This window comes from Streptomyces sp. NPDC037054, from assembly GCF_055606745.1.
The window spans coordinates 394,233-450,780 of record NZ_JBVJSJ010000005.1; the positions used below are offsets into that span (position 1 = coordinate 394,233).

49 protein-coding genes, 2 tRNA genes, 2 pseudogenes and 1 riboswitch (2 of these 54 only partly in view) are annotated in these 56,548 nt (G+C 71.8%); of the genes and pseudogenes, 28 read left to right on the top strand and 25 right to left on the bottom strand.

Features of this window, described 5'->3' with window-relative positions:
• A protein-coding gene (locus ACZ7D7_RS15230; RefSeq protein WP_470824689.1) for a LuxR C-terminal-related transcriptional regulator crosses the window boundary here: on the top strand, positions 1-370 show its end. Its footprint begins 398 nt before the window's first position; the window shows 370 of its 768 coding nt (coding positions 399-768); its start codon lies beyond the left edge, outside the window; the stop codon is at positions 368-370.
• Here the strand turns inward: ACZ7D7_RS15230 and tamR are convergent.
• Entirely contained in the window at positions 329-826 is a 498-nt protein-coding gene (tamR, locus tag ACZ7D7_RS15235; protein ID WP_470824691.1) for a MarR family transcriptional regulator TamR, read from the bottom strand. The genes ACZ7D7_RS15230 and tamR overlap by 42 nt on opposite strands.
• 122 nt (positions 827-948) lie before the next feature.
• Between tamR and ACZ7D7_RS15240 the strand changes: the two genes are divergently transcribed.
• Complete coding sequence (locus ACZ7D7_RS15240) at positions 949-1,761, top strand: trans-aconitate 2-methyltransferase (protein WP_470824692.1); 813 nt, start codon at positions 949-951, stop codon at positions 1,759-1,761.
• A gap of 6 nt (positions 1,762-1,767) precedes the next feature.
• Here the strand turns inward: ACZ7D7_RS15240 and ACZ7D7_RS15245 are convergent, their stop codons facing one another.
• The 4 genes from ACZ7D7_RS15245 to ACZ7D7_RS15260 are packed head-to-tail and all read right to left on the bottom strand — an operon-like array spanning position 1,768 to position 3,990.
• On the bottom strand, positions 1,768-2,016 hold the full coding sequence (locus tag ACZ7D7_RS15245; protein WP_470824694.1) for a type II toxin-antitoxin system RelE family toxin: 249 nt from the start codon (positions 2,014-2,016) through the stop codon (positions 1,768-1,770).
• Positions 2,013-2,267 (bottom strand): type II toxin-antitoxin system Phd/YefM family antitoxin, encoded by a 255-nt coding sequence (locus ACZ7D7_RS15250; RefSeq protein WP_470824695.1) that lies wholly within the window; start codon positions 2,265-2,267, stop codon positions 2,013-2,015. The genes ACZ7D7_RS15245 and ACZ7D7_RS15250 overlap by 4 nt, the downstream gene beginning before the upstream one ends.
• Before the next feature lie 41 nt (positions 2,268-2,308).
• Entirely contained in the window at positions 2,309-2,986 is a 678-nt protein-coding gene (locus ACZ7D7_RS15255; protein WP_470824696.1) for a TetR family transcriptional regulator, read from the bottom strand.
• Positions 2,983-3,990, bottom strand: coding sequence for an acyl-CoA desaturase (locus ACZ7D7_RS15260; RefSeq protein WP_470824697.1), 1,008 nt, complete (start codon positions 3,988-3,990; stop codon positions 2,983-2,985). The genes ACZ7D7_RS15255 and ACZ7D7_RS15260 overlap by 4 nt, the downstream gene beginning before the upstream one ends.
• A gap of 296 nt (positions 3,991-4,286) precedes the next feature.
• On the opposite strand from ACZ7D7_RS15260, the gene ppc reads away from it, so the two are divergent.
• Positions 4,287-7,019, top strand: coding sequence for a phosphoenolpyruvate carboxylase (gene ppc, locus ACZ7D7_RS15265; RefSeq protein ID WP_470824698.1), 2,733 nt, complete (start codon positions 4,287-4,289; stop codon positions 7,017-7,019).
• Positions 7,020-7,099: 80 nt separating this feature from the next.
• Here the strand turns inward: ppc and ACZ7D7_RS15270 are convergent, their stop codons facing one another.
• The 8 genes and pseudogenes from ACZ7D7_RS15270 to ACZ7D7_RS15305 all read right to left on the bottom strand — a co-directional run.
• Positions 7,100-7,768, bottom strand: coding sequence for an LPXTG cell wall anchor domain-containing protein (locus ACZ7D7_RS15270; protein ID WP_470824699.1), 669 nt, complete (start codon positions 7,766-7,768; stop codon positions 7,100-7,102).
• 194 nt (positions 7,769-7,962) lie between these two features.
• Complete coding sequence (locus tag ACZ7D7_RS15275; RefSeq protein ID WP_470824700.1) at positions 7,963-8,451, bottom strand: hypothetical protein; 489 nt, start codon at positions 8,449-8,451, stop codon at positions 7,963-7,965.
• A gap of 54 nt (positions 8,452-8,505) precedes the next feature.
• Complete coding sequence (gene pth / locus ACZ7D7_RS15280) at positions 8,506-9,108, bottom strand: aminoacyl-tRNA hydrolase (RefSeq protein WP_470824701.1); 603 nt, start codon at positions 9,106-9,108, stop codon at positions 8,506-8,508.
• Positions 9,109-9,180: 72 nt separating this feature from the next.
• Entirely contained in the window at positions 9,181-9,777 is a 597-nt protein-coding gene (locus tag ACZ7D7_RS15285; protein ID WP_470824702.1) for a 50S ribosomal protein L25/general stress protein Ctc, read from the bottom strand.
• Positions 9,778-10,024: 247 nt separating this feature from the next.
• Complete coding sequence (locus ACZ7D7_RS15290) at positions 10,025-11,005, bottom strand: ribose-phosphate diphosphokinase (protein ID WP_470824703.1); 981 nt, start codon at positions 11,003-11,005, stop codon at positions 10,025-10,027.
• A gap of 132 nt (positions 11,006-11,137) precedes the next feature.
• Positions 11,138-12,583, bottom strand: a complete 1,446-nt coding sequence (gene glmU / locus ACZ7D7_RS15295; protein ID WP_470824705.1) for a bifunctional UDP-N-acetylglucosamine diphosphorylase/glucosamine-1-phosphate N-acetyltransferase GlmU — start codon at positions 12,581-12,583, stop codon at positions 11,138-11,140.
• 116 nt (positions 12,584-12,699) lie between these two features.
• Positions 12,700-12,770, bottom strand: a tRNA-Gln gene (locus ACZ7D7_RS15300).
• Between the two features lie 11 nt (positions 12,771-12,781).
• Positions 12,782-13,510: pseudogene (locus ACZ7D7_RS15305) on the bottom strand (hypothetical protein); the annotation flags it as partial.
• A 137-nt stretch (positions 13,511-13,647) separates the two neighbouring features.
• Here ACZ7D7_RS15305 and ACZ7D7_RS15310 point away from each other — a divergent pair.
• On the top strand, positions 13,648-14,976 hold the full coding sequence (locus ACZ7D7_RS15310) for a sensor histidine kinase (protein WP_470824706.1): 1,329 nt from the start codon (positions 13,648-13,650) through the stop codon (positions 14,974-14,976).
• Positions 14,977-15,006: 30 nt separating this feature from the next.
• Here ACZ7D7_RS15310 and ACZ7D7_RS15315 read toward each other — a convergent pair whose 3' ends face one another.
• A complete protein-coding gene (locus ACZ7D7_RS15315; protein WP_470824707.1) occupies positions 15,007-15,501 on the bottom strand; it encodes an SUKH-3 domain-containing protein in 495 nt (164 codons plus the stop codon).
• Positions 15,502-15,560: 59 nt separating this feature from the next.
• On the bottom strand, positions 15,561-16,076 hold the full coding sequence (locus tag ACZ7D7_RS15320; protein ID WP_470824708.1) for a YwqJ-related putative deaminase: 516 nt from the start codon (positions 16,074-16,076) through the stop codon (positions 15,561-15,563).
• A gap of 301 nt (positions 16,077-16,377) precedes the next feature.
• On the opposite strand from ACZ7D7_RS15320, the gene ACZ7D7_RS15325 reads away from it, so the two are divergent.
• From ACZ7D7_RS15325 to ACZ7D7_RS15335, 3 genes are all read left to right on the top strand, one after another.
• Positions 16,378-17,367, top strand: a complete 990-nt coding sequence (locus tag ACZ7D7_RS15325) for an SMI1/KNR4 family protein (RefSeq protein ID WP_470824710.1) — start codon at positions 16,378-16,380, stop codon at positions 17,365-17,367.
• Positions 17,368-17,375: 8 nt separating this feature from the next.
• Positions 17,376-20,054, top strand: a complete 2,679-nt coding sequence (locus tag ACZ7D7_RS15330) for an SUKH-4 family immunity protein (protein WP_470824712.1) — start codon at positions 17,376-17,378, stop codon at positions 20,052-20,054.
• 207 nt (positions 20,055-20,261) lie between these two features.
• Positions 20,262-21,149 carry a cellulose-binding protein gene (locus ACZ7D7_RS15335; protein ID WP_470824713.1) on the top strand — a complete coding sequence of 296 codons (888 nt, stop codon included), beginning with the start codon at positions 20,262-20,264 and terminating at the stop codon, positions 21,147-21,149.
• An 18-nt stretch (positions 21,150-21,167) separates the two neighbouring features.
• Here the strand turns inward: ACZ7D7_RS15335 and ACZ7D7_RS15340 are convergent, their stop codons facing one another.
• The 4 genes from ACZ7D7_RS15340 to ACZ7D7_RS15355 form a co-directional block, all read right to left on the bottom strand.
• A complete protein-coding gene (locus ACZ7D7_RS15340; RefSeq protein WP_470824839.1) occupies positions 21,168-22,748 on the bottom strand; it encodes a sodium/solute symporter in 1,581 nt (526 codons plus the stop codon).
• Positions 22,749-22,777: 29 nt separating this feature from the next.
• Positions 22,778-23,272: a DUF485 domain-containing protein gene (locus ACZ7D7_RS15345; RefSeq protein ID WP_470824715.1), complete on the bottom strand. Its 495-nt coding sequence runs from the start codon at positions 23,270-23,272 to the stop codon at positions 22,778-22,780.
• 184 nt (positions 23,273-23,456) lie between these two features.
• A complete protein-coding gene (locus ACZ7D7_RS15350) occupies positions 23,457-23,960 on the bottom strand; it encodes a GNAT family N-acetyltransferase (RefSeq protein ID WP_470824717.1) in 504 nt (167 codons plus the stop codon).
• Positions 23,961-23,980: 20 nt separating this feature from the next.
• Positions 23,981-25,477, bottom strand: a complete 1,497-nt coding sequence (locus tag ACZ7D7_RS15355) for an MFS transporter (RefSeq protein ID WP_470824719.1) — start codon at positions 25,475-25,477, stop codon at positions 23,981-23,983.
• A gap of 489 nt (positions 25,478-25,966) precedes the next feature.
• Here ACZ7D7_RS15355 and ACZ7D7_RS15360 point away from each other — a divergent pair, with 489 nt between their 5' ends.
• From ACZ7D7_RS15360 to ACZ7D7_RS15430, 15 genes are all read left to right on the top strand, one after another.
• Positions 25,967-26,755, top strand: a complete 789-nt coding sequence (locus ACZ7D7_RS15360) for an ABC transporter ATP-binding protein (RefSeq protein ID WP_470824720.1) — start codon at positions 25,967-25,969, stop codon at positions 26,753-26,755.
• Positions 26,752-29,331, top strand: coding sequence for an ABC transporter permease (locus ACZ7D7_RS15365; RefSeq protein ID WP_470824721.1), 2,580 nt, complete (start codon positions 26,752-26,754; stop codon positions 29,329-29,331). Before ACZ7D7_RS15360 ends, ACZ7D7_RS15365 begins: the two co-directional genes overlap by 4 nt.
• Before the next feature lie 331 nt (positions 29,332-29,662).
• A complete protein-coding gene (mfd, locus tag ACZ7D7_RS15370; RefSeq protein WP_470824722.1) occupies positions 29,663-33,199 on the top strand; it encodes a transcription-repair coupling factor in 3,537 nt (1,178 codons plus the stop codon).
• Between the two features lie 274 nt (positions 33,200-33,473).
• On the top strand, positions 33,474-34,199 hold the full coding sequence (locus tag ACZ7D7_RS15375) for an HNH endonuclease family protein (protein WP_470824723.1): 726 nt from the start codon (positions 33,474-33,476) through the stop codon (positions 34,197-34,199).
• Between the two features lie 165 nt (positions 34,200-34,364).
• A complete protein-coding gene (locus tag ACZ7D7_RS15380) occupies positions 34,365-34,982 on the top strand; it encodes a hypothetical protein (protein WP_470824724.1) in 618 nt (205 codons plus the stop codon).
• A 38-nt stretch (positions 34,983-35,020) separates the two neighbouring features.
• Positions 35,021-36,499, top strand: coding sequence for a serine/threonine-protein kinase (locus tag ACZ7D7_RS15385; RefSeq protein ID WP_470824840.1), 1,479 nt, complete (start codon positions 35,021-35,023; stop codon positions 36,497-36,499).
• 179 nt (positions 36,500-36,678) lie between these two features.
• Positions 36,679-37,323 (top strand): SurA N-terminal domain-containing protein, encoded by a 645-nt coding sequence (locus ACZ7D7_RS15390; RefSeq protein WP_470824726.1) that lies wholly within the window; start codon positions 36,679-36,681, stop codon positions 37,321-37,323.
• Between the two features lie 160 nt (positions 37,324-37,483).
• Positions 37,484-38,455 (top strand): nucleoside triphosphate pyrophosphohydrolase, encoded by a 972-nt coding sequence (locus ACZ7D7_RS15395; RefSeq protein WP_470824727.1) that lies wholly within the window; start codon positions 37,484-37,486, stop codon positions 38,453-38,455.
• Between the two features lie 26 nt (positions 38,456-38,481).
• On the top strand, positions 38,482-39,807 hold the full coding sequence (locus ACZ7D7_RS15400; RefSeq protein ID WP_470824729.1) for a cytochrome P450 family protein: 1,326 nt from the start codon (positions 38,482-38,484) through the stop codon (positions 39,805-39,807).
• A gap of 125 nt (positions 39,808-39,932) precedes the next feature.
• Positions 39,933-40,904, top strand: a complete 972-nt coding sequence (locus ACZ7D7_RS15405; RefSeq protein ID WP_470824730.1) for a transglycosylase family protein — start codon at positions 39,933-39,935, stop codon at positions 40,902-40,904.
• A 177-nt stretch (positions 40,905-41,081) separates the two neighbouring features.
• Positions 41,082-41,253: riboswitch (cyclic di-AMP (ydaO/yuaA leader) on the top strand.
• 4 nt (positions 41,254-41,257) lie between these two features.
• Entirely contained in the window at positions 41,258-41,962 is a 705-nt protein-coding gene (locus ACZ7D7_RS15410; RefSeq protein WP_470824731.1) for a transglycosylase family protein, read from the top strand.
• Positions 41,963-42,274: 312 nt separating this feature from the next.
• Positions 42,275-43,555 carry a phosphopyruvate hydratase gene (gene eno, locus ACZ7D7_RS15415; RefSeq protein ID WP_470824733.1) on the top strand — a complete coding sequence of 427 codons (1,281 nt, stop codon included), beginning with the start codon at positions 42,275-42,277 and terminating at the stop codon, positions 43,553-43,555.
• Between the two features lie 116 nt (positions 43,556-43,671).
• Positions 43,672-44,145 carry an FtsB family cell division protein gene (locus ACZ7D7_RS15420; RefSeq protein ID WP_470824735.1) on the top strand — a complete coding sequence of 158 codons (474 nt, stop codon included), beginning with the start codon at positions 43,672-43,674 and terminating at the stop codon, positions 44,143-44,145.
• Between the two features lie 55 nt (positions 44,146-44,200).
• Positions 44,201-44,743 carry a DUF501 domain-containing protein gene (locus ACZ7D7_RS15425; RefSeq protein ID WP_470824737.1) on the top strand — a complete coding sequence of 181 codons (543 nt, stop codon included), beginning with the start codon at positions 44,201-44,203 and terminating at the stop codon, positions 44,741-44,743.
• Positions 44,740-45,693, top strand: a complete 954-nt coding sequence (locus tag ACZ7D7_RS15430) for a Ppx/GppA phosphatase family protein (protein ID WP_470824738.1) — start codon at positions 44,740-44,742, stop codon at positions 45,691-45,693. The genes ACZ7D7_RS15425 and ACZ7D7_RS15430 overlap by 4 nt, the downstream gene beginning before the upstream one ends.
• Before the next feature lie 37 nt (positions 45,694-45,730).
• Here ACZ7D7_RS15430 and ACZ7D7_RS15435 read toward each other — a convergent pair whose 3' ends face one another.
• Together ACZ7D7_RS15435 and ACZ7D7_RS15440 are read right to left on the bottom strand one after the other, a co-directional pair.
• On the bottom strand, positions 45,731-46,000 hold the full coding sequence (locus ACZ7D7_RS15435) for a type II toxin-antitoxin system RelE family toxin (RefSeq protein ID WP_470824739.1): 270 nt from the start codon (positions 45,998-46,000) through the stop codon (positions 45,731-45,733).
• Complete coding sequence (locus ACZ7D7_RS15440; protein WP_048457331.1) at positions 45,997-46,269, bottom strand: type II toxin-antitoxin system Phd/YefM family antitoxin; 273 nt, start codon at positions 46,267-46,269, stop codon at positions 45,997-45,999. The genes ACZ7D7_RS15435 and ACZ7D7_RS15440 overlap by 4 nt, the downstream gene beginning before the upstream one ends.
• A gap of 256 nt (positions 46,270-46,525) precedes the next feature.
• Here ACZ7D7_RS15440 and ACZ7D7_RS15445 point away from each other — a divergent pair, with 256 nt between their 5' ends.
• The 3 genes from ACZ7D7_RS15445 to ACZ7D7_RS15455 all read left to right on the top strand — a co-directional run bounded on the left by ACZ7D7_RS15445 (position 46,526) and on the right by ACZ7D7_RS15455 (position 50,677).
• Positions 46,526-47,365: a hypothetical protein gene (locus ACZ7D7_RS15445; RefSeq protein ID WP_470824740.1), complete on the top strand. Its 840-nt coding sequence runs from the start codon at positions 46,526-46,528 to the stop codon at positions 47,363-47,365.
• 409 nt (positions 47,366-47,774) lie between these two features.
• A complete protein-coding gene (locus tag ACZ7D7_RS15450) occupies positions 47,775-49,163 on the top strand; it encodes an NAD(P)/FAD-dependent oxidoreductase (protein ID WP_470824741.1) in 1,389 nt (462 codons plus the stop codon).
• 215 nt (positions 49,164-49,378) lie between these two features.
• Positions 49,379-50,677: a class I SAM-dependent methyltransferase gene (locus ACZ7D7_RS15455; RefSeq protein ID WP_470824743.1), complete on the top strand. Its 1,299-nt coding sequence runs from the start codon at positions 49,379-49,381 to the stop codon at positions 50,675-50,677.
• 66 nt (positions 50,678-50,743) lie between these two features.
• Here the strand turns inward: ACZ7D7_RS15455 and ACZ7D7_RS15460 are convergent, their stop codons facing one another.
• Both ACZ7D7_RS15460 and ACZ7D7_RS15465 read right to left on the bottom strand, forming a co-directional pair.
• Positions 50,744-53,272, bottom strand: a complete 2,529-nt coding sequence (locus ACZ7D7_RS15460; protein ID WP_470824745.1) for an ABC transporter permease — start codon at positions 53,270-53,272, stop codon at positions 50,744-50,746.
• The gene (locus ACZ7D7_RS15465) at positions 53,272-54,093 is read right to left on the bottom strand and encodes an ABC transporter ATP-binding protein (protein WP_470824747.1); all 822 of its coding nucleotides are present in this window, start codon (positions 54,091-54,093) and stop codon (positions 53,272-53,274) included. The genes ACZ7D7_RS15460 and ACZ7D7_RS15465 overlap by 1 nt, the downstream gene beginning before the upstream one ends.
• 411 nt (positions 54,094-54,504) lie before the next feature.
• Between ACZ7D7_RS15465 and ACZ7D7_RS15470 the strand changes: the two genes are divergently transcribed.
• A tRNA-Leu gene (locus ACZ7D7_RS15470) sits at positions 54,505-54,588 on the top strand.
• 109 nt (positions 54,589-54,697) lie between these two features.
• On the opposite strand, the pseudogene ACZ7D7_RS15475 reads toward ACZ7D7_RS15470, so the two are convergent.
• Positions 54,698-55,066 (bottom strand): annotated as a pseudogene (locus ACZ7D7_RS15475) (FAD-dependent monooxygenase); the annotation flags it as partial.
• Between the two features lie 71 nt (positions 55,067-55,137).
• On the opposite strand from ACZ7D7_RS15475, the gene ACZ7D7_RS15480 reads away from it, so the two are divergent.
• Positions 55,138-56,043, top strand: coding sequence for a Bax inhibitor-1/YccA family protein (locus tag ACZ7D7_RS15480; protein WP_470824748.1), 906 nt, complete (start codon positions 55,138-55,140; stop codon positions 56,041-56,043).
• 98 nt (positions 56,044-56,141) lie between these two features.
• On the opposite strand, the gene ACZ7D7_RS15485 is transcribed toward ACZ7D7_RS15480, so the two are convergent.
• Positions 56,142-56,372 carry a DUF4287 domain-containing protein gene (locus tag ACZ7D7_RS15485; protein ID WP_470824750.1) on the bottom strand — a complete coding sequence of 77 codons (231 nt, stop codon included), beginning with the start codon at positions 56,370-56,372 and terminating at the stop codon, positions 56,142-56,144.
• A gap of 102 nt (positions 56,373-56,474) precedes the next feature.
• Here ACZ7D7_RS15485 and ACZ7D7_RS15490 point away from each other — a divergent pair, with 102 nt between their 5' ends.
• Positions 56,475-56,548: the start of a hypothetical protein gene (locus ACZ7D7_RS15490; protein ID WP_470824751.1), read on the top strand. Its footprint extends 238 nt past the window's final position; the window shows 74 of its 312 coding nt (coding positions 1-74); the start codon lies at positions 56,475-56,477; its stop codon lies beyond the right edge, outside the window.

Here is a 56,548-nt window from a genome sequence, read left to right on the forward strand (position 1 = left end):
GTCCCGGCTGCTCACCGTCATCCGGGGCGTGCTGCGCGACGAGACGCATCTGCCGCCGGCCCTGCTCACCGGCGTGCTGCGCGAGCTGACCGCCGCCCGCAAGCACCGCACCGAGAGCGAGCGGCTGGTGGAGTCGCTGACGCCGCGCGAGCGGGAGGTGCTGCGCTGCATGGTCGCCGGCCTGGGCCGCAAGGCCGTCGCGGAGCGGCTCTACCTCTCCCCGCACACGGTGCGCACCCACATGCAGAACGTCCTGGGCAAGCTGGGCGTCCACTCCACGCTCGCCGCGGTCGCCCTGGCCAGGCGGGCCGGCGTCGGGCCCGTCGATCTAACCGGGGATGTTGTCGAACGGGGCGGTCAGCTGGCGTAGCAGGCCGGCGAGTTCGGCGCGCTGGGCGCGGGAGAGCTCCGCGAGGATGGCGCGCTCCTGCTCCAGCAGCCCGGCCAGGGCCTGGTCGGCGCGGTCCCGTCCCTCGTCGGTCAGCCGCACCAGGACGCCGCGCCGGTCGCTCGGGTCGGGGAGGCGCTCCACCAGGCCCTTCTTCGCCAGCCGGTCGATCCGGTTCGTCATCGTGCCGGAGGTGACCAGGGTCTGCGTCAGCAGTTGCCCGGGGGAGAGCTGGTACGGGGTGCCCGCGCGCCGCAGCGCCGTCAGGACGTCGAACTCCCAGGGCTCCAGGCTGTGCTCGGCGAACGCCAGGCGGCGCGCGCGGTCCAGGTGCCGGGCCAGCCTGCTCACGCGGCTGAGCACCTCGAGCGGTTCCACGTCGAGGTCCGGGCGCTCCCGGCGCCACGCTGCGACCAGCCGATCGACCTCGTCCTCCATGACGATCAGTGTAGTGGTTGTGTCGACGTGAAGTCTCTTGACGTCAAGTATCTTGGCGGCGAGAGGGATGGGGGGTGAGGCTGGGGGTACCCGCCCCGTCCGGCATCCCGGAGGACAGCCCCATGCCCGCCGCCCCCACCTGGGACCCCGCCCAGTACCTGCGTCACGCCGGCCACCGCGCCCGCCCCTTCGCCGACCTCCTCGCCCGCGTCCCGGACCTCCCCGGCGACCCGCCCCGCATCGCCGACCTCGGCTGCGGCCCCGGCAACGTCACGACGCTGATCGCCGACCGCTGGCCCACCGCCCGCGTCACCGGCTACGACAACTCCCCCGAGATGCTCACCCGCGCCGACGAGCACGCCGGTCCCACCCCGGGCGGCGGCGTCCTCGGCTTCGCGCCCGCCGACGTCCGCACCTGGACCCCCGCCGAGCCCCACGACCTGATCGTCAGCAACGCGACCCTCCAGTGGGTCCCCGGGCACGCCGACCGCTTCGCCGAGTGGATCGCCCACCTCGCCCCCGGCGGCACCCTCGCCTTCCAGGTCCCCGGCAACTTCGACGCCCCCAGCCACCGCCTGATGCGCGACCTCGCCGACTCCCCGCGATGGCGCCACCGCCTCACCGGCGTCCTGCGCCACGACGACGCCGTCCTCACCCCCGAGGCCTACCTCGCCCGCCTCACCGGCCTCGGCTGCGCCGCCGACGTGTGGGAGACGACGTACGGCCACCTGCTCCAGGGCACGGACCCCGTCCTCGACTGGGTCAGGGGCACCGGCCTGCGCCCCGTCCTCGACGCCCTGTCGTCCGACCCGGCGGAACGGGACGCGTTCGTCGCCGAGTACCGATCCGCACTGCGCGAGGCGTACCCACCGGGCCCCTACGGCACCCCGTTCCCGTTCCGCCGCGTGTTCGCGGTGGCCCGCAAGGAGGGGTGATCGAGGTCAGGGGGTACGGCCGAGGTGGGGCACCAGGATGCGGATGACGCCGTCGTCAATGAGGTACAGGACGCGGTAGTCGCCGACGCGCAGGCGGCGGATGTCAGGGCCGTAGGCGGTTGAGTGCACGGGGCGCGGGTTGTCCGCCAGTTCGTCGATCGCGTCCAGCGTGACGGCCAAGCCCTTGGGGTCGTCCTTCAGGAACCGCGTTGCCGCGTCGAGGGCGTGCGGTTCGAAGATGATCTCGTAGGTCACCGGCGCTCAAGCCCCAGCCGCCGGCGGACCTCGGCCATGGGAATGCCCTCCCCGAGCGTGCCCTCCGCCTTGCGCCGCTGATAGTCGGCGACCGCCAGGGCATCCTCGAGATCCTCTATCACCTGAGGGGACACAAGCAGCGCGGCCACGTGCCCGTGGTCGGTGAGCGCGATGGTCTCGCGATTGTGCGCCGCACGGCGGACGAGGTCGCCGAGCTGGGAACGGGCCGCGCTGATCGTGATCTCAGTCATGACCGCATGGTTGCGCAAGATGCGTCATGTGGTCCATTTGTTCAGCTCTTGCGCCGCCCTATCAGATGCGGCTTCGCCTCCAGGCCGTCCAGGCCGTGCCAGGCCAGGTTGACCAGGTGGGCCGCCACCTCCGCCTTCTTCGGCTTGCGGACGTCCAGCCACCACTGGCCGGTCAGCGCGACCATCCCCACCAGCGCCTGCGCGTACAGCGGCGCCAGCTTCGAGTCGAAGCCGCGGTTCTTGAACTCCCGGCCCAGGATGTCCTCCACCTGCGTGGCGATGTCCGAGATGAGAGACGCGAAGGAACCCGTCGACTGCGGGATGGGGGAGTCCCGGACCAGGATGCGGAACCCGTCCGTGTACTCCTCGATGTAGTCCAGCAGCGCGAACGCCGCCTGCTCGCACAGCTCACGCGGATGACCCGCCGTGAGCGAACCCGTCACCATGTCCAGCAACCGCCGCATCTCACGGTCCACGACGACCGCGTACAGCCCCTCCTTGCCGCCGAAGTGCTCGTACACCACCGGCTTGGACACCCCGGCCTTCGCCGCGATCTCCTCCACCGACGTGCCCTCGAAGCCCTTCGCGGCGAAGAGGGTCCGACCGATCTCCAGCAACTGCTGGCGGCGCTCGGCCCCGGTCATCCGGGTGCGACGGGTCCGCCGCGGCTTGTCGTTGCTGGAATTGCTGCTGGAGTCGGTCGCCACGGCGTCAATCATGCCGCTTCGGCGGTCGCCTTCCCCCGCCGGGAGCCGCCTTCCTCGCTGGTACGGCGCGAATCGATACGCGAGCGTGACGGCCACCTCACGTCGTACGCCCAGCCGGCCATCTCGAACCAGCGGATCAGGCGCGCGCTCGAGTCGAGCTGTCCGCGCTCCACACCGTGCCGGGCCGACGTCGGGTCCGCGTGGTGCAGGTTGTGCCAGGACTCGCCGCACGACAGGATCGCCAGCCACCACACGTTGCCCGAGCGGTCCCGCGACTTGAACGGACGCTTGCCGACCGCGTGGCAGATCGAGTTGATCGACCACGTCACGTGGTGCAGCAGCGCCACCCGGACCAGCGAACCCCAGAAGAACGCCGTGAACGCGCCCCACCAGGACCACGTCACCAGACCGCCGATCAGCGGCGGCAGCGCCAGCGACAGGATCGTCCACAGCACGAACGTGCGCGACACCGCGCGCAGCGCCGGGTCCTTGATCAGGTCGGGCGCGTACTTGTCCTGCGGCGTCTGCTCCTCGTCGAACAGCCAGCCGATGTGCGCCCACCACAGGCCCTTCATCAGCGCGGGGACCGTCTCCCCGAACCGCCACGGGGAGTGCGGGTCGCCCTCCGCGTCGGAGAACTTGTGGTGCTTGCGGTGATCCGCCACCCAGCGGACCAGCGGGCCCTCGACGGCCATCGAGCCGGCGATCGCCAGAGCGATCTTCAGCGGCCGCTTGGCCTTGAAGGAACCGTGCGTGAAGTGCCGGTGGAAACCGATCGTGATGCCGTGGCAGCCCAGGAAGTAGAAGAACACCATCAGACCCAGGTCCAGCCAGCTCACCCCCCATCCCCACGCCAGCGGCACCGCGGCCAGCAGCGCCGCGAACGGCACGACGATGAAGAGGAGCAGCGCGATCTGCTCGACGGAGCGCTTGCGCTCACCGCCCAGCGTCGCGGACGGGGCCGGGGTCTCGGGCGCCTCGGAGGCGTCGGGGATCACATCGGAGCTTGTGGTCATGGGCGTCCCTGTGGGGTAGAGGCAGGAATGGGATGGGTGACGCCGGGCGGCGGAACCGTGCGGAGCTCCCTACGGTTCCGTAACCTACGGCGTCGTAAGTATGGCAGCGTGTCGCCCGGCGGCAAGAGCCCGTCGGCCAGCGCGTCCGGCCGGCGACCTATCCTTGGATTCGGTCGGACAGCGCGGTCCGCTCTGAACTTTTCCCGGATGTCCGGCCCGTATGCGGTACCTGCCGCGCGAGACGCCGTCCGGGTTCCCCTCCCAGACGAGCTTCAACACTGCAAGGAGCCGCACCTGTGAGCAGTGCCGACGACCACACCACGACGACCAGCAGCGAGCTGCGCGCCGACATCCGCCGGCTGGGTGATCTCCTCGGTGAGACGCTCGTGCGGCAGGAGGGCCACGAACTGCTGGACCTCGTCGAGAAGGTACGCCGCCTCACCCGAGAGGACGGCGAGGCCGCCGCGGAGCTGCTGCGCGGCACCGAACTGGAGACCGCGGCCAAGCTGGTCCGCGCCTTCTCCACCTACTTCCACCTCGCGAACGTCACCGAGCAGGTCCACCGCGGCCGCGAGCTGCGCGCCCGGCGCGCCGCCGAGGGCGGCCTGCTCTCCCGCACCGCCGACCGCCTCAAGGACGCCGACCCCGAACACCTGCGCGAGACGGTCAAGAACCTCAACGTCCGCCCCGTGTTCACGGCCCACCCCACCGAGGCCGCCCGCCGCTCGGTCCTCAACAAGCTCCGGCGCATCGCCGCGCTCCTGGAGACCCCCGTCATCGAGTCCGACCGGCGCCGCTACGACACCCGCCTGGCCGAGAACATCGACCTCGTCTGGCAGACCGACGAACTCCGCGTCGTCCGCCCCGAACCCGCCGACGAGGCCCGCAACGCCATCTACTACCTCGACGAACTCCACGCCGGCGCCGTCGGCGACGTCCTGGAGGACCTCACCGCCGAACTCGAACGCGTCGGCGTCACCCTCCCGGACGACACCCGCCCCCTCACCTTCGGCACCTGGATCGGCGGCGACCGCGACGGCAACCCCAACGTCACCCCCCAGGTCACCTGGGACGTCCTGATCCTCCAGCACGAACACGGCATCAACGACGCCCTCGACACCATCGACGAGCTGCGCGGCTTCCTCTCCAACTCCATCCGCTACGCAGGCGCCACCGAGGAACTCCTCGAATCCCTCCAGGCCGACCTCGAACGACTCCCCGAGATCAGCCCCCGCTACAAGCGGCTCAACGCCGAGGAGCCCTACCGGCTCAAGGCCACCTGCGTCCGCCAGAAGCTGGAGAACACCAAGCAGCGCCTCGCCAAGGGCATCCCCCACGAGCCCGGCCGCGACTACCTCGGCACCTCCGAGCTCCTCGCCGACCTGCGGATCATCCAGAACTCGCTGCGCGAGCACCGCGGCGGCCTCTTCGCCGACGGCCGCCTCGCCCGCACCATCCGCACCCTCGCCGCCTTCGGCCTCCAGCTCGCCACCATGGACGTACGCGAACACGCCGACGCCCACCACCACGCCCTCGGCCAGCTCTTCGACCGGCTCGGCGAGGAATCCTGGCGCTACGCCGACATGCCGCGCGAATACCGCGCCAAGCTCCTCGCCAAGGAGCTCAGATCCCGCCGGCCCCTCGCGCCCACCCCCGCGCCCGTCGACGCCGCCGGCGAGAAGACCCTCGGCGTCTTCCAGACCGTCAAGCGCGCCCTCGAAGTCTTCGGACCCGAGGTCATCGAGTCCTACATCATCTCCATGTGCCAGGGCGCCGACGACGTCTTCGCCGCCGCCGTCCTCGCCCGCGAGGCCGGACTCGTCGACCTGCACGCCGGCTGGGCCAAGATCGGCATCGTGCCCCTCCTGGAGACCACCGACGAACTCAGGGCCGCCGACACGATCCTGGAGGAGATGCTCTCCGACCCGTCCTACCGGCGCCTCGTCGCGCTGCGCGGCGACGTCCAGGAGGTCATGCTCGGCTACTCCGACTCCTCCAAGTTCGGCGGCATCACCACCAGCCAGTGGGAGATCCACCGCGCCCAGCGCCGCCTGCGCGACGTCGCCCACCGCTACGGCGTCCGCCTCCGCCTCTTCCACGGCCGCGGCGGCACCGTCGGCCGCGGCGGCGGCCCCTCCCACGACGCCATCCTCGCCCAGCCCTGGGGCACCCTCGAAGGCGAGATCAAGGTCACCGAGCAGGGCGAGGTCATCTCCGACAAGTACCTCGTCCCGTCCCTCGCCCGGGAGAACCTCGAACTCACCGTCGCGGCCACCCTCCAGGCCTCCGCCCTGCACACCGCGCCCCGCCAGTCCAGCGACGCCCTCGCCCGCTGGGACGCCGCCATGGACGTCGTCTCCGACGCCGCCCACTCCGCCTACCGCCGCCTCGTCGAGGACCCCGACCTCCCGGCGTACTTCTTCGCCTCCACCCCCGTCGACCAGCTCGCCGACCTCCACCTCGGCTCCCGCCCCTCCCGGCGGCCCGACTCCGGCGCCGGACTCGACGGACTGCGCGCCATCCCCTGGGTGTTCGGCTGGACCCAGTCCCGCCAGATCGTCCCCGGCTGGTTCGGCGTCGGCTCCGGACTCAAGGCGCTGCGCGAGACCGGCCTCGACACCGTGCTCGACGAGATGCACGAACAGTGGCACTTCTTCCGCAACTTCATCTCCAACGTCGAGATGACCCTCGCGAAGACCGACCTCAGAATCGCCCAGCACTACGTCGACACCCTCGTCCCGGACAACCTCCGGCACGTCTTCGACACCATCAGGGCCGAGCACGAACTCACCGTGCGCGAAGTCCTCCGCGTCACCGGCGAACAGGAACTGCTCGACGCCACCCCCGTCCTGAAGCAGACCTTCACCATCCGCGACGCCTACCTGGACCCGATCTCCTACCTCCAGGTCGCCCTCCTCAAGCGCCAGCGCGACGCCGCGGCCGTCGGCGAGGAACCCGACCCGCTGCTCGCCCGCGCCCTGCTCCTCACCGTCAACGGCGTGGCGGCGGGTCTGCGCAACACCGGCTGACCCGGCCCACCACGAAACGACGGTGCCCCCGAACCTCGACCGAGGCTCGGGGGCACCGCCGTCGTGTCACACGGCCCGCGTCACGCCCGACGACGCCGCCACACCAGGAAGCCACCCGCCGCGAGCAGCGCCGCCGCCACACCCGACAGCAGACCCACCGGCGCGCCACTGCCCGTCTCGGCGAGGTCACCGCCACCGCTGCCGCCCTGCACCGACGGCGACGACGACGGCGCCGCCGAGGCCTCACCGGACGGCTCCGGCGCCGCGGACGACCCGGCGGACGGCGCGACCGAGGAACCCGGCGCCGACACCGACGGCGACGCACCGCCGGCCCCGCCCTCGTCCTCGCAGTCCGTCCAGAACACCTTGTGCTTCGCGGAGCCGTTCTCGCCGTCCCAGTTCCAGAACAGCTTGTAGTGGCCGTCCGGCAGCGTCAGGTCCTCGGTGCGGCCGTGACCCGAGTCGTCCAGCGTGATCTCGCCGGACTTCACCGTCTCGCCCTTGACGTCCGCCGTCGGCGCCCAGGACTCGATGTGCCAGTCCACCTGCTGACCGGCGTCGAACCCGAAAGCGTCCAGATAGAACTCACACACGTGCGGCTCGTTCCGGCGAAGCTCCTCACCGGTCGAGGCGTCATGGATCTTGACCGTGCCGTTGTCGCCGGGAGCCGTCGCATGAGCGACCGGAGCGGCGAACAGGGCGGCCGAACACGCGGCGGCGAGTACGCCGGCGCGAGAGAGGGTACGCATGAGGCAGTCCGTCTTCGAAGTTGCGGCTGAGGAAGATGTGGAGGGGGCGGCTCAGCTTCCTGCCGGCCCTGGCCCCAGGTCAATCACGAAGACGCAACACCCAGTTGCTCCACACACATGGACAACAACGGGACCCCGCGTGAAACCCGCGCATCACACGCGCCCCCGCTCACACCGCCACAGAACGGCCGCCCTCACACCGCCACAAAAGCCGCCGTGAGCAGCGCGACCCCCGACCCCGCCAGCACCCACGCCGCCCGCGTCCGCCGCAGCCCCCCGGCCACCACCACCGACGCCAGCAGCAGCGCACCGCCCATCGGCACCCACGCGTACAGCACACCCGCCGGACCCGACCGCACCACGTCGTCACTGCCCGGCTTCACGACCACCGTGTACGTCTGCCCCGTCCGCACCGCCACCGTCTTCTCGATGACGACCCGCTCCCGCGGCTGCGCACCCGCCGACAACGGAGCGAACGCCCCCGTGCACGACCGGGCACCGCACCGCGCCACCTCCACCGTGCCGCTCTCCCGGCCCTTCGGCAGCATCACGTGCTGCGCCGTGCCCCACGACGCCCACACGCCCGCGATCAGGATCAGCACGGCGACCGCACCCATCACCGCGATTCGGCCGAACCGCAGCGCCATGGCCGCGCCCGGAGAGGAGGAGACCGCAGAAGACATGGCCGCGATCCTTGGCCATGCCCCCACGCGCGGTCAACTCCCGTGGGGGACAAGTCAGGAGTTGTACGTACCTTGTGCCCGCTCCAGACCGTCGATCACCAGACACTCCACCGCGTCCGCCGCACGGTCCACGAAGTAGTCCAGCTCCTTGCGCTCCGCCGACGAGAAATCCTTCAGCACGAAATCGGCCACCGGCATCCGCCCCGGCGGACGCCCGATCCCGAACCGCACCCGGTGATAGTCCGGCCCCATCGCCTTCGTCATCGACTTCAGACCGTTGTGCCCGTTGTCGCCGCCCCCCAGCTTCAGCCGCAGCGTCCCGTAGTCGATGTCCAACTCGTCGTGCACCGCCACCACATGGGCGAGCGGCACCTTGTAGAAGTCCCGCAGCGCGTTCACCGGCCCGCCCGACAGATTCATGTACGACATCGGCTTCGCCAGGATCACCCGCCGATTGCCGGGCCCCGCCGGACCGATCCGGCCCTCGACCACCTGGGCCTGCGCCTTCCCGGCCCGCTTGAACCTCCCCCCGACCCGCTCCGCCAGCAGATCGGCCACCATGAAGCCCACGTTGTGCCGGTTACGCGCGTACTCGGGCCCGGGATTCCCCAGCCCCACGATCAACCAGGGCGCACCAGCGTCGGTCGTCACGTCCATGTCTCCTTGATACGCGTCGGCCGCTGCCCCCCACGGGAACAGCGGCCGACCATTCGACGAAGCGGGGGAGGATCAGGCCTCCGCGCCCTCGGCGCCCTCGGTCTCCTCGCCCTCCGGAGCCTCCTCGGCCTGCGCCGACAGCACCTGGAGGACCACCGCGTCCTCGTCCACGTTCAGCGTGACGCCGGACGGCAGCGCGATGTCCTTCGCCAGGACGGAGTCGCCGGCCGCCAGGCCCTCGATCGACACGGAGACCTGCTCCGGGATGTGCGTGGCCTCGGCCGTCACCGGCAGCGCGTCCAGGACGTGCTCCAGCAGGTTGCCACCCGCGGCCAGCTCGCCCTCGGTGTGCACCGGGATCTCGACCGTGACCTGCTCGCCACGGGTCACCAGCTGCAGGTCGACGTGCTCCAGGAAGCCCTTGATCGGGTCACGCTGCACCGACTTCGGGATCGCCAGCTCGGTCGACTTGCCGTCGATGTCGAGCGAGATCAGGACGTTCGACGTACGCAGCGCCAGCAGCAGCTCGTGGCCCGGCAGCGTCAGGTGGATGGGGTCCGAACCGTGCCCGTACAGCACACCCGGAACCTTGCTGTCACGACGGATACGGCGCGCGGCACCCTTGCCGAACTCGGTGCGCGTCTCGGCGGCGATCTTCACCTCGGACATAATCACTCCTCGAAGTCAGAAACGGACGTGGTCACCCGGCCACGAACGGCCTGCTACGAAGAGCGCGTCGATAACGGACAGCCGCACCAGCCCCACACGAAGCGGAACGGCCTCCCTCGCCGAGCAACTTCAGCAGTCTACTCGGAGAGGGAGGCCGCACCCAAAACGATCAATCGGCGCTGCAGAACCCTTACTGCAGGATCATCACCGCAGGTACCACGGGCACCGCGGGATCACCGCCGCGAGATCACTGCTCGTCGAACAGGCTCGTCACCGAACCGTCCTCGAACACCTCACGCACCGCACTCGCGATCGTCGGAGCGATCGACAGCACCGTGATCTTGTCCAGATCCCGGTGCAGCTCACCCGGCGTCGGCAGCGTGTCCGTGAACACGAACTCACTCACCCGCGAGTTCTTCAGCCGGTCCGCCGCCGGACCCGACAGCACACCGTGCGTCGCCGTCACGATCACGTCCTCCGCACCGTGCGCGAACAACGCGTCCGCCGCGGCGCAGATCGTGCCACCCGTGTCGATCATGTCGTCGACCAGAACGCACACCCGGCCCCTGACCTCGCCCACCACCTCGTGGACCGTCACCTGGTTCGCCACGTCCTTGTCACGCCGCTTGTGCACGATCGCCAGCGGCGCACCCAGACGGTCGCACCAGCGGTCCGCCACCCGCACCCGGCCGGCGTCCGGCGACACCACCGTCAGCTTCTTGCGGTCCACCTTCTTGCCGACGTAGTCCGCCAGCAGCGGCAGCGCGAACAGATGATCCACCGGACCGTCGAAGAAGCCCTGGATCTGGTCCGTGTGCAGATCCACCGTCAGGATCCGGTCCGCACCCGCCGTCTTCATCATGTCCGCGATCAGACGCGCCGAAATCGGTTCACGACCCCGGTGCTTCTTGTCCTGCCGCGCGTAACCGTAGAACGGCACGATGACCGTGATGGAGCGGGCCGACGCACGCTTCAGCGCGTCGATCATGATCAACTGCTCCATGATCCACTTGTTGATCGGAGCCGTGTGGCTCTGGATCAGGAAGCAGTCCGCCCCACGGGCCGACTCCTCATAACGCACATAGATCTCACCGTTCGCGAAGTCGAAGGCCTTCGTCGGAACTACCCCGACACCCAGCTGGTGGGCGACCTCCTCGGCAAGCTCGGGGTGGGCGCGGCCGGAGAAGAACATCAACTTCTTCTCGCCGGTCGTCTTGATCCCGGTCACAGCACTTTCTCCTCAGAGGTGTTCACAGCCGAGTGGAGAGACCTCGCCGCTGGGCGCGAGAGGCCGTCTCAGCTGGTGGGGTGCGGGTGTGCACTTATCACGGTACGCCGTATTCAGAGCAACATTTTCCGGTCAGCCTGCGCTGTCCGCCTCCCGGGAAGCCGCCTCGGCCGCCTTCGCCGCGGCGCTCCCCGGACGCTTTCGAGCCACCCAACCCTCGATATTCCGCTGCTGACCGCGGGCCACGGCCAGCGAACCGGGCGGCACGTCCTTGGTGATCACTGACCCCGCCGCGGTGTACGCGCCGTCCCCGACCGTGACAGGAGCCACAAACATGTTGTCCGAGCCGGTACGACAGTGCGAGCCGACCGTCGTGTGATGTTTGTCCTGCCCGTCGTAGTTCACGAACACGCTCGCGGCACCGATGTTCGTGTACTCACCGATCGTCGCGTCCCCCACGTACGACAGATGCGGAACCTTCGTCCCCTCACCGATCGACGCGTTCTTCGTCTCGACGTACGTCCCGATCTTGCCCTTCGCCCCCAGCCGCGTCCCCGGCCGCAGATAGGCGTACGGCCCCACCGTCGCCTCGGGACCCACCTCGGCGCCCGTCGACACCGTGTTGTCCACCCGCGCGCCCGCACCCACCCGGGTGTCCGTCAGCCGCGCGTTGGGACCGACCTCGCACCCCTCGGCCAGATGCGTCGCACCGAGCAGCTGCGTACCCGGCAGCACGGTCACGTCCCGCTCGAACGTGACCGACACGTCCACCCACGTCGTGGCGGGATCCACCACCGTGACACCCCCGAGCATGGCCCGCGTCAGCAGCCGGTCGTTCAGGATCCGGCGCGCCTCGGCGAGCTGCACGCGGTTGTTGATGCCGGCGATCTCCCGGTGATCCGCGGCCACGGACGCGCCCACCCGGTGCCCCGCCTCACGCAGGATCCCGAGCACGTCCGTCAGGTACTCCTCGCCCTGGCTGTTGTCCGTACGGACCTTCTTCAGCGCCTCGGCCAGCAGGGGGCCGTCGAACGCGAACACCCCCGAGTTGATCTCCCGGATCGCCCGCACGGTCTCGTCGGCGTCCTTGTGTTCCACGATCGCCGTCACGGCACCGGAGTCGTCCCGCACGATCCGGCCGTAGCCGGTCGCGTCCGGGACCTCGGCGGTCAGCACGGTCACGGCGTTGCCGTCGGCGGAGTGGGTGGCGGACAGCTCGCGCAGGGTCTCACCGGTCAGCAGCGGGGTGTCCCCGCACACGACGACGACCGTGCCGTCGACGGACCCGCCCAGCTCCTCCAGCGCCATGCGCACGGCGTGGCCGGTGCCGTTCTGCTCCGCCTGGACGGCGGTGCGGACGGCGGCGTCGGTCTCGGCGAGGTGGGCGGTCACCTGCTCACGGGCGTGGCCCACGACGACGACCAGCTCCCGCGGGTCCAACTCGCGGGCGGCGGCGAGCACGTGGCCCACCAGGGAACGGCCACAGATGTCGTGCAGGACCTTCGGTGTGGCCGACTTCATACGGGTGCCCTCACCCGCTGCGAGAACGACGACGGCTGCCGGGCGGTTGGCGCTCACGGGATGCCCTTCGGCTTTGGGGTGGGGTTGGACATCCGCAGGATACCGGGGCGTTTTGGCGGGGACATGGGTGCGGGCCCCGACCTGGATGCTGGTCAGGGCCCGCTGGTGTCGGGCTCCCGGGGAAGGAATCGAACCCTCATTCAATGGACCAAAACCATTTGTCCTGCCATTAGACGACCCGGGATGGTTTGCGCACTATGTCCGATTTGATCGACCGGCTTCGTGTGCGGACACCACTATGCCGTACCAGGACCCCTCGATGCGACGGTACAAGTCGGCGCTCTTCAGGACTTTGATCACCAGGCAACCTCGATAGGAATCACCGACGTTCTTCCGGATGGTCTTCGGGTTGTGCTTCTTGAGGGTCGTCTTGTTGAAGACGATGTCGGCGCCGACGAGATCGGCCCAGTAGCGTTCGGCGGCCGGGGTGTCGGCCGTTTCGTGGATCATGACCGAACAGCGGATGCGCTCGCGCTCGACTCCGAGCAGGTCGAGCCAGGCGAGGAAGATCCGGATCATGTCCGGGTCGCTGTTGATGAAGGCGACGTGTTCGCGGCGGGCGTACGGCTTGTCCTTGCCGCCTTCCGCCCAGTAGAGCCCGACGCCCAGCAGGAAGAGTTCGCGGTCGGTGAGCCTGCCGATCGCCTGCTTCGCGGCCTCCTTGGCCTCCCGCCGCTCGTCCTCGCGGACGCGCAGCCGGGCTTCCCAGCCCTTGCGGGCGATCGCCGATGCCTCTTCGCGGCTGCGCCTGTGCTCGGGCTTCGGCAGATCTCTCACCCACAGCGAGACCGAGCTTCTGGAGCAGCCCAGTTCCTTCTCGATGCGGTCGTAGGTCCAGCCCTGGCGGCGCAGTTCGCGGGCCTTGGCCTTGAGGTGGGGTTTTGGATGTGCCATGGGCATACCGTCCGGGAGAAAGGGAGGTTCCGGGGGTGGGTGCGGGGGCATTCCACTGTTCGAGGGATATCGCGTTAGTGCGCTTCCGTTTCGTCACTCTGTGTGGCGGGTGGGGCGGGGTGGAAACTCGCCGGAAAAGGGGTGGGGCGCGCCCGTAGGCTGGAGGCATGACCGCGACGGGGGAAGACCATGTGACGGCCCGGGGAGGGCCGTTGTGGTGGGGGCGGTGGCGCGGTGCGCTGCTGGACATCGGGCTGGCCACGGTGTCCTCGCTGGAGTGCGCCGTCGAGGGGGTGCCGTTCGCGCGGGACGCCGGGATCCCGGTCGGTGTGGGGCTGGTGTTCGGGCTGCTGGCCGGGTCGGTGCTGCTGGTGCGGCGCAAGTGGCCGATCGCCGTGGTGCTGATGGCGATCGCGATCACGCCGGCGCAGATGGGTTTCCTGATGGGCGTGGTCGGGCTGTACACGCTGTCGGCGTCCGAGCTGCCGCGCCGGATCATCGCCTCGCTGGCGGGGATGTCGCTGGTGGGCACGCTGATCGTGACGTTCGTGCGGGTGCAGCAGGGCATGGCGCGGGGTGAGTGGACGCTGGGGGACTGGTTCGTCCCGTTCGCGGCCATCGCGACGTCGCTCGGTGTGACCGCGCCGCCGGTGCTGCTGGGGCTGTACGTCGGGGCGCGGCGCCGGCTGATGGAGAGCCTGCGGGAGCGGGCGGACAGCCTGGAGCGGGAGCTTCAGCTGCTCGCGGAGCGGGCGGAGGAGCGCGCGGAGTGGGCGCGCAACGAGGAGCGGACGCGGATCGCGCGGGAGATGCACGACGTCGTGGCGCATCGGGTGAGCCTGATGGTGGTGCACGCGGCGGCGTTGCAGGCGGTGGCCCGGAAGGATCCGGAGAAGGCCGTGCGGAACGCCGCGTTGGTGGGCGACATGGGACGGCAGGCGCTGACCGAGCTGCGGGAGATGCTGGGTGTGCTGCGCAGTGGGGAGGCGGCCGCGCGGCAGGAGCGGGTGAGGCCGGCGCCGGCGGCTCCGCTGGCGGCGGTGGGGGCGGCTGCCGCGGCGGCCGCTTCGCGGGCCGCGGGGGACGAGGGCGCGGCGGAGGGGCCGTGTCTGTCGGAGCTGGAGGAGTTGGTCGGGCAGTCCGCGGCGGCGGGGATGGTCGTGGATCTGTCGGTGGAGGGGGAGGCGCGGTCGTATGCGCCGGAGGTGGAGCAGACGGCGTACCGGGTGGTGCAGGAGGCGCTGACGAACGTCCACAAGCACGCGGCGGGTGCGAAGACGTACGTGCGGCTGGCGCACCGGGTGTCGGAGATCGCGATGCAGGTGGAGAACGAGCCGCCGCCCGAGGCGGGGTCGGCGTCGTCGGCGCGGTTGCCGTCGGGTGGGAACGGCCTGGTGGGGATGAAGGAGCGGGTCGCGGCGCTGGGCGGGGTGTTCGTGTCGGGGCCGACGGACGCGGGTGGGTTCCGGGTGTCGGCGGTGATTCCGGCGGCGTAGGTGGCGCCGTTCGCCTGCCGCGGGCCGGGGTCAGCCCGTCGTGAGGCGGGTGGGTTCCGTGCCGGCGACGAGGCCGGTGAGGGCCTGGTCGATGTCGGCGCCGAGGTACCAGTCGCCGGTGTGGTCGAGGGCGTAGACGCGGCCCTCGGTGTCGATGGCGAGGAGGGCCTGGGTGTCGGTTTCGGCGCCGAGGGGGCTGACCTCGGTGTCGAGGGCGCGGCCGAGGTCGCCGAGGGTGCGGGCCATGTGGAGGCCGTGCAGGGGGTCGACGTGGAGGGTCGCGGGGGCGATCTGGCGGCCGGGTCCGGTGGGGGTGATGCGGAGCGCGCCGAACTCGGCCCAGGCTTCGACGGCCGCGGGGAAGACGCTGTGGCGGTGTCCGCCGGGCGAGGTGTGGTCGCGGAGGGTGTCGGCCCAGATCTCGGCCTGCTTGATGTCCCAGCGTCCGGGCTGCCAGCCGGCGGCGCGCAGGGCGGCGTCGACGGGGACGGGGAAGCGGGTGGTCGAGGTGCGGTCGGTGTGCATCTGCCCTTCGTTCGTCTTCGTTCGTTCGTCGAGTCGGTGGCGGGGTGCGGTCGGCGGGGTCAGTCGTCGTCCGCGGTGGGGTCGACGACGCGGACGCCGAAGTGGGCGCTGAGGGCGGTGCAGGCGCGGCAGGGGGCGGCGAAGCTGCCGTGCAGGGGGTCGCCGTCCTCGCGGATGCGGCGGGCGGTGAGTTTGGCCTGCTTGAGGGCTTTGCGGGCTTCGCCGTTGGTCATGGGCTTGCGGGCGGCGCGTTTGCTGCGGGCGGCGTCGGCGGCGGCGAGGTGCCGGGAGATGAGGATCGTTTCGGCGCAGCGTCCGGTGAAGCGGTCGCGCTGGTCGCTGGTGAGGGCGTCGAGGAAGTCCTGGACGAGGGGGTGCAGGGCGGGGGGCCGGTCGCCGCGGGCGGCGGTGCCGGTGAGGGTGGTGCCGCGGACGGAGAGGGCGGCGGCGACGGTGGGGAGGATGCCGTCGCGGCGGTGGCGCAGGAGGGGGGTGTCGGCGGAGGTGGTGACGCTCCAGCCGATGCGGGGGTCGCCGGATCGGCCGGTGTGCGGTCCCGTCTGTGTCGCGTTCATGATCGTCTTCCCCTCCCGAGCATCCCCCCGGAGGTCACAGAGTGCCAAATGCCGTGGCTGGTGGGGAAGCTGGGGCCGGTCGACACGCCAGGACCCGCTTGGGCTGTCACCAAGGCGTGACAGCAGGTCACGGAACCGGAGGGGGCCTTGCCCGGTGCCCGGTGACCCGTGTCGTCGTACCGCATAGGCTGTCGGCACCGCGTTCCGCGCGGTGACCTTAGAGACGTGACAGTCGATACGGGTCGTGGTTGCCGAGGGTGGTCGCCGCGGGTCGTACAGAGTGCCGCAGGGGGCAACCGCCATGACATCAGGTCGGCTCGGGCAGCAAGCCGCGCCGCCGAACGCGGCCTACGCCGGGCAGGTCGTGAACTTCCCGGATCCGGTCCGCGCCGCCCGTCACCCCAGAGGGGTGCGGGTGGACGAGCGTGGTTACCCCGATTTCTCGCCCTACGCGCGTGCGGCGGTGGAGATCGCCGAGCCGCCGGAGGGCTTCGGGGTCGACGAGCTGCGGCTGACGGACTACGTGTCCGCGAACGCGGCGCTGTCGGCGTCGGGGCACGAGTTGTGGGACACGGTGCCCTCGGTGGCGACGCCGCACGGCTGGACGTGGCACCACGTGGCGGGCACGCGGCGTCTGGAGCTGGTGCCGGTCGAGGTGAAGGCGCTGCTGCGGCACCACGGCGGCATCGCCACGTCGACGGCGGACCAGGACAAGCGGGGCACGCGGCCGCTCCAGGAGACGCGGCCGGCGCACTTCGGGCTGCCGAAGTCGGGCCTGTCGGTGACCGAGGCGCAGGTGCTGGGGGTCGAGGAGGACCTCGGGTACCGGCTGCCGGGCGCGTACCGGTCGTTCCTGAAGGCGGCGGGCGGTTGCGCGCCGGTGGGCACGGCGCTGGACGCGGAGCTGGGTCTGCTGGTCGACCAGCCGTTCTTCACGGTGCGGGACGAGGCGGCGGTCAACGACCTGGTGTACGTGAACAAGTGTCTGCGTGATCACCTGACCAAGGACTATCTGGGTGTCGCGTTCGTCCAGGGCGGTCTGCTGGCCGTGAAGGTGCGGGGCGAGCGGATCGGTTCGGTGTGGTTCTGCGCGTACGACGACGCGCGCGACGTGGATCCGTCGTGGCCGCCGGCCGAGCGGGTGGAGCGCCTGCTGCTGCCGTGCGGTGAGGACTTCGACGCGTTCCTGGCGCGCCTGGCGGGTTCCCCGCCGGAGTTGGAGACCGTGGCGAACCTGATGGTGGACGGCGGCTTCGCGCGTGCCGTTCCCCTTTCTTCCGTGGGGGAGTGAGCTGACCGATGGTGACGTTCGCGCAGGCGCAGGAGCGCGCGGAAGAGTGGATCAACGGCGATGTGCCGGCGTACCAGCACCGTGAGGTGCGGGTGCGGGAGTTCGATCTCGGGTTCGTGGTGTGGGCCGAGGACCGGGCCGACGGGCCGCGTTCGGACGGTGGCGGGCAGCGGCTCGTGATCGCGCGGGACAGCGGAGAGGCGACGCTGTGGCCGGCGCTGCCGGTGGGCGAGGTGGTCCGCCGGTACGAGGAGGAGTACGGCCGTGACGAGTCGGCGGCCGATCCGGCGCCGGCGCCGCCCGCGCGGGTGGACCTGAACCAGACGTCGTTCCTGCTGAGCCCGCCGGAGTGGCTGCAGGAGGCGGCGGACAAGCTGGGCATCCCGGATCGCCGGGGCGAGTCGGCGTCGGCGGGTGACGGTTCCGGTTCCGCGCCCGCGGGTGCGGGTGCGGGTGCGGGTTCCGGGGGTGCGGCCGGGAGCGGGGCGCTGCCCGAGACGCAGGCCGGGGTGCCGACGGGCGCCGCCTCCGGGGCCGCCGGGTCCGCGCCGGGCGTGCCGGCCGGGGCGACGCCGTGGGCCGGTACGGACACCAACGCGGACGCCGGTGACGACCGTTCCGTACCGCTGCCCGACACGGTGTTCGCGCAGCAGATCAGCGACGTCCCCGACGACGCTCCGCCGCCCTCGACGCCGCCGGAGGCCAAGACGGCGCTGATGGCGGGCGGCAGCCAGCTTCCGCGGACGGCGATGGCCCCGGCGATCGACGACGTGAACGCCCCGGGCGGCCCGGGGGGTTCGCAGGGTGCGGGTGTCCCCGGGGTTCCGGGCACTCCGCCCCCGGGCGTTCCCGGTACGCCTCCTCCTGGTGCTCCGGGTGTGCCGCCCGCCGGTGTGCCGCAGGGCAGTACCCCGCCGCCCGGGCAGCCGTACGGCTATCCGCAGGGCCAGGCTCCGGCCGCGCCCGGTACCCCGCCCCAGGGCGTGCCGCACGGCAGCACGCCGCCGCCGGCCGGGCCCGGTGCGCCGGGGCAGCCGCTCGCTCCGCACGCCGGTGACATCGCCGACGCCGCGACCAGCAAGGCCGCTCCGCCGCCGCGGCGTGCGCGGGGCGGCGGTTCGACCACGCCTCCGCCGCCGGGCGCCCCGGGTACGCCGGGCGCGCGTCCGGGGAGCACGCCCGCTCCGCCGTCGGCGCCCGCCGCGCCGGGCGGTACGGCGGGCGGTTACGTGCCGACCCAGATGGCCCCGGCGATCGGCGACCCGAACGCGCCGGGTGCCCCGGGCACGCCGACCCCGCCGCCGAACGCGCCCGGCGGGACGCCTCCGGGCGGGGTGCACCACGCGGCGACGATGCTCGCCGACCCGAGCCAGATGGGCGGCGGCGGCCCCACGCCGCCTCCGCCGCCGGGCGCTCCGGGCGCTCCGGGTGCGCCGGGTGCGCCGGGCGCGCGCCCGGGGAGCACGCCTCCGCCGCCGTCCGCGCCCGGCGCGCACGGCTCGGCGGGCGGCGCGCGCGGTGCCGTGCACCACGCTGAGACGATGCTGGCCGCGCCTCCGGTGGGCGGCCCCGGCACGCCCCCGCCGCCGTCCGCGCCGGGCGTCCCGGGTGCGCCGCAGCCGCCCGGTGCCGTGCCGCCCCCCGGCGCGGTGCCGCCTCCCGGTCAGCCGGTGCCGGGTCAGCCGCCGGCGTACGGCTATCCGCAGCAGGGGCAGCCGACCGTCGGCCCCGGCTACCAGGCCGTGCTGCGCTACCGCGCGCAGGACGGTTCCGAGCAGCAGCTGATCCGGCGTTCCGCGCCGGGCACGCCGCACCCGGAGTGGCAGATCTTCCACGAGCTGCGCGCCATGAACGTGCCGCCGGACCAGGTGCTGGAGCTGCACACGGAGCTGGAGTCCTGCGAACTGCCGGGCGCGTACTGCGCGCGGATGATCCGGGAGCAGTGGCCGCAGGCCCGCATCACGTCGATCGCGCCGTACGGCACGGATCACGCGAGCCGGCAGCAGGGCATGCAGCAACTCCTCGCCCACCAGGGCGAGTTGCACCAGGTCGCGGACGGTCCGGCGCGTCCGGCGCCGGTGCGCGCCCCGCTGCCGCCGGTCCAGCCGGCGCCGCCGGTGCCGCCGGAGGCGATCGCGCAGGAGCTGGCGGCGGCGTTCGGACCGGGCGTGTTCCGGTTCGAGCAGGCCGCGGTGTCCCGGCAGGGCGTGCCGCCGGTGGTGGCGCAGACGCTGGTGGTGGCCGGTCTGCCGATGGACATGGGCCCGTTCTTCTGGGCGCAGGCCCAGCCGGGGCGTCCGGTGCCGACGCTGGCGGAGCTGGCGGCGGAGCGCGGTGTGCAGCCGGCCCCGGACGCGGGCTCGTACCTGGTCGTGGGCAGCGACTTCGGCCGGGCGCTGTGCGTGCAGTACGGCACGGCGAACATCGTCGCGGTGCCGGTGGAGGCCGGTCCGGGCGGTGCGCCGGTGCCGCCGCAGTTCGTGAACACGGGTCTGCCGGAGCTGGCGCGGTGCCTGGGGCTGCTGGGCCGGATGTGGCGGTTGCGGTTCGGTCTGAACCAGGAGCAGGCGGGCCGCTGGACCGTCGACTTCCAGGCCCAGCTGGCCGCGCTGGACCCGGCGGCGCTGGGCTCGCCGGAGAGCTGGTGGTCGGTGCTGCTGGAGCAGATGTGGGACGGGCTGCTGTGACCCGCGCACCCCGTCGCTGACGCCTCGTACGGCCGGTCGGCCGTCGTGACCGGGCCCGTCCCCACCGCAGGGGGCGGGCCCGGCGGCGTGTGCGCACGGCCTCCGCGACCTCTCCTGCCCGGAGTGTCGCGTTATGAGGTGTTCTGCCCCATCCATCAAGATGTGCGCGAAATCATCTCATTTCGGGCTCGCTCGAGAGGTTCCAGGATGAGCAGCGCATCGGTGTCCTCGTACGGCCTCGTGTCCGTGCGGCGCCGCGGTTACCGTCCCGCGCAGGTCGACGCGTACACCGCGGCCGTCTCGCACGAGCGGGACGCCGCGTGGGAGCGGGCCGCCCGGCTGACCGTGCTCGCCAAGGAGACGGAGGCGGAGGCCGAGCGGCTGCGGGAGGCCGTGGCGCGGCTCGCCCCGCAGACGTACGAGGTGCTCGGGGAGCGTGCCCGGCGCCTGTTCGACCTCGCGGGCGAGGAGGCGGAGGCCGTCCGGGAGAGCGCGCGCCGGGACGCGGAGCGCGAGGCGGCGACGGCCCGGGAGGAGGCGTCCGGCGTACGCGACGCGGCGCGGGCGTACGCCGACGCCGTACGCGCGGAGGCCGACGAGGCCGCCCGGCAGCGGCTGGTGGCGGCGCGCGGGGAGGCCGACGGGATCCGGATCGCGGCCCGGCGCGAGGTGAAGGCGATCCGCAAGGAGTCGCTCGGCCAGGTGCGTGAGGTGCGCGGCCGTGCCTCCGCGCTGCTCGCCGAGCAGTCCCGCGAGCACGCCGAGCGGTCGGCGCGGGCCGAGCGGGAGGAGGCCGAGCGGCTGGAGGCGTTCGCGTCGCGTGAGGCGCAGCAACTGGCCCGCGCGGAGCGGACGGTGGCCGAGGCGCGGGAGGCGCTCGCCGGGGAGGAGGCCCGCGCCGCCCGGGCCCAGGAGGCGGCGCAGGCGCGGGCGGCGGAGATCCTCGCCGAGGCGCGGGCCCGGGCGGAGCGCGTCGGCCGGGAGACGGAGCGGGTGCTGCGGGAGCACGCCGACCGGGGGGACGACGTGCGGGCCGAGATGGACCACGTCCGCAGCAGCCTGACCGCGCTGACGGGGCAGACGGCCCTGGAGTGAGGGCCCGCCGGCCGCGTCTCACCTTCCCTTGCGCACCACGCCCGCCAGGATCCGGGCCTCCACCGCCTCGTACTGGCGGCGCTGTTCCTCCGTCCTGGCGCGGCCGGACAGCACCGTGCCGAGCCAGCCGCAGGCGAAGCCGAACGGGATGGAGACCAGGCCGGTCGTCGTGAACGGGAACCAGTTGAAGTCGGCGTCGGGGAACGCCGACACGGGGGAGCCGGAGACCAGGTTGGTGCCCGGCATCAGCAGCAGCACGGCAAGCGAGCCGCCGATGAGCGTGCTGAGCAGGCCGGTCGTGGTGTAGCGGCGCCAGAACAGGCTGTAGACCAGCGCGGGCGCGATGGCGGAGGCGCCCAGGCAGAACGACAGCGTGACCAGGGGCTGGAGGCTGCGGTGCTGCACCATCGTCGCCAGCACGATCGCCACGACGCCCACCACGAGCGCCGAGATCCGGGCGAGGGCCATCTCGCGGCGCGGTGACATCTCCTGCACGCGGGCCGCGAACACGTCGTGCGCGAGGGAGTTGGCGCAGGCCAGGATCATGCCGGCGACGGACGCGAGCAGGGTGAGGAAGACGGCGGTGGTGACGGTCGTGAACAGGAACGTCTCCGCCGACGACACCTCGGGGCCGAACGCGGCCTGGGAGCCCAGCAGATAGGCGGTGTTGCCCTGCGGGTCGACGCGGGCGATCGCCTCCCGCCCGATCAGCGCCGTCGCGCCGAAGCCGACGACGGTGATGACGAGGACGAACAGCGCGACGCACGACACGGCCCAGGACATCGACCGGCGCACCTGTCGGGCGCTGGACGCGGTGTACATGCGCATGGTGACGTGCGGCAGGCAGGCGCCGCCGAGGACCACGGTGAGCTGCGCGGAGATCATGTCGACGCGGGGGCTGGGTCCGCCCGCGAACTGGAGCCCGGACTGGAGGAAGGCGGGTCCGACGCCGCTCTTCCCGGCGGCCGAGTCGAACAGCGCGCCCGGGTCCCAGTCGAAGCGGCTGAGGATGAGGACGGCGACGACACCGCCCGAGCCGAGCAGCATCACGATCTTCAGGATCTGGATGAGGGCGGTGCCCTTCATTCCGCCGATCGCCGCGTAGCTGATCATCAGCAGGCCGAGGCCGATGATGCAGCCGGTCTCCAGCCTGTCGCCGGAGAACCCGAGGATGAACGCGAGGAGTTGGCCCGTCCCGGCGAGCTGGACCAGCATCAGCGGCAGCAGCGACGCCAGCGTCACCACGCACGCCGTGATGCGCACGCCGCGCCCGGCCATGCGGCGTGCCAGGGCGTCGCCCATGGTGAACCGGCCCGCGTTGCGCAGGGGTTCGGCCAGCAGGAACATCAGCAGCATCAGGGACAGGGCGGTGCTCAGGGCGAGGACGACACCGTCGTAGCCGAACAGGGCGATGACGCCGCAGGTGCCGAGGACGGTCGCGGCGGAGATGTAGTCGCCGGCGATCGCCAGGCCGTTGCGCATCGGCGACAGGGAGTTGTAGCCGGTGTAGAACTCGTCGAGGTCGTCGCGGTCGGGGCCGGTCATCACGCACAGCAGCAGCGTGATGGTGGCGACGGCGGAGAAGCCGACCAGGGACATCGCCTGGGCGTTGCCGCTGAATTCCGTGGTCACCGGTGCTCCTCCCGCTTGGCGTCCAGCGCGGCCTGCTTGCGGATGCGGTCCGCGAGGGGGTCGACGTAGCGCCGGGCGGTGTGCTCGTACAGGGCGATCGCCAGCCAGGTGACGGGCAGTTGGGCGAGGGCCAGCAGCACCCCGGTGGGCAGGCCGTCGACGACGGTGCTCGTCATGAAGGACGGCGCGTACGCGGAGAGGATCAGGAAGAGGGTGAAGTAGCCGAGCGCGGTGAGGGTGGCGGTGCGCCGCTGCCAGCGGTAGGCGCTGCGCAGGATCCGCAGGTCGCTGTGGTGGCCGAGGGAGGGGTGCCGCTGGGCCCGGGGGTACGGGTCGGGCGCGGGCGCGGCGGGCGGGGCGGGGTCCCACGGGTAGGAGGCGTGGGCGGCGGGCGGCGCGGGCGGGGGATGGGGGGAGTGGTGCGGCGGGTGGGGCGGGTACGGCGGCGGGGAGGGCGTCGGGCGTGGTCGCGGGTACGGGTCGTAGGACATCCCGTGCTCCTTGCGTGGCTCGGGTCCGGCGCGGCGGACCGCAAGGGGGTGGGGGGTGCGAGCCACGCACGTTACTCGCCGGTCACCTGGCCCGCGACGTTTTCACCGAACTGAGCGGTCGGTATGCCATACCGACGCTGACCTGTGACGTTACCCGCGTTAACTCGGACTTTTGGCCGCCCCGTCAGGGTCTCGCGTCCCGCAGGGACTTGCGGTAATGCACCCCCGGACGGCCGTCGAGCGTGAGGTGTCCGACGGCTTCGAAGCCGTTGCGGGCCAGGACGGTCATGGACGCGGGGTTGTCCAGCGTGGTCCTGGCGGTGAGCGCGGTGAGGCCGTACGACCGTGCCGCCGTCCGGCACATCTCGGCGACCGCCGCCGTCGCCACCCCGCGCCCGGCCGCCGACCGGCCCACGCGGTAGCCGAGTTCGGCCGAGCCGTCGTCCGTCACGTCGATCAGGTTCACGCGCCCGGTCAACTCGCCCGCCGCGTCCAGGACGACGTGGAAGTGGCAGACGCCCGCCTCCTGTTCGGCCAGCAGCGCCGCGTGCCGGGCGGCGAAGCCCTCCGCCGTGAAGTAGGCGTCGCCGCGGTCCGGGACCGAGCGCGCGAAGTACTCCCTGTTGTCCCGTTCGAAGGCCAGCAGGGCCTCGGCGTGGTCGGCGTGCAGTCGTCGCAGGGTCACCATGGCGGCAGCGTACGGGCCGGTCAGTCCTTCAGCACCGGGAATTTCCGCGGCGCCAGCACCAGCAGGACGAGGAACGCGAGCGCCGCGGCCCCGGCCGCCCCCAGGTACACGGCGTGCACCGCGTCGGCGATGGCGTGCCGGGTGGCCTCGTGCGCGGTGCCGGCGTCCAGGGCCCGCGTGACCGACTCCAGGTCGCCGGCGCCGCCGAGCCGGGCCGCGAGGACGCCGTTGGCGATGGCGCCGAAGACGGCGGCGCCGACGGTCTGGCCGGTCTGGCGGCAGAACAGCACCGACGCGGTCGCCGTGCCCCGCTCCGCCCAGCCCACGGTCGACTGCACACCCACGATCAGCGGGAGCTGGAACAGTCCGAGCGCCGCGCCCAGCAGCAGCATCAGCGCCGCCGGCTGCCAGGCCTGCCCCGGGTAGGGCAGCAGCGGGAACGCGGCCAGGACCAGGGTGGCGGTGCCGATGCCGAGCATCGCCGTGTTGCGGAAGCCGATCCTGCGGTACACGTGCTGGCTCAGCGCCGCCGACACCGGCCAGCTCAACGTCCATACGGACAGCACGAATCCGGCGGCCACCGGCGCCAGGCCCAGGACCGACTGGGCGTAGGTGGGCAGGAACACCGTCGGCGCCACCATCAGCAGGCCGAGCGCGCCGAGCGCCAGGTTGACCGCGGCGATGGTGCGGCGCCGCCACACCCAGCCCGGGATGATCGGCTCCGCGGCGCGCCGCTCGATCAGCACCACCGCCACCAGCAGCACGAGTCCCGCCCCGAACAGCGCGACCGACGGCGTCGACAGCCACGGCCAGGCCACTCCGCCCTGCACCAGCGCCGTCAGCAGCACGCCCCCGCACGCGAACACCGCGAGCGCGCCCGCCCAGTCGACGCGGTGCCGCACGGCCGGCGCCTCCCGCTCGGGCTCGTGCAGGTGACGGACGATCAGCCACAGCGCGACCGAACCGATCGGCAGGTTCACGAGGAAGATCCACCGCCAGTCCGCGTACGCCGCGAGGACGCCGCCGACCCCCGGGCCCGCCACCGCGGACACCGCCCACACCGTGGACAGCTTCGCCTGGATCTTCGGGCGGTCCTTGAGCGGATACAGGTCGGCGGCCAGTGTCTGCACCGTGCCCTGCAACGCGCCGCCGCCCAGGCCCTGCACGACACGGAACGCGATCAGCGCCCACATGTTCCAGGCGAGCGCGCACAGCAGCGAACCCACCAGGAACAGGGCCGCGCCCACGATGAGCACCGGCTTGCGGCCGAAGGTGTCGGACAGCTTCCCGTACACCGGCAGCGTGACCGTCACGGCCAGCAGATAGCCGGAGAACAGCCACGAGAACACGGAGAAGCCGCCGAGGTCCCCGACGATCTGCGGGACGGCCGTGGACACGATCGTGGAGTCCAGCGCGGCCAGTGCCATCGCGAGCATCAGTGCCGCGACGACGGCTCCCCGCCGGTCCGGTCCGGTGCCGCGCGCGGTGTCCCGTGTCGCGGGTCTGGTGCTGCCCACCCGAGTTCCCTCCCTCTGCCCGGGTCCGCCTGCGCGGCCCGTCCCTGAGTGCCGACCGATCTCCGACCTTGTGCCTGTCCCTTGCATCTATCGCCGTCCGACAGCTTCCCACTTGATCCTGACGCGACGGCAGGGTGGACAGTGACTGCGTCGGAGGGCGGACCGACCCCGAGACAGTGTCCGCCCGTCGGGGGAGAGCCCTTAGGGGTACCTCCGTACTACGGCTCGGGGAGGTTTCGTACCGCTGGAGGACGAGACGGCCCACCGGCCGTCCTTAACCTGGCTTTACACCGCCGGGGGCGGGGGCGGTCGTACGGACCGCACCTTCGGGGGTGGGGTTTTCCCCCGCACAGGACGGGGCCGGGCACCAGCGCGGTGGGGGGCCTCGGGGGGCCAGACTCGACGCGTAACCAAGCACACGGACATCCACCGACGACCGCGTCGGCGCAGCAACTTGACTCAATCAGTAACCGATATAGGAGACTTACCGTGACATCGGCTGTAACCATTCCCAGGCACGGGGGCACTGGACGGAGTACGGCCGTTGCCGCGCGGGCGCGGCAGGTCGTCAAGGCGTACGGGGCCGGGGAGACCCGCGTCGTCGCCCTCGACCACGTCGACGTGGACATCGCCCGCGGCCGGTTCACCGCGATCATGGGCCCTTCGGGCTCCGGCAAGTCCACGCTGATGCACTGCCTCGCCGGGCTCGACACCGTGACGTCCGGGCAGATCTACCTGGACGAGACCGAGATCACCGGCCTGAAGGACAAGAAGCTCACCCAACTGCGCCGGGACCGCGTCGGGTTCATCTTCCAGGCGTTCAACCTGCTGCCCACCCTCAACGCGATCGAGAACATCACGCTGCCGATGGACATCGCCGGCCGCAAGCCGGACAAGGAGTGGCTGGACCGCGTCGTGACCACCGTCGGCCTCGCCGACCGGCTCAGGCACCGGCCGACGCAGCTGTCCGGCGGCCAGCAGCAGCGCGTCGCCGTGGCCCGCGCGCTCGCGGCCCGGCCCGAGATCATCTTCGGCGACGAGCCGACCGGCAACCTCGACTCCCGCGCCGGCGCCGAGGTGCTGGGCTTCCTGCGCCGCTCCGTGGACGAACTCGGCCAGACCATCGTCATGGTCACCCACGACCCGGTGGCGGCGTCGTACGCGGACCGGGTGCTGTACCTCGCCGACGGCCGCATCGTCGACGAGATGAACCGGCCGACCGCCGAGCAGGTCCTGGACCGCATGAAGGACTTCGACGCCCGGGGGCGCACGTCATGACCGTGCTGAAGACCTCGATGCGCAACTTCCTCGCGCACAAGGGCCGGATGGCGCTGTCGGCGATCGCCGTGCTGCTGTCGGTGGCCTTCGTCTGCGGGACGCTCGTCTTCACGGACACCATGTCCACCACGTTCGACAAGCTGTTCGCCGCCACCTCCTCCGACGTGACGGTCAGCGCCAAGAACTCCTCCGAGACCGGCGAGACCACCTCCGACAACGGCAGGCCGCCCGTCATGCCGGCCGCCGTCCTCGACAAGGTGCGCACCGCCGAGGGCGTGAAGTCGGCGGAGGGCGCCGTCTTCTCGACCTCGGTGACCGTCGTGGACGCCGACAAGGAGAACCTGTCGCCGTCCGGCGGTGCGCCGACCATCGTGGGCAGCTGGAACAAGAACGAGGCCCGCACCATGGACATCACGTCCGGGGCGGCGCCCACCGGACCCGGCCAGGTGATGGTCGACGCCGACACCGCCGACAAGCACGACCTGAAGCTCGGCGACGAGATCGGCGTCATCACCGCCGTCGGCACCCACACGGCGAAGATCTCCGGCGTCGCCGACTTCACCGTCACCAACCCCGGCGCCGCGATCTTCTACCTCGACACGAAGACCGCCCAGCGGGTGCTCGTGGGCGAGTCCGGCGTCTTCACCAACGTCAACGTCACCGCCGCGGCCGGCGTCAGCGACGCGCAGCTGAAGAAGAACGTGACGGCCGCGCTCGGCGGCGCGTACAAGGTGCAGACCGCCAAGGAGACCGCGGACGCCAACCAGAAGGACGTCGAGGGCTTCATGAGCGTCATGAAGTACGCGATGCTCGGCTTCGCCGGGATCGCCTTCCTCGTCGGCATCTTCCTGATCATCAACACCTTCTCGATGCTGGTCGCCCAGCGCACCCGCGAGATCGGCCTGATGCGCGCCATCGGCTCCAGTCGCCGGCAGGTCAACCGGTCGGTGCTCGCCGAGGCGCTGCTGCTCGGCCTCGTCGGCTCGCTGCTCGGCGTCGGCGCGGGCGTCGGGCTCGCGATCGGGCTGATGAAGCTCATGGGCCAGATGGGCATGGAACTGTCCACCGACGACCTGACCATCGCCTGGACCACTCCCGTCGTCGGTCTCGTCCTCGGTGTCGTCGTCACCGTCCTCGCCGCGTACCTGCCGGCGCGGCGCGCCGGGCGGATCTCGCCGATGGCCGCGCTGCGCGACGCGGGCGCCCCGGCGGACGCCAGGGCCGGCTGGGTGCGGGGCGTGATCGGCACGGTCCTCACCGCCGGCGGCGCCGCCGCGCTGTACCTGACCGCCCAGGCCGACAAGGCCTCCGAGGGGTCGCTGTGGCTCGGCGTCGGCATCGTGCTGACCCTGATCGGGTTCGTCGTGATCGGGCCGCTCCTCGCGGGCGGCGTGGTCCGGGTCCTCGGCGCGGTCCTGCTGCGGGCCTTCGGCCCCGTCGGCCGCATGGCCGAACGCAACGCCCTGCGCAACCCTCGCCGCACCGGCGCCACCGGCGCCGCGCTGATGATCGGCCTCGCGCTGGTCGCCTGCCTGTCCGTCGTCGGCTCCTCCATGGTGGCCTCGGCGACTGACCAGCTCGACAAGACCGTCGGCACCGACTTCATCGTCCAGTCCGACACCGGGCAGCTGCTCACTCCGGAGGCGGTCCGGGCCGCGAAGGCGGCGCCCGGCCTGGAGCGGGTCACCGAGTACAAGTGGACGCAGGCCGACTTCACCACGCCCGACGGCAAGACGCTGAAGGACACGGCGATCACGGCGGCCGACCCGTCCTACGCGACGGACGTGCGCACCGAGACCGTCGCCGGGAAGCTCACGGACGCGTACCGGCCGGACTCCATGTCCGTGCACGAGAAGTTCGCCGAGGACCACGGGATACGGCTCGGGTCGGTGATCGAGGTCGCGTTCAAGAACGGCTCCACCGGGCGGCTCACCGTCCGCGCGATCACCAGCAGCGACGTCGTCATCGACGCCGGCGCGATGTACACGTCGATCGAGACACTGGCCAAGTACGTGCCGGCCGACAAGATGCCGCTCGACCAGGTGCTGTTCGCCTCGGCGAAGGACGGCCAGGAGACGGCCGCGTACGCCTCCCTGAAGAAGGCCCTGCACGACTATCCGCAGTACACGGTCCGTGACCAGACCGACTACAAGGAAGCGCTGAAGGACCAGATCGGGCAGCTGCTCAACATGATCTACGGTCTGCTGGCGCTGGCGATCATCGTCGCGATCCTGGGCGTCGTGAACACGCTCGCCCTGTCGGTGGTGGAGCGCACGCGGGAGATCGGCCTGATGCGGGCGATCGGACTCTCGCGGCGCCAGCTGCGCCGGATGATCCGCCTGGAGTCCGTGGTCATCGCCCTCTTCGGCGCGCTGCTCGGCCTGGGCCTGGGGATGGGCTGGGGCGCGACGGCACAGCAGCTCCTCGAGCTGGAGGGACTGGTCGTCCTGGAGATCCCGTGGCCGACGATCATCGGCGTCTTCCTCGGCTCGGCGTTCGTGGGCCTCTTCGCGGCCCTGGTCCCGGCGTTCCGGGCGGGCCGGATGAACGTCCTGAACGCGATCGCGACGGAGTAGCTCCGCAGGTTTCCAAGCCCCACCGCACACGGGGGTTGCGGGGGAAACGCGGGCGCCGGGAGGGCACGAGCCTTCCCGGCGCCGGCGCGTCCGGCCAAGCCGCGGGCAGTCGTGCCGCTGGGGCACCCCGCGGCACCCCGCGGCACCCCGCGGCACCCCGCGGCGCCGGGCCGCGGGGTGGCCGTGATGGTCACGGCAACGCCGGACGCCAGTCAACCCACGTCCACAGCCCCCCCGCACCCGCCGCCCGGCCGTCGTACGCTGGACACCCCCGGCCCGCAGCGCGCGTCGGGCTCTTCGTGTTGCCGACCCGGACGGAAAGCCCCCTCCAATGAGCCTGCACGGTCTGCTCGACGCAGTCGTCAAGGACCCCGCCCTCGCGGAAGCGATCGGCGCGGCCTCCGACGGCACCCGCACCCACGTCGACCTCGTCGGCCCCCCGGCGGCCCGCCCCTTCGCCGTGGCCGCCCTGGCCCGCGACTCCGGCCGCCCCGTGCTCGCCGTCACCGCCACCGGCCGCGAGGCCGAGGACCTCGCCGCGGCCCTGCGCTCCCTGCTGCCCCCGGACGGCGTCGTGGAGTACCCCTCCTGGGAGACGCTCCCGCACGAGCGCCTCAGCCCGCGCAGCGACACCGTCGGCCGCCGCCTCGCCGTCCTGAGGCGCCTCGCCCACCCGCGCCCCGACGACCCCGGCACGGGCCCCGTCTCCGTCGTCGTCGCCCCGGTGCGCTCCGTGCTCCAGCCACAGGTCAAGGGCCTCGGCGACCTCGTCCCCGTGGCCCTGCGCACCGGTCAGACCGCCGACCTGAACGAGGTGGTCGAGGCCCTCGCCGCCGCCGCGTACGCGCGCGTGGAGCTCGTCGAGAAGCGCGGCGAGTTCGCCGTACGCGGCGGGATCCTGGACGTGTTCCCGCCCACCGAGGAGCACCCCCTGCGCGTCGAGTTCTGGGGCGACGACGTCGAGGAGATCCGCTACTTCAAGGTCGCCGACCAGCGTTCCCTGGAGGTCGCGGACCACGGCCTGTGGGCACCCCCGTGCCGCGAGCTGCTGCTGACCGAGGACGTCCGCACGCGCGCGCGTGCCCTCGCCGAGGAGCACCCCGAGCTGGGCGAGCTGCTCGGCAGGATCGCCGAGGGCATCGCCGTGGAGGGCATGGAGTCCCTCGCCCCGGTCCTCGTGGACGACATGGAGCTGCTGCTCGACGTGCTCCCGAAGGGCTCCATGGCCGTCGTGTGCGACCCGGAGCGGGTCCGCACGCGCGCCTCGGACCTGGTCGCGACGAGCCAGGAGTTCCTCCAGGCGTCCTGGGCGGCGACCGCCGGCGGCGGGGAGGCCCCCATCGACGTCGGCGCGGCCTCCCTGTGGTCGCTGGCGGACGTCCGCGACCGGGCGCGCGAGCTGGACATGATGTGGTGGTCGGTGTCGCCGTTCGCCGCCGACGACGCGCTCGACGAGGCCGACACGCTGAAGCTGGGCATGCGCGCCCCCGACACCTACCGGGGCGACACCGCGAAGGCGCTCGCCGACACCAAGGGCTGGCTGGCCGACGGCTGGCGCACGGTGTACGTCACCGAGGCCCACGGCCCGGCCGCCCGCACGGTCGAGGTGCTCGGCGGCGAGGGCATCGCGGCCCGCATGGACCAGGACCTCACCGAGCTGAGCCCGTCCCTCGTGCACGTGGCGTGCGGCTCGATCGACTACGGCTTCGTCGACCCGGCGCTGAAGCTCGCCGTGCTCACCGAGACCGACCTGTCCGGGCAGAAGGCCGCCGGCCGGGACGGCACGCGCATGCCCGCCCGGCGCCGCAAGACCATCGACCCGCTCACCCTGGAGCCCGGCGACTACATCGTCCACGAGCAGCACGGTGTGGGCCGCTACATCGAGATGGTGCAGCGCACCGTGCAGGGCGCCACCCGCGAGTACCTGGTCGTGGAGTACGCGCCCGCCAAGAGAGGCCAGCCGGGCGACCGGCTCTACATCCCCACCGACCAGCTGGAGCAGATCACCAAGTACGTCGGCGGCGAGGCCCCCACGCTGCACCGGCTGGGCGGCGCCGACTGGACGAAGACCAAGGCGCGGGCCAAGAAGGCCGTCAAGGAGATCGCCGCCGACCTGATCAAGCTCTACAGCGCCCGCATGGCCGCCCCCGGCCACACCTTCGCGCCGGACACCCCCTGGCAGCGCGAGCTGGAGGACGCCTTCCCGTACGCGGAGACGCCGGACCAGCTGACCACGATCGCCGAGGTCAAGGAGGACATGGAGAAGTCGGTCCCGATGGACCGCCTGATCTGCGGCGACGTCGGCTACGGCAAGACGGAGATCGCGGTCCGGGCCGCCTTCAAGGCCGTCCAGGACGGCAAGCAGGTGGCGGTGCTGGTGCCGACCACGCTGCTGGTGCAGCAGCACTTCGGCACGTTCAGCGAGCGGTACGCGCAGTTCCCGGTGACGGTGAAGGCGCTGTCCCGGTTCCAGACGGACACCGAGGCGAAGGCGGTCCTGGAGGGCCTGCGGGAGGGCTCGGTCGACATCGTCATCGGCACGCACCGGCTGTTCTCCTCGGAGACCAAGTTCAAGGACCTCGGCCTCGTCATCGTCGACGAGGAGCAGCGCTTCGGCGTCGAGCACAAGGAGCAGCTGAAGAAGCTGCGGGCCAACGTCGACGTGCTGACGATGTCCGCGACGCCGATCCCCAGGACCCTGGAGATGGCGGTCACCGGCATCCGCGAGATGTCGACGATCACCACGCCCCCGGAGGAGCGCCACCCGGTCCTCACCTTCGTCGGGCCGTACGAGGAGAAGCAGATCGGCGCGGCCATCCGCCGTGAACTGCTGCGCGAGGGCCAGGTCTTCTACATCCACAACCGCGTCGAGTCGATCGACCGCGCGGCGGCCCGGCTGCGGGAGATCGTGCCCGAGGCGCGCATCGCGACGGCCCACGGCCAGATGTCGGAGCAGGCGCTGGAACAGGTCGTCGTGGACTTCTGGGAGAAGAAGTTCGACGTGCTCGTCTCGACGACGATCGTCGAGTCCGGCATCGACATCTCCAACGCGAACACGCTGATCGTGGAGCGCGGCGACACCTTCGGCCTGTCCCAGCTGCACCAGCTGCGCGGCCGGGTCGGCCGCGGCCGTGAGCGGGGCTACGCGTACTTCCTGTACCCGCCGGAGAAGCCCCTGACGGAGACCGCCCACGAGCGGCTCGCGACGATCGCCCAGCACACCGAGATGGGCGCCGGCATGTACGTCGCGATGAAGGACCTGGAGATCCGCGGCGCGGGCAACCTGCTGGGCGGCGAGCAGTCCGGCCACATCGCGGGCGTCGGCTTCGACCTGTACGTCCGCATGGTCGGCGAGGCCGTCGCGGACTACCGGCGGCAGCTGGAGACCGGCGAGATCGAGGAGGAGCCGCCGCTGGAGGTCAAGATCGAGCTTCCGGTCGACGCGCACGTCCCGCACGACTACGCGCCGGGCGAGCGGCTGAGGCTCCAGGCGTACCGGTCCATCGCGTCCGCGAACTCCGAGGAGGACATCAAGGCCGTACGGGAGGAACTCGTCGACCGCTACGGCAAGTTGCCGGAGCCGGTGGAGAACCTGCTGCTGGTGGCGGGGCTGCGGATGCTGGCGCGCGCGTGCGGCGTCGGCGAGATCGTACTCCAGGGCACCAACATCCGTTTCGCGCCGGTGGAGTTGCGCGAGTCGCAGGAGCTGCGCCTGAAGCGGCTGTACCCGGGCACGGTGATCAAGCCGGCGGCGCGTCAGGTGCTGGTGCCGCGCCCGAAGACCGCGAAGGTCGGCGGCAAGCCGCTCGTCGGCCGCGATCTGCTGGCGTGGGTGGGCGAGTTCCTCACGTCGGTGCTGGGGTCGTAGGTCCCGGCGGAGGGGCGTCGGCGCACCGGCGCACCAAGCCGTCCGCGGGGCGTGAGTCGTCCGCGGACGGCCGGTGCTGTCGGGGAAGGTCCAGCCGTGTCCCGTCCGGTGTGTCGTGCCGGTGTCAGTGCTCCTCCCGGAGGTGACTCTCTTCCGAAGATACGCCCGGCTCATTCCCTATGCCCATTTGATGGCGGTGTGGTCTGGACCTCTCGCTCGCTACGGTGGGGGCGCACCACAACAGAGGACTTCCACAGGGGGAGGGGCGCGCGGGATGCGTCTGCGGGGCGGGACGGCGGCCGCGGCCGTCGTGACGGTGCTGGCCGTGGCGGGCACGGCGGGCTGCACGGGAGGCACCACCGGGTCGGCGGGCCCGCCGGACACCACGGACTGGGCGAGCGAGGCGGACGCCGTGGTCGCGTCCCTGCCCGTGAAGGGCCGGGCACCCAGGACCGGTTACGACCGCGACAGGTTCGGCTCCCCGTGGGCGGACACCGACTCCAACGACTGCGGGACGCGCGACGACATACTCAAACGCGACCTGGAGGACGTGCGGTTGGGCGGCGACGGCTGCAAGGTGCTCGCCGGGACGCTGGCCCCGGACCCGTACACCGGCCGGGACGTCGCCTTCGCGCGCGGCCGCAGCAAGGTGGACGTCGACCACATCGTGGCCCTCTCGGACGCCTGGCAGAAGGGCGCCCAGAACTGGGACGGCCGCAAGCGCATAGCGCTGGCCAACGACCCGCTGAACCTCCTCGCCGTCGACGCGGGCACCAACCGCGCCAAGGGCGACGGCGACACGGCGACCTGGCTGCCGCCCAACAAGGCGTACCGGTGCACGTACGTCGCCGCCCAGGTCGCCGTGAAGAAGAAGTACGGGCTGTGGGTGACCGCCGCCGAGAAGGCCGCGATGATCCGGGTGCTGTCCGACTGCCGGGGTCAGCGGCTGCCGTCGGGCGGCAACCCGACCAAGGCACCCGCGCGCTTCCACGCGGACTGACCCGGCACCGCGACTGACCCGGCACCGGCGACTGACCGGCACTACAACGGTTCGGTACAACCCGGGACCGGCCTCGGCGGTCCGGCTATACGCTCGGACTCCCGAACGGGCACAGTTCACACACCCGTTCGTCCCCGTCGGCTCACATCCCGGTCCAGGAGCAACATGTACGGCCATGGCGCGGCGCCGCCCACCCGCAGCGCGGCAACGGTCATCACCCTGCGCGTGCTGTTCACCGCCGCCGGTGTCCTCACCTGCGGGGTGTTCTCGTGCGTGCCGCTGTTCCGGGTCGCGCTGCTGCGCGGGCACTGGTTCCACTGGACGGCGGCGTGGCTGAGCCTGCCCCTGAGCCTCGGCTGCTTCATGGTGGTCGGCGTCCTTCCGGAGGGCGACAACCGCAGCGACGTCGCGCTGGCCACCGTCCTGCTCCTCGGCGCCGCGAGCAGCGCCTACTTCCTGACCGTCGACATCCGCTTCCACAACGAACTGCGGCGCGGCGCCGGTCACCTGCCGCCCGGCGCGCCGACCGTGCACACCGGGTACGGCTTCCCGCAGGCCGCCTCGCCGTACGCGCCGACGCCCGTGCCGGGGCATCCGGCCGGCCCGGCACCGATGCCCCCGACGCAGCACGGCCCCGCGCCGCACGGCGCCGTGCCGCCCGTGCCGCCGCCGGCCGGGCCGCCCGGGCCCGCCCGCATCGACCAGGTCCGCGCCGAACTCGACGAGCTCAGCGACTACCTGCGCCGGCAGGACGGCGACGGCGGCCGGCAGGACGGCAGGTGACCGGGGCGGCGGGACGCGTCGTCGCCGACCGCTACGAACTGTCCGCGCTCATCGGCCAGGGCGGCATGGGCCAGGTCTGGACGGCCTACGACCAGCGCCTCGACCGGCGCGTCGCGGTGAAGCTGCTGCGCCCCGACAAGGTCGCCGGGCACGAGGCCGACGAACTGCGCCGCCGCTTCCTGCGCGAGTGCCGGGTCACGGCCCAGGTCGACCACCCGGGCCTGGTCACGGTCCACGACGCGGGCAGCCACGGCGAGGAACTCTTCCTCGTCATGCAGTACGTCGACGGCGCCGACCTCTCCGACCACCTCGCCGAGCACGGCCCGTACCCCTGGCAGTGGGCGGTCGCGGTCGCCGCGCAGTTGTGCGCCGTACTGAGCGCCGTGCACGCCGTGCCGATCGTCCACCGCGACCTGAAACCGCGGAACGTGATGGTCAAGCAGGACGGCACCGTCACCGTCCTCGACCTCGGCGTCGCCTCCGTCATGGACACCGACACCACTCGCCTCACCCACACCGGCACCCCCATCGGCTCGCCCGCCTACATGTCCCCGGAGCAGGCCATGGGCGGCGCCGTCGGCCCCTACACGGACCTGTACGCGCTCGGTGTCGTCCTGCACGAACTCCTCAGCGGGGACGTGCCGTTCGCGGGCTCCACGGCGCTCGGCGTCCTGCACCGGCACCTGTACGAGCCGCCGCTGCCCGTGCGCCGGCTGCGCCCGGAGGTGCCCGAGGCATTGGAGGCGCTCGTCCTGCGGCTGCTCGCCAAGGACCCGCAGCACCGCCCCGACTCCGCCCAGGAGGTCTACGAGGCCCTCGTCCCGCTGCTGCCCGCGCGCGGCACCCCCAGCGGGGCGCCCCTCGACCCCACGCGCCCGTTCCTGCGCCCGCACGCGCCCTGGCCGGACCGGGCCCGCACCCCCGCCCCGCAGCCCGCGCCCGCCGCCGGCCGGTCGGACGTCGCCGCCGCCGTCGACGAGGTCAAGCGACTGCTCGGCGAGGGCCGCATCACGCAGGCCGTCGACATCCTCGGCGCGATCCTGCCGACCGCCGCCCGGCAGCACGGCGAGCACTCCCCGGTCGTCCGCACCCTGCGCAAGCAGTACGCGGCGACCCTCATGGACGACGGCCAGTACCGCCGCGCCCTGCCCGAGCTGCGCCGCCTCGCCGACGAGCGGGCCGCGGAGGCCGGGCAGGCCGACCCGCAGTCGCTGCGGTTCCGCTTCGACTGCGCCCAGTGCCTGGAGGCGCTCGGCGAACCGGCGGCGGCCCTCGCCGAGTACCGGTCCCTGCTGCCGTACTACGAGAACCAGTACGTGGCCGCCGGCGATCCGGGCCTCGCCCACGACGTGCGCCGCCGCATCGGCCTGCTCCTCCTCGCCCTCGGCGACCGCGCCGCCGCCCACGACACGCTGGCCCGGCTGCTGCACGACGTGGAGCGCGTCCAGGGTCCCGCGCACCCCGTAGCGGCCGAGGTGCGGCGCACGCTCCAGTGGCTCGGACAGGTCCGCGGCTGACCGGCGGGCGAAGGACGACGGACGCAGGACGACGGGCGAGGGACGAGCGGCGAGGCGCGACGGTGCCGGAACTGCCCGTGAATCGTTGGTCGAATGGGTTGGCCAAAGCTGGGCCACTGCCTACCATCGATCACCGCAAGACTTTGTGCACCGTCGCACAATCTCCTCGGGAGGTTTCCTTGCACCGCCGCCGTCGCTCCGCGCTCCTGCTCACTGCCGCGATCGCCGCGGGCCCACTGATCACCGCCTGCGGCAACGACGCGCACCCGGGCGCCGCGGCCGTCGTCGGCGGTGAGCGGATCACGGTCGCGCAGCTGGAGAACCGGGTCAACGAGGTGCGCGCCGCGCAGCGGGCCGCCGTGCGGGACGAGTCCCAGTACGAGCAGGCCATCGCCCGTACCGGCCGCCTCACCCGCGACACCCTGCACAACATGGTCCTCGACCAGGTGCTGCACCGCGCCGCGCGGGACGCGGGCGTGACCGTCACCCGCAAGGAGATCCAGCAGATGCGCGCCGGCCTGGAACAGCAGGCGGGCGGCGCGAAGGGCCTGGAGACGGCCTGGCTCCAGCAGTACGGCATCGCGCCCGAGCGGCTCGACGAGAACCTGAAGCTCCAGCTGGAGGCGCAGAAGCTCGCCAAGCAGCTCGGCACCGACACCTCGCGCCCCGAGTTCTGGAAGGCGCTGTCCAAGGCCTCCGAGAAGCTCGACATCGACCTCAACCCGCGCTACGGCACCTGGGACGTCGAGAAGAGCGGCCGCGTCGACGCGAAGACGCCGTGGGTGCGGGACGTGACGGCGGCAGCGCAGCAGCAGCCGGCGTGACCCGGCCGCCGGTCGCGGCGGCCTGTGGACGACCGGCCCGTCGGCGTCCGGCCTGTGGACAACCGGCCTGTGGACAACCGGTCTGTGGACAGCGGGCCTGTGGACAGCGGGCCTGTGGACAACCGCGGGGGCTGTCGGGGGCGTGGGTTACGTTCGGATCGTGAACGCAATCAGCCCCGAGGCCGCCCCCGGCCGTGTCGTCCTGCTCACCACCAGCCACCGCGTCGCCCCCGGGCTGCTGTCCTGGCCCGCCTGGCAGGCGCTGCGCGACGCCGACCGCGTGCTGTGCGCGGACGGCGCCCATCCGCAGCTGCCGTACCTGCGGGAGGCCGGCATAGCGGTCGACGAGGCGTCCCCGACCGCCGAGGAACTCGTCGACGCCTGCGCCGGCGGCCGCACGGTCGTCGTCGTGGCGACCGGTGAGGGCGAGCCCGCCCTCACCGATGGCCTGGCGCGCCTCGCGGGCTCCGGCCGGTTCCGGATGCCGGACCTGGAGCTGCTCCCCGCCTCCTACGACCTGCCCGGCGCCCGGCTGCTCGACCTCGTCCAGGTCATGGACCGCATCCGCGCCGAGTGCCCGTGGTCCTCGCGGCAGACCCACAATGGGCTCGCGAAGTACGGCATCGAGGAGGCGTACGAACTGGTCGAGGCGATCGAGGAGGGCGACCGCGACGAATTGCGCGAGGAACTGGGCGACGTCCTGCTCCAGGTCGTCTTCCACGCCCGCATCGCCGAGGAGGACCCGGAGGCGCCGTTCTCCGTGGACGACGTGGCGGGCGGGATCGTCGCCAAGCTCGTCCACCGCCATCCGCATGTCTTCGGGGACGCGACGGCGACCACCCCCGAGGAGGTCAAGGAGCACTGGCTGCGCACCAAGGCGGTCGAGAAGCGGCGCACCTCCGTCACCGAGGGCATCCCCCTCGGCCAGCCCGGCCTGGCCCTCGCCGCCAAGCTGGCCTCCCGGGCCCGCACGGCCGGCCTGGACGTGCCGCTGCCCCGCGTCGAGGGCATCGGCTACGAGCTGCTGGCCCTGGCGGTCCGGGCGGAGGCGGAGGGCGTCGACCCGGAGGCGGCCCTGAGAGCGGCGGCCCGGGCCTACCGCGACGCCATCAGGGACACGGAGAACCGCTGACCGGCGTCCCGGATACGGTCGAGCACGTGACCAACCAGCCCCACTCCCGCCCCGCCGCCCCCGAACTCTTCACCTGGGAGTTCGCCTCCGACCCCTACCCCGCCTACGCCTGGCTGCGCGAGCACGCCCCCGTGCACCGCACCCGGCTGCCCAGCGGCGTGGAGGCCTGGCTGGTCACCCGCTACGCCGACGCCAAGCAGGCCCTCGCCGACCAGCGCCTGTCCAAGAACCCGGCGCACCACGACGAACCCGCGCACGCCAAGGGCAAGACCGGGATCCCCGGGGAGCGCAAGGCCGAGCTGATGACGCATCTGCTCAACATCGACCCGCCGGACCACACCAGGCTCCGGCGGCTGGTCAGCAAGGCGTTCACCCCCCGCCGCGTCGCGGAGTTCACGCCCCGCGTGCAGGAGCTCACCGACCGGCTCATCGACCGCTTCGCCCGCGAGGGCTCCGCCGACCTCATCCACGACTTCGCCTTCCCGCTCCCCATTTACGCCATCTGCGACCTGCTCGGCGTCCCCCGCGAGGACCAGGACGACTTCCGTGACTGGGCGGGCATGATGATCCGGCACGGCGGCGGCCCGCGCGGCGGTGTCGCCCGCTCCGTGAAGAAGATGCGCGGCTACCTCGCCGACCTCATCCACCGCAAGCGCGCCGCCCTGCCCGCCGAACCGGCCCCCGGTGAGGACCTCATCTCCGGCCTGATCCGCGCCTCGGACCACGGCGAGCACCTCACGGAGAACGAGGCGGCGGCGATGGCGTTCATCCTGCTGTTCGCCGGCTTCGAGACCACCGTCAACCTCATCGGCAACGGCACCTACGCCCTCCTCACCCACCCCGGGCAGCGCACCCGCCTCCAGGACTCCCTCGCCGCCGGCGAACGCGACCTGCTCGAAACCGGCGTGGAGGAACTCCTGCGCTACGACGGCCCGGTGGAGCTGGCCACCTGGCGGTTCGCCACCGAACCGCTCTCCCTCGGCGGCCAGGACATCGCGCCCGGCGACCCCGTCCTCGTCGTGCTGGCCGCCGCCGACCGGGACCCGGAGCGGTTCGCCGACCCGGACGTCCTCGACCTCGGCCGCAAGGACAACCAGCACCTCGGATACGGGCACGGGATCCACTACTGCCTCGGAGCGCCCCTCGCCCGGCTGGAGGGACAGACCGCGCTCGCCACGCTCCTCACCCGCCTGCCCGACCTGCGACTGGCCGTGGATCCCGACCAGTTGAGGTGGCGCGGCGGTCTCATCATGCGCGGACTGCGCACCCTGCCCGTCGAGTTCACACCCGAGGGTGCCCGGCCGACCCCGGACCGCGACCCCGGCAAAGGTGACACACCGTCAGAGCTGTGATCTTAACGTGATCTGCGCGGCATGAACTTGTGACGGCTGATCGAATGCCTATACGTTTCCGGATCAGCGTGGCGCCGAGTCCCACTCGCCGCGCCGTTCACTGCTGTCTCGCGAAAGGCCCCCGCATGCTCTCCGGGAACGGTCGTCACCGTCGCCCCCGCCAGGCTCCGGCTCTCCTTGTCGCGGCCGGAGTGACCGGCTCCGCCATCGCCATCCCGCTGCTCGGCGCGACCGGCGCGAGCGCGGCCGACGGCGCCTCGTGGGACCGGGTCGCGGAATGCGAGACCGGCGGCTCGTGGAGCCAGAACACCGGCAACGGGTACTACGGCGGGCTCCAGTTGACCCAGGAGGACTGGGAGGCGTACGGCGGGCTCGACTTCGCCTCCAGCGCCGACCAGGCCAGCCGCTCGCAGCAGATAGCCGTGGCCGAGCGGATCCTCGCCGACAGGGGCGCCCACGCCTGGCCGACCTGCGGGCTGCTCGCGGGCCTCGACGGCGACGGCGGCGACGCCGACGTGGACACCGGCGTGTCCGAGTCGCCCGACTCGACCGACACCTCCGATTCCTCCGACTCGTCCGGCTCCTCGGACGGGTCGAGCGGGCCGGACTCCGGTTCGACACCTTCCTCGGACCCGTCCGACGGCACCACCCCCTCGGACTCCTCGGACGAATCCGGCGATTCCGGCGACACGGGTGCGAGCCCCGCCCCCAGCGAGTCCGCCGACTCCACCAAGCAGGACGACTCGGACAAGTCCGAGCAGGGCGACGGCGCTTCGGAGGGCACGGAGACCGGCGGGACCGGCACCGGCCGCCACCGCGGCCCGAGCGCCGAGGAGAGCGCCGCCGACGGCCGCGAGGACGGCTCCTCCGGCCGCCACGCCTCACGCGACGCGGCAGCCGCCCGCGACGCCGGCGACGGCACCTACACCGTCCGCACCGGAGACAACCTCTGGGCCATCGCCGACTCCCTCGACCTCCGCGGCGGGTGGCGCGAGCTCTACACCGCGAACCAGGAAGCGATCGGCGCCGACCCGGACCTGATCCTGCCCGGTCAGAAGCTTGCGGTGCAGGGCGAATCGGTCGAAAAGCAGCGGTAGTTCACGTCACGGTTCGCCGTGGAATGTCCGGTTTAAATGCAGTGAGAGATAGGTCTCAGAAGCCCTGATCGTCTTTGAAATTCGGCGGCGCGCGTGTCTACGGTCAAGGCCGCTCGCCATCGCGGGCACCGGCCGCCGCAACGCCGAATCCTGCCAGTGGCGGCCCGGTAACAGTCGTCGCGTCAAGCGCCGTAGGCAGGAGCGGGGGACCCAAGGTAAGTGCCGGGCCCAGCAGTTGAGCTGGACCGGCTTGGGGTGAAGCCGCGCGCATCGAGAGGTGCCGCGCGGCCGGGCAACTCAACCGGCCCGAACCCGACAGCTCACCTCGCAGGCGTCGGTGAGGGGATCCAACCATGCTGTTTTCCGGCAAGGGCAAGCACCGTCGTCCGTCCAAGGCCACTCGCGCCATCGCCATCGCCGGCGTCACCGGCGCCGCCGTCGCCGCCCCGCTGATGGCGTCCGGCACCGCCTCCGCCGCCACCGCCTCCGAGTGGGACGCCGTCGCCCAGTGCGAGTCCGGCGGCAACTGGTCCATCAACACCGGCAACGGCTACTACGGCGGTCTGCAGTTCTCCGCCTCCACCTGGGCCGGCTACGGCGGCACGCAGTACGCGTCCACCGCCGACCAGGCCACCAAGGAGCAGCAGATCGAGATAGCCGAGAAGGTTCTCGCGGGTCAGGGCAAGGGCGCCTGGCCGGTCTGCGGCACCGGCCTGTCCAACACGCCGTACGGCGGCGGCAGCTCCTCCTCGTCCGACTCGGGCTCCGGCTCCGGCCAGAGCGCGGGCGGCGACACCGCCACCACCGACCGCTCCGCCGAGCAGCCCGCCTCCCGCTCGCAGGAGCGTCCGGCCGCGAAGAAGACCGTCACCACCCCGACCGGCAAGAAGGTCAAGAAGGGCGACGGCGAGTACAAGGTCGTCAAGGGCGACACCCTCAGCTCCATCGCCGAGGAGCACGACGTCAAGGGCGGCTGGGCGAAGCTGTTCGAGCTGAACAAGGACATCGTCGAGGAAGCCGACCTCATCTACCCGGGTCAGCAGCTGCACCTGAAGTGACACCTGAACCGACACGCGGTTCGCAGCCCGGACCCTCGTGAACCCCCCGCCCCGGTGCGTCCTTCCCCCGTACGCACCGGGGCGGGGTCATGCGTGTCCGGGCCGCGTGTCGTCGGCTCTTTCCCCACTCTTCATCCGCCACCCCCTTTGTTCCGACGGTGAACAATGGGTACCGTCTGTCTGTCCACGGGACGGTCGGTCGGCTGGCCGACGGCCCGGGGGCGGTTAGGCTCTAGTCGCAAGGCACACCAAGGCCGCCCACGGCCCCCGTGCCCCGCACTTCCAGCGTCACATCCCAAGAAGGAGATGCTCGTGCCGTCCATCGACGTCGTCGTAGCCCGGGAAATCCTGGACTCCCGAGGCAACCCCACGGTCGAGGTCGAGGTCGGCCTCGACGACGGCAGCACGGGTCGTGCCGCCGTCCCGTCCGGCGCCTCGACGGGCGCCTTCGAGGCCATCGAGCTCCGCGACGGCGACCCCAACCGCTACCAGGGCAAGGGCGTCGAGAAGGCCGTCCTGGCCGTCATCGAGCAGATCGGCCCGGAGCTGGTCGGCTACGACGCCACCGAGCAGCGCCTGATCGACCAGGCGATGTTCGACCTGGACGCCACCGACAACAAGGGCTCGCTGGGCGCCAACGCCATCCTCGGCGTCTCGCTCGCCGTCGCCCACGCCGCCTCCGAGGCCAGTGACCTGCCGCTGTTCCGCTACCTGGGCGGCCCGAACGCGCACCTGCTGCCGGTGCCGATGATGAACATCCTGAACGGCGGCTCGCACGCCGACTCCAACGTGGACATCCAGGAGTTCATGATCGCCCCCATCGGCGCGGAGTCCTTCTCCGAGGCGCTGCGCTGGGGCACCGAGGTCTACCACACCCTCAAGAAGGTGCTGAAGAGCAAGGGCCTGGCCACCGGCCTCGGCGACGAGGGCGGCTTCGCCCCGAACCTCGGCTCCAACCGCGAGGCCCTCGACCTCATCCTCGAAGCCGTCAAGGAGGCCGGCTACACCCCCGGCTCCCAGATCGCCCTGGCGCTCGACGTCGCCGCGTCCGAGTTCTACAAGGACGGCTCCTACCTCTTCGAGGGCAAGGAGCGCTCCGCCGCCGAGATGACCGAGTACTACGCCGAGCTGGTCGACGCGTACCCGCTGGTCTCCATCGAGGACCCGCTGTTCGAGGACGACTGGGCCGGCTGGCAGACCATCACCGAGAAGCTGGGCGACAAGGTCCAGCTCGTCGGCGACGACCTGTTCGTCACCAACCCGGAGCGCCTGGCCCGCGGCATCGAGGACGGCGCGGCCAACGCGCTGCTCGTGAAGGTGAACCAGATCGGTTCGCTCACCGAGACCCTGGACGCCGTCGAGCTGGCCCAGCGCAACGGCTTCAAGTGCATGATGTCCCACCGCTCCGGCGAGACCGAGGACGTCACCATCGCCGACCTGGCCGTCGCCACCAACTGCGGCCAGATCAAGACCGGCGCCCCGGCCCGCTCCGAGCGCGTCGCCAAGTACAACCAGCTGCTGCGCATCGAGGAGATCCTCGACGACGCCGCGGTGTACGCCGGCCGCAGCGCCTTCCCGCGCTTCAAGGGCTGACCCGGCCCACGCGGCCGACCCGGCCGTAGAGGCAGCGTCGTACGTACGTCCCCGTACCCGGTCCCGTACCGTGTGCGGGGACGTACGCGCGTGGGAAACGGGAGGCGGGGAGACACATGGCCGTGAAGGACCGGGACCGGTTCTCCACCACGACCAGGCTCAAGCTGCTCGGGGAGCAGACCGCGGCGCGGGTCTACCGCTCGCAGACCCGGCGCCAGGCCCGCCGCTCCCGGCTGACCGGCCGGGCCGCGCTGCTCGCCCTGGTGGTCTGCTCACTGATCGTGGCCCTGGCCTACCCGATGCGGCAGTACGTCTCCCAGCGCGCCGAGATCGCCGACCTCGAACGGCAGAAGCAGCAGGCGAAGGAGCGCGTCGAGAAACTGCGCGACCTCAAGGCCCGCTGGCAGGACGACGCGTACGCGGAACAGCAGATCCGGCAGCGGCTGCACTACGTCATGCCCGGGGAGACCGGCTACGTCGTCGTCGACCCGGACGCCGCCCGGCAGTCCCGCGCCGACCAGGGACGGGCCGACCGCCCCTGGTACTCGAACATCTGGGACGGGGTCGACAAGTCCGACGCCGCCGAGTGAACGGCGACGTCGCCGCCCAGTGAACAGCGAACGAGACAGGTCGAGAAAGACAGGTATGGAAACGCCCCCGCCCTCCACCCCGCGCACCGAGCCCTCCGACGCGGACGTCGAGGCCTTCAAGCAGCAGCTCGGGCGGCCGCCGCGCGGCCTGCGGGCCATCGCGCACCGCTGCCCCTGCGGGCAGCCCGACGTCGTGGAGACGGCGCCCCGCCTGCCCGACGGCACGCCCTTCCCGACGCTGTACTACCTGACGTGCCCGAAGGCGAACTCGGCGATCGGCACGCTGGAGGCGAACGGCGTGATGAAGGAGATGACGGAGCGGCTGGCCGCCGACCCGGAGCTGGCCGCCGCCTACCGGGCCGCGCACGAGGACTACGTCCGGCGCCGCGACGAGATCGAGGAGCTGAGGAACTTCCCCAGCGCCGGCGGCATGCCGGACCGCGTGAAGTGCCTGCACGTCCTCGTCGCGCACTCCCTCGCGGCCGGCCCCGGCGTGAACCCGCTGGGCGACGAGGCCCTCGCGATGCTGCCGGAGTGGTGGCGCAAGGGCACCTGTGTGACGCCGACGGCTGAGACGACGGAGGGGGACGCCCGGTGACCAGGGTCGCCGCGATCGACTGCGGTACGAACTCCATCCGCCTGCTGGTGGCCGACTGCGACCCGGCCACCGGCGAGCTGGTCGACCTCGACCGCCGCATGACCATCGTCCGCCTCGGCCAGGGCGTCGACCGCACCGGGCGGCTCGCCCCCGAGGCGCTGGAGCGGACCTTCGCCGCCTGCCGCGACTACGCGGAGATCATCAAGGAGCACGGCGCCGAGCGGCTGCGCTTCGTCGCCACGTCCGCGTCCCGCGACGCCGAGAACCGCGACGACTTCGTGCGGGGCGTGCTGGACATCCTCGGCGTCGAGCCCGAGGTCGTCACCGGCGACCAGGAGGCCGAGTTCTCCTTCACCGGCGCGACCAAGGAGCTGGCGGGACGCGAGGACCTGCACCGCCCGTTCCTCGTCGTGGACATCGGCGGCGGCTCGACCGAGTTCGTCGTCGGCGACGACCACGTGCGCGCCGCCCGCTCCGTCGACGTCGGCTGCGTCCGGATGACCGAGCGGCACCTGGTGACGGACGGGGCGGTGGCCGACCCGCCGACCGGGGAGCAGATCGCGGCGATGCGGGCCGACATCGTGGCGGCCCTCGACCTGGCCGAGGAGACGGTGCCGCTGCGCGAGGCGCGCACGCTGGTCGGGCTGGCCGGCTCGGTCACGACGATCTCGGCGATCGCGCAGGACCTGCCGGAGTACGACTCGGCGGCGATCCACCACTCCCGGGTCTCGCGCGAGCGCGTCCGGGAGATCACGGACTGGCTGCTGCGCTCCACGCACGCCGAGCGGGCCGCGGTGCCCTCGATGCACCCGGGCCGCGTCGACGTGATCGCCGCGGGCGCCCTGGTCCTGCTGACGATCATGGAACGGACGGGCGCCGAGGAGGTCGTGGTGAGCGAACACGACATCCTGGACGGCATCGCTCATTACGCGGCGAGCGAGGCACGTTGAGGGGCGGTGCCCGGCGATATGGGTGCCGGGCGGGGCGTCACAGGTTGCGGTAGACGTCCCGCCGGTCGCCCACCTTGACGGCCAGGACGACGAGTTCGCCGTCGTTGATCTGATAAGCAATCCGGTAGCTTCCGACCCGCAGCCGGTAGAGCCCGGACGGGCCGGTGAGCTTCTTGACATCGGCGTCCTGGCGGTACGGGTCGTCACCGAGTGCGGTCAGCGCGGTCAGGATGCCCATGGCGTCGGGTCGGCTGATGGCCCGGAGCTGCCGCTGCGCCGCCGCGGTGAACCGGAAGGCGTACTTCACGCCGCCTCGCCGTCCTGCTCAGTGAACAGGTCCGCCAGCAGTTCCGCCATGGTTACGGTGGTGCCGCCCTCGGCCAGCACCGCTTCGGCTTCGCGCGCCAGCATCACATCGGCCGCTTCCTCCAGCGCTTCGAAGTCCGAGATCGGAACGACGGCCGCCACCGGGGCGCCATTGCGCGTGATGACGGTCGGGACGCCTTCCTCGGCCCGGTTGATGTGGTCGGCGAGGTGGGCTCGAGCTTCCCGCACGGTCACGGTGTTCTCAGTCATGAGCTCAGTGTACGCGTTCTCGTGTACACAGGGGCATCGGTCGGGAGTCGCGTTCGTGAGCGATCCTTTACGGCATCGCCTTCGCCGTGGCGGAAGATCCGGCCTGACCGGCCGTCGGGCGGCCCTTTCGGGCCCGCCGGGGCTTCTGCCCGGCGGGTCTCGTCCCGCTCTGCCGGGATGTATCCGCTTTGTATGCCCGCCCTCTTGAATCCTCGCGACACGCAGGCTTCTTCGCCTCTTCCTGAAAGGGCGGCCCATGTCCGAGAGTTCCGAACGTTCCGGCGGCACGAGGCTCAGCAGGCGGCGGCTGCTCGCCCTCGGCGGCGGCCTGGCCGGCGGTGCCGTGGTGGCGGGCGCGACCCCCGCGTCGGCGGCGACCGACTGGTTCCGGCTGCCCGTCGTCACGGCCAACATCGGCCGCACGAACCTGGCCGCGCGCGAGGACGCGATCCACGACGTCCGCTTCTGCGACCCCGGCCACCGCCCCCTGGTGGGCTGGCAGGAGATCCAGGAGGGCGACGGGGACAGCCTCGAACGCTCCTGCATCACCAAGTACTTCGGCGATGCCTACGCCAACCCGTTCCTGTGGCACGACTCGGCCTACCGCGTGCCGTTCTCCGTCCCCGCGCACTGGACGGTCGTCAGCCGGGGCAGCACCTTCGTGCACGGCGGCATCTCGGGCGTCACGCCGCCGCGCTGGATCAACGAGGTCGTGGTGCGGCACGTCAACCACCCCGCCCTGGAGTTCGCGCTGATCAACACGCACTACATCGCGAACGCCTACAACGGCTCCCGGAACCCGGACCTGCGCGACGAGTGGGACCTGCACAAGCAGAAGCACAAGGACCGTGTGCTGGCCCACCACCGGGCCGGTCGCCCGGTCATCTGGACGGCGGACACGAACAACCCGGACTACGCGAAGGCCACCGGCTGGGACGCCGAGCGGCAGGTGTTCTTCCGGGGCATCGACCGGATCAACTGGATGCCCGGCGACGGCCGTGTCCAGCTCGATCTGCTGGGCACGGACACGGTCGACATGCGCGTCGACGGCCATGACGCGCGCGTGGCGATCTTCCGCGTCCGGCTCGTCCGATGAGCAGGTCGGACAGCGTATGAGCGCCCCGAGGGGCCCCGGACGGGCCCCTCGGGACGGTGTCGGCGGGAAAGTTCGTGAAGTTCTTCACAAGGAATTCGGCCCGCTCGTTGCACCGAAGAGGGCCCATGGGCCCTTCCGGGCCCCCAACAGCCCCTTGAACATGTTCAGAAGGCCGGAACCATGCGGTCCGGCAGGGGCGTTCCGGAGAGCGTTCACGGACCCCTCACAGACCACCGGAAGCCTCAGAGAGGCAGCTCACGCGGCATTGACAACGGGTCACCGGGGCCGCGGGTTCCCCTCCGGCGGCGTGACCTGGCGCACGCGAGCCGCGGAGTTTAGCACAGGCCCTGTCGGAGCTTGTGAAGGGGCGCACGAGGTACCCCCCTGGAACGGGTGGATACTCGATGGCATGAGCACCACGGAGCGTCCCAGGATCCTCGTAGTAGGCGGTGGGTACGTAGGCCTGTACGCAGCTCGTCGCATTCTGAAGAAGATGCGCTACGGCGAGGCGACCGTCACGGTCGTCGACCCGCGCTCGTACATGACCTACCAGCCCTTCCTCCCCGAAGCCGCCGCCGGCAGCATCTCCCCGCGGCACGTCGTCGTCCCGTTGCGACGCGTGCTTCCCAAGGCGGAGATCCTCACCGGCCGGGTCACCACCATCGACCAGGACCGCAAGGTCGCCACCATCGCCCCGCTGGTCGGCGAGGCGTACGAGCTGCCCTTCGACTACCTGGTCATCGCGATGGGCGCGGTCTCCCGCACCTTCCCGATCCCCGGCCTCGCCGAGCAGGGCATCGGCATGAAGGGCATCGAGGAGGCCATCGGCCTGCGCAACCACGTTCTCGAGCAGCTCGACAAGGCCGACTCCACCACCGACGAGGGGATCCGCCGCAAGGCGCTCACCTTCGTCTTCGTGGGCGGCGGTTTCGCCGGTGCGGAGACCATCGGCGAGGTCGAGGACATGGCCCGGGACGCCGCGAAGTACTACAAGAACGTGTCCCGCGAGGACATGCGCTTCATCCTCGTCGACGCCGCGGACAAGATCCTCCCCGAGGTCGGTCCCAAGCTCGGCAAGTACGGCAAGGAGCACCTCGAAGGCCGCGGTGTCGAGGTCTACCTGTCCACCTCCATGGAGTCCTGCGTCGACGGCCACGTGGTGCTGAAGAACGGCCTCGAGGTCGACTCCAACACGATCGTGTGGACCGCCGGCGTCAAGCCGAACCCGGCGCTGTCCCGCTTCGGTCTGCCGCTCGGCCCGCGCGGTCACGTCGACTGCGCGCCGACGCTCCAGGTCCAGGGCACCGACTACATCTGGGCCGCGGGCGACAACGCCCAGGTCCCGGACCTCGTCGGCCGCAAGGCCGGCAACGAGAACGCCTGGTGCCCGCCGAACGCGCAGCACGCGCTGCGGCAGGCCAAGGTGCTCGGCGACAACGTGATCTCCGGCATGCGGGGCTTCCCGCAGAAGGAGTACAGCCACGCCAACAAGGGCGCCGTCGCGGGCCTCGGCCTGCACAAGGGCGTCGCGATGATCGTCTTCGGCAAGATGAAGATCAAGCTCAAGGGCCGCCTCGCCTGGTACATGCACCGTGGCTACCACGGCATGGCGATGCCGACCTGGAACCGCAAGATCCGCGTCTTCGCCGACTGGACGCTCGCCGTGTTCCTCAAGCGCGAGGTCGTCTCGCTCGGCGCGATCGAGACGCCGCGCGAGGAGTTCTACGAGGCCGCGAAGCCGGCGCCGGTCGCCGCGCCGCAGGCCGAGAAGACCGGGGAGAAGGCCAAGGCCTCCTGACCCTCCGGTCACCGTTCGCCCCGAAGGGGCCGCCCGCCATCCGTGGTGCGGGCGGCCCCTTCGGCGTTTCCCGCCCCACGGCCGTGAGCGGCGTGCGGCGTGCGGCGTGCGGCCGGTTTTGCTCCCACGTGACCCCGACGCGGGACTGTACGGCGAGCCCTCCGGTGTTTACGTAGAAAGGGGTCATCCGGGATCTCGTCACGGAGGTGTGCGTCATGGCGGACGCCGCGCTGCGGCTGAACGGTCTCTTCGAACAGGTGCTGGGGGTTCCGCTCCCGGTGCGCATCCGGGCCTGGGACGGTTCGACGGCGGGTCCGCCGGGCGCGCCCACCCTCATCGTCCGCAACCGCCGCGCGCTGCGCCGTCTGCTGTGGAAGCCGGGCGAACTCGGCCTCGCCCGCGCCTGGGTGGCCGGCGACCTGGACGTCGACGGCGACCTCTACGGCGTGCTCGACCTGCTCGCCGGCTTCCTGTGGGAGCGCGACGAGGACGCCCGCACCCTCGCCCAGGCCCTGCGCGAACCCGAGGTGCGGGCCGCGGTGCGCGGGCTGGTGAGGCTCGCCGGGCCGCCGCTGCCGCCCGCCCCGCCCCGCGAGGAGGTCCGCAGACCCGGCCACCTCCACACCAGGCGCACCGACCGGCGCGCGATCAGCCACCACTACGACGTCGGCAACGACTTCTACGAGATCGTCCTCGGCCCGTCCATGGTGTACTCCTGCGCCTACTGGCAGGCCCCCGAGTCCGAGGGCGGCACCCTGGAGGACGCCCAGCGCGACAAGCTCGAACTCGTCTGCCGCAAGCTTGCCCTGACACCTGGTCAGCGGCTCCTCGACGTCGGCTGCGGCTGGGGCTCGATGGCCATCCAGGCCGCCCGCGAACACGGCGTGAGCGTCGTCGGCATCACCCTGTCCCAGGAGCAGGCCGCCCACGCCCGCAAGCGCGTCGCCGACGAGGGCCTCACGGACAAGGTGGAGATCAGGGTGCAGGACTACCGCGACGTCCGCGACGGGCCGTACGACGCGATCTCCTCCATCGGCATGGCCGAACACGTCGGCGCGGACCGCTACTTGGAGTACGCGCGCGAACTGCACGGGCTGCTCCGGCCCGGCGGACGGCTCCTCAACCACCAGATCGCCCGCCGCCCCCAGCGGGACGAATCGGCGTACAACGTCAACGAGTTCATCGACGCCTACGTCTTCCCGGACGGGGAGCTCGCCCCGCTCGGCACCACCGTCACCCAGCTGGAGCGCGCCGGGTTCGAGGTGCGCGACGTGGAGTCGATCCGCGAGCACTACGCGCTGACGCTGCGCCGTTGGGTCGCCAACCTGGAGGCCGACTGGCCGCGCGCGACGCGGCTCGCCGGGTCCGGCCGGGCGCGCGTGTGGCGCCTGTACATGGCGGCGTCGGCGCTGGCCTTCGAGCACAACCGCATCGGCGTCAACCAGGTCCTGGCCGTGAAGACCCCGGAGTCCGGCGTCTCGGGCCTGCCGCTGCGCTCGCGCACCTGGAACTGAACGCGGCCGGGCCCCGCCCCTCCCGAGACGGGGAGGGGCGGGGCCCGGTGCATGACACGTCGTCCGCTACTCCGCCTTGATCGCCTGGAGCGTGTTCAGGCGGGCCGCCCGCCGCGCCGGCCACAGCGCGGCCAGCACGCCGACCGTCGCCGCCAGCAGCAGGAAGAGAGCCATCCGGCCCCAGGGCAGGACCAGTTCGTACGTCGCCATGCTGGTGCCGAGCAGCTCGCCGGCCGCCCAGCCGAAGAACACGCCGAGGCCGATGCCCAGCACCCCGCCGAACAGGGAGATGACGAGCGACTCCAGGCGGACCATCCGCTTGACGCCCCGCCGGTCCAGGCCGATCGCGCGCAGCATGCCGATCTCCTGGGACCGCTCGAACACCGACATGGCCAGGGTGTTGATGACGCCGAGGACCGCGACGACCACGGCCATCGCCAGCAGGCCGTAGACCATGTTCAGCATCAGCGTGAACATCTGCGCGATGTCGTCGGAGATGTCCTTCTTGTCCTGGACGAGGACCGCCGGGTTGTTGCCCAGCGCCTTCTCCAGGCCGTCCTTCGCCGCGCCGGAGGCGCCGTCGGCCGTCTTCACCATGACCCGCATGTCGCCCGGGTCGCTCTGGTGCGGGGCGAGGGTCGCGGTGTCGAGCATGATGCCGCGGAACATGTCGTTGCCGACGTAGATCCCGGCGACCGTCAGCCGCTGCTTCTCGCCGTCCTCGAAGGCGACGGTGAAGCCGGAGCCGGGCTTCCAGCCGTGCGACGTCGCGGTGTCGTCGTCCACGACGACCCGGCTGCCGCCCACCGCGAACGCACCGGAGTCCATGTCCAGTTCGGTCAGCTCACCGATGGCCGAGCCGTCGACGCCGGTCAGGTACTCGGTCTCGCCGTCGATGCGGGACGGCGCGTTGCGCAGCGGGCTGGTGGCGGTGACGCCGTCGGTCTCCCGCAGCTTCTTCTCGACGTCGGGGGAGAGGGTGTTGCCGTTGGCCATGGACACCACGTAGTCGGCGCTGATCGACGCCGACGCCATCTCGTCGATGGACTTCTGCAGGCTGCCCGCCATCACGGTCATGCCGGTGATGAGGGTCAGGCCGATCATCAGCGCGGAGGCGGTGGCGGCCGTGCGGCGCGGGTTGCGCACCGAGTTCTGCCGGGCGAGCCTGCCGGAGACGCCGAAGGCGCGCAGCAGGGGCGCGGCGGCGGCGATCAGCGGCCGGGACAGCAGCGGCGTCAGGACGAACACGCCGGTGATCAGCAGGACCGCGCCGATACCCATCGGGGCCTGCCCGTCCGAGCCGCTCATCGACGTCGCGGCCAGCACGACGGCGACGCCCGCCGCCGCGAGCAGCGCGCCCAGCGTGTTGCGCAGCACCAGCGACTTGGTGGTCGCCTTGGCGTGCACGCTGCTCATCGCGGCGACCGGCGGGATCTTCGCGGCGCGTCGGCCGGGCAGCCAGGCCGCGAGCACGGTGACGACGATGCCGACGGCGAGGGCGGCGCCGACCGTGCCCGGCGTGACGACCAGCGGACCGTCGGGCACGGTCGCGCCGAGCGAGCCCATCAGGGACCGCAGCCCGGCGCCGATGCCGATGCCGGCGAGCAGGCCGGTCACGGCGGCGACCGCGCCGACGACGAACGCCTCGATCAGCACCGACCGCGTGACCTGCCGGCGGGAGGCGCCCACCGCGCGCAGCAGCGCCAGCTCCCGGGTGCGCTGGGCGACCAGCATGGTGAAGGTGTTGGCGATGATGAAGGTGCCGACGAACAGGGCGATGCCCGCGAAGACCAGCAGGCCCTGCTTCATCCCGCTCATCGACGAGGCGATCGCCTCGGCCTGGTCGGCGGCGAGCCGCTCGCCCGTGGTGGTCTCGACGACGTCCTTCGGCAGGGCGCGGTCCAGTTCGGCCTTGAGCGCGGCCTGCGTGACGCCCGCCTTCGCCTCGACGGCGATCTCGTCGTACGTGCCCGCCTCGCCGAACAGCCGCTGGGCGGTGGCCGTGTCGAACAGGGCGAGGCTGCCGCCGGCGGCGACGTTGCCGTCGTCGGTGGTGAAGACGCCGGTGATCCTCGGCGTCAGCACGGGCCCGTCCACCGACAGCCGTACGGTGTCGCCGACCTCGTAGCCGGCGCGCTTCGCGGTCTCGGCGTCGACGAGGACCTCGCCGGGGCCCTTCGGGGCGTGCCCGGCGACCAGCGGATAGCGGGGATCCTTCGCGCCCCAGTAGTTGCCGCCCTGGGACTGGAAGCCGTTGCCGATCAGCTTGCCGTCCTTGTCGGCCAGGGCGGTGAAGCCGCTGACGACGCCGACGGCGGAGGCGGCGCCCGGCACGCGCGCGCTGCGGTCGAGCAGTGCCTGCGTCAGCTCGGGCACCTCGCCGACCCTGTCGCCCTCGGCCTCCCGGTAGTCGGGCCGGACGGCGACGTCGACCCGGTCGAAGCCCTTGGCGGAACTCTTCTGGAACGCCTCGGAGATGGTGTTGGTGAAGACCAGCGTCCCGGACACGAACGCCACGCCGAGCATCACGGCGAGCACGGTCATCAGAAGCCTGGCCTTGTGCGCAAGTACGGTGCGCAGGGCGGTGCGGAACATCAGCTCGTGCGGCCCTTCGCGTCGAACTGCTTCATGAAGTCGAGGACGTTGTCGGCGGTCGGGCCGTCCATCTCGTCGACGATGCGGCCGTCGGCGAGGAAGACGACGCGGTCCGCGTAGGCGGCGGCCACCGGGTCGTGGGTGACCATCACGACCGTCTGCCCGAGCTCGCGCACGGAGTTGCGCAGGAAGCCCAGCACCTCGGCGCCGGAACGGGAGTCGAGGTTCCCGGTCGGCTCGTCGCCGAAGATGATGTCCGGCCGGGAGGCCAGCGCGCGGGCCACGGCCACGCGCTGCTGCTGGCCGCCGGACAGCTGGGAGGGCCGGTGGCCGAGCCGGTCGGCGAGGCCGGTCATCCGGATCACGTCGTCCAGCCACTGCTTGTCCGGCCTGCGGCCCGCGATGTCCATGGGGAGCGTGATGTTCTCCAGGGCGGTCAGGGTGGGCAGCAGGTTGAACGCCTGGAAGATGAAGCCGATCTTGTCCCGCCGCAACTTGGTGAGCTGCTTGTCCTTCAGGGAGCCGAGTTCGGTCTCGCCGACGCGCACCGAACCGGAGGAGAAGGTGTCGAGGCCGGCCACGCAGTGCATCAGCGTGGACTTGCCGGACCCGGACGGGCCCATGATCGCGGTGAACTCGGCCTGCCGGAAGTCGACGGAGACCCGGTCGAGGGCGACCACCCGGGTCTCGCCCTGTCCGTAGATCTTCGACAGATCCGTGGCGCGGGCGGCCACGGCGGTGGACCGCGCGGCGGGTGCTGTGGTGGTCACGGGGAGACACTCCTGTGGGACGACGACGGTACGAGAACGAGCACGATCCATCGTTCTGCCCGCGGGGCGCCGTGTAGTCAGCCGCTGTTCCCGTTCCGGGGGGCGACTCGGGACGGACCGAGGGCGGTCGCGTCATACCTGGGGATGACGGGCGACCCCGACGCGAGGCCCGCGCGAGTACGGAGGGAGCGCTTCCACGAGGCCTGGTGGAGGGCTCGTGGGGGCGCGGACGGAGCCCTCCGCGATAACAGGGGGGACCCCCTTGTTCGTACGGTGAAATTCCGTCATTCCCCATGCGCCGCCGCACGTCACACGCAAGGCTGTTGGCAAGTGCGGATGGCCTGCCCCGGTGTCTGATGCACCCTCAGACATCAATAAAATAAGACAACATCGGTTCCGAGCGTCAGGTGAGGGAGGGAGGCGCCCCGATAGGCTCGGAACCTGTTGCGGAGCCCATGGCCTGCCCGGATGGTGGAATGCAGACACGGCGAGCTTAAACCTCGCTGCCCCTTCGCGGGCGTGCCGGTTCAAGTCCGGCTCCGGGCACTTCCGACGCACGCCGGGCCGCGCACGCGGCGGCCCCGCTCCCGCACCCCTCCGACGAAGCCGCGCCTCGTCACGGACGTCCGAGGATGCCGACGGTGGTGCGCATCGGTCGGTCGTGCCGGGCGTGGATCAGCTCGTCGTGGGAGGGCGGCACGTCGGCGAGGACGCCGAGCCAGGCGTAGGGGTACGTCCGCTCGAAGACGCGGGCCGTCTCCGCGGGCACGGCCCGGCGGGACACGCCCCAGAAGCCGTCGCGGCCGACGACGCAGTCGCACTCCAGGACGTCCTCGGCGCGGGGCGTGGCCTCGCGCGCCGCCGAGACCGACCTGGCCGAGGTCTGCACGGGCTTCCCCCGTCGCGTGAGCGCGGGCCGCCTTTGTCGCAGGTCGGTCATGAACGGGTCCCCACGGGTGTCGGGAATCACGGACCCGCGTAGCGTGTTGCGCAGCACCACGAGGGAAAGATCCTCCCCAAGCACTAGGGTCAATCCTTTGCCTGCCTATTACTCTAGAAGCCAAGGCCACGCAGTGTTGGCCATGGAGGAGTGAAATGAGGAGCAGAAACCCGGTCTTCTCGCGACGGGGGTTCAGCCGCGACAACGGCTACGCGGGCTTCAACACCGCGCCGCAGGCCGGGGGACCCGCTGTCGCCACGCAGGGCAACCCGTACGCCCAGCAGACCGCCAACCCGTACGCGCAGAACCCCTACGCGCAGAACCCTTACGCGCAGCAGGACCTGCAGCACGGCGCGCCGCAGGCGCCGGTCACCACCGACCGCATGACGATGGACGACGTCGTCATGCGCACGGCGACCACGCTCGGCGTGCTCATCGTCACGGCCGCGCTCTCCTGGGCGCTGCTGCCGGTCGACGACGCCAACATCAGCCGCAGCTATGGCATCGGTATCGGCGCCGCGCTGATCGGCATGGTCCTGGCGCTGGTGCAGTCCTTCAAGCGCAAGGCCTCCCCGGCGCTGATCCTGACCTACGCGGCGTTCGAGGGCGTCTTCCTCGGCGTGGTCTCCAGCATCGTCGACAACCGCATCGCGAGCGGTGCGGCCATGCAGGCGGTGCTCGGCACGATGGCGGTCTTCGTCGGCGTGCTGGTCGCCTACAAGGCGGGCTGGATCCGCGTCAACCGCCGCTTCTACGGCTTCGTGATGGCGGCGGCGCTCGGCTTCGTCCTGCTGATGGCCGTGAACCTGCTGTTCGCGGTGTTCGGCGGCGGTGACGGCCTCGGCTTCCGCAGCGGTGCCCTCGGTGTCGTCTTCGGCGTCATCGGCATCCTGCTCGGCGCCTGCTTCCTCGCCCTGGACTTCAAGCAGGTCGAGGACGGGCTGGCCTACGGCGCCCCGCGCGAGGAGGCGTGGCTCGCGGCCTTCGGCCTCACGCTGACGCTGGTGTGGATCTACCTCGAGTTCCTGAGGCTCATCTCGATCCTCAACAGCAACGACTAGCGGCGCACCTGCCGCGGTTCGCCGCGGATGTGCGAAGGGGCCCCGGATCCGTCCGGGGCCCTTCGTCGTCTCGTCGCGTCGCGAGACCGTGTGCGCGCCTACCGCAGTTTGCGCGCGGCCCTCCTCAGGTCGTACTCGTGGATGATCGCCTTCGCGTGGCCGTACGCGAGATTGTGCTCGGCGCGGAGCCAGCTGACCTTCTCTTCGAAGCGGAAGAGAGCGGGGCCTTCTTCGACGGTGCGGATCCAGTCGGAGATCTCACGACCGGTGCAGTGCGGAATACGGGCTAGCAGGTTGCGATGGGTCTCCTCGGAGAAGACTTGGGACATCGGCGCCTCCGGACGCATGGGATGTAAGCCGGTCCTTCAGGTCACCGTGCCTGAGCGTTCGCCCGTTGGCAACAGTGCCGCCGAGGCGCGTACGCTCGCGGCGTGGTTGATACGACGCCCCTCACTCTCGCCGTGGATCACTTCGCCGACCGCCTGCGGGCCGCACCGCAGAGCCG

Excerpts from the sequence above, each read along its gene's own strand:
- ACZ7D7_RS15255 (WP_470824696.1), bottom strand. The coding sequence starts at position 2,986 with ATGATTGACGCCGTGGCGACCGACTCCAGCAGCAATTCCAGCAACGAC.
- ACZ7D7_RS15350 (WP_470824717.1), bottom strand. The coding sequence starts at position 23,960 with ATGGTGACCCTGCGACGACTGCACGCCGACCACGCCGAGGCCCTGCTG.
- ACZ7D7_RS15330 (WP_470824712.1), top strand. The coding sequence starts at position 17,376 with ATGGTGACGTTCGCGCAGGCGCAGGAGCGCGCGGAAGAGTGGATCAAC.
- ACZ7D7_RS15310 (WP_470824706.1), top strand. The coding sequence starts at position 13,648 with ATGACCGCGACGGGGGAAGACCATGTGACGGCCCGGGGAGGGCCGTTG.
- ACZ7D7_RS15485 (WP_470824750.1), bottom strand. The coding sequence starts at position 56,372 with ATGTCCCAAGTCTTCTCCGAGGAGACCCATCGCAACCTGCTAGCCCGT.
- ACZ7D7_RS15345 (WP_470824715.1), bottom strand. The coding sequence starts at position 23,272 with ATGTCCTACGACCCGTACCCGCGACCACGCCCGACGCCCTCCCCGCCG.
- ACZ7D7_RS15335 (WP_470824713.1), top strand. The coding sequence starts at position 20,262 with ATGAGCAGCGCATCGGTGTCCTCGTACGGCCTCGTGTCCGTGCGGCGC.
- ACZ7D7_RS15425 (WP_470824737.1), top strand. The coding sequence starts at position 44,201 with ATGGAAACGCCCCCGCCCTCCACCCCGCGCACCGAGCCCTCCGACGCG.
- ACZ7D7_RS15270 (WP_470824699.1), bottom strand. The coding sequence starts at position 7,768 with ATGCGTACCCTCTCTCGCGCCGGCGTACTCGCCGCCGCGTGTTCGGCC.
- ACZ7D7_RS15410 (WP_470824731.1), top strand. The coding sequence starts at position 41,258 with ATGCTGTTTTCCGGCAAGGGCAAGCACCGTCGTCCGTCCAAGGCCACT.
- ACZ7D7_RS15325 (WP_470824710.1), top strand. The coding sequence starts at position 16,378 with ATGACATCAGGTCGGCTCGGGCAGCAAGCCGCGCCGCCGAACGCGGCC.
- ACZ7D7_RS15250 (WP_470824695.1), bottom strand. The coding sequence starts at position 2,267 with ATGACTGAGATCACGATCAGCGCGGCCCGTTCCCAGCTCGGCGACCTC.
- ACZ7D7_RS15375 (WP_470824723.1), top strand. The coding sequence starts at position 33,474 with ATGCGTCTGCGGGGCGGGACGGCGGCCGCGGCCGTCGTGACGGTGCTG.
- pth (WP_470824701.1), bottom strand. The coding sequence starts at position 9,108 with ATGGACGTGACGACCGACGCTGGTGCGCCCTGGTTGATCGTGGGGCTG.
- ACZ7D7_RS15420 (WP_470824735.1), top strand. The coding sequence starts at position 43,672 with ATGGCCGTGAAGGACCGGGACCGGTTCTCCACCACGACCAGGCTCAAG.
- ACZ7D7_RS15320 (WP_470824708.1), bottom strand. The coding sequence starts at position 16,076 with ATGAACGCGACACAGACGGGACCGCACACCGGCCGATCCGGCGACCCC.
- tamR (WP_470824691.1), bottom strand. The coding sequence starts at position 826 with ATGGAGGACGAGGTCGATCGGCTGGTCGCAGCGTGGCGCCGGGAGCGC.
- ACZ7D7_RS15340 (WP_470824839.1), bottom strand. The coding sequence starts at position 22,748 with ATGTCCCTGGTCGGCTTCTCCGCCGTCGCCACCATCACGCTGCTGCTG.
- ACZ7D7_RS15465 (WP_470824747.1), bottom strand. The coding sequence starts at position 54,093 with ATGGATCGTGCTCGTTCTCGTACCGTCGTCGTCCCACAGGAGTGTCTC.
- ACZ7D7_RS15380 (WP_470824724.1), top strand. The coding sequence starts at position 34,365 with ATGTACGGCCATGGCGCGGCGCCGCCCACCCGCAGCGCGGCAACGGTC.
- ACZ7D7_RS15285 (WP_470824702.1), bottom strand. The coding sequence starts at position 9,777 with ATGTCCGAGGTGAAGATCGCCGCCGAGACGCGCACCGAGTTCGGCAAG.
- ACZ7D7_RS15275 (WP_470824700.1), bottom strand. The coding sequence starts at position 8,451 with ATGTCTTCTGCGGTCTCCTCCTCTCCGGGCGCGGCCATGGCGCTGCGG.
- ACZ7D7_RS15460 (WP_470824745.1), bottom strand. The coding sequence starts at position 53,272 with ATGTTCCGCACCGCCCTGCGCACCGTACTTGCGCACAAGGCCAGGCTT.
- ACZ7D7_RS15260 (WP_470824697.1), bottom strand. The coding sequence starts at position 3,990 with ATGACCACAAGCTCCGATGTGATCCCCGACGCCTCCGAGGCGCCCGAG.
- ACZ7D7_RS15480 (WP_470824748.1), top strand. The coding sequence starts at position 55,138 with ATGAGGAGCAGAAACCCGGTCTTCTCGCGACGGGGGTTCAGCCGCGAC.
- ACZ7D7_RS15455 (WP_470824743.1), top strand. The coding sequence starts at position 49,379 with ATGGCGGACGCCGCGCTGCGGCTGAACGGTCTCTTCGAACAGGTGCTG.
- ACZ7D7_RS15450 (WP_470824741.1), top strand. The coding sequence starts at position 47,775 with ATGAGCACCACGGAGCGTCCCAGGATCCTCGTAGTAGGCGGTGGGTAC.
- ACZ7D7_RS15405 (WP_470824730.1), top strand. The coding sequence starts at position 39,933 with ATGCTCTCCGGGAACGGTCGTCACCGTCGCCCCCGCCAGGCTCCGGCT.
- ACZ7D7_RS15365 (WP_470824721.1), top strand. The coding sequence starts at position 26,752 with ATGACCGTGCTGAAGACCTCGATGCGCAACTTCCTCGCGCACAAGGGC.
- ACZ7D7_RS15315 (WP_470824707.1), bottom strand. The coding sequence starts at position 15,501 with ATGCACACCGACCGCACCTCGACCACCCGCTTCCCCGTCCCCGTCGAC.
- mfd (WP_470824722.1), top strand. The coding sequence starts at position 29,663 with ATGAGCCTGCACGGTCTGCTCGACGCAGTCGTCAAGGACCCCGCCCTC.
- ACZ7D7_RS15240 (WP_470824692.1), top strand. The coding sequence starts at position 949 with ATGCCCGCCGCCCCCACCTGGGACCCCGCCCAGTACCTGCGTCACGCC.
- ACZ7D7_RS15445 (WP_470824740.1), top strand. The coding sequence starts at position 46,526 with ATGTCCGAGAGTTCCGAACGTTCCGGCGGCACGAGGCTCAGCAGGCGG.
- ACZ7D7_RS15440 (WP_048457331.1), bottom strand. The coding sequence starts at position 46,269 with ATGACTGAGAACACCGTGACCGTGCGGGAAGCTCGAGCCCACCTCGCC.